Origin of the sequence: Bradyrhizobium sp. AC87j1, assembly GCF_002936975.1 — a bacterium.
In the GTDB taxonomy this organism is placed as follows: Bacteria; Pseudomonadota; Alphaproteobacteria; order Rhizobiales; family Xanthobacteraceae; genus Bradyrhizobium; species Bradyrhizobium shewense.
Window position 1 is genome coordinate 1 of the sequence record NZ_PTFE01000068.1, and the last position, 46,435, is coordinate 46,435.

Sequence of the window (46,435 nt, forward strand, 5' to 3'; positions counted from 1 at the left end):
CTATGATGAAGTGGCCGAACGCATTGTGGCGTTTCACGCTGCGGGCATCGAGCTGTTCATGCTGCAGTTCCAGCCGTTCGAGACTGAGATGCGCCGCTTCGCCCGCGAAGTGATCCCGCGCGCGCGTCAACTTGCAGCAAAGGGCGCTGCCGGAGCAGCGACGCGGCTGATCCGGTCCGGCTAGGGTCGGTTACGCCGACTCTGCCGCGGGGACCTTTTTGGCAAAGCGGCTCGCCGGCCGGGGCAAGCCAAAATGGTCGCGCAGCGTCGGGCCGGTATATTCGGTCGGAACAGCCCGCGCTTTTGCAGGATCGGCACGACGGTGTCGACGAACGTCTCGAGCCCGGACGGCAGCACGTCCGGCATCAGGTTGAAGCCGTCGGCGGCACCCGCCTTGAACCAGGCCTCGATATCGTCCGCGATCTGCTCCGGTGTCCCGACGATAATGCGATGTCCGACACCACCGCCCAGCGCGCGGATGAGTTGGCGGACCGTCAAATTGCCGCGCCGCGCCAGGTTCACCGTGCCCTGGAACATGGTGTGGTTGGCATCGACCGGCAGTGGCAACGGATCGGGCAGGGGTTTGTCGAGCTCGAGCAATTGCGGATCGATCTGCAACGTGCCGGCGAGACGCGCGAGGCTGTACTCGATCGGCACGAGCTCCCAAAGCTCGTCCTGCCGCCGTTGCGCTTCCGCTGCGGTGCTGCCGATCACGGTGGCAAGTCCAGGTAGAACGACGATGGAATCTCCGGAACGGCCGTAGGTGGCCGCTCGCGCGCGCAGATCGCGCGCATAGGCGACGCCCTCTTCGATGCTCTGCGCCAGCGTGAACACGGCTTCGGCGTAAGCTGCCGCAAAGTCGCGGCCGTCACTGGAGCCGCCTGCCTGCACGGTCACCGTCCGCCCCTGCGGTGAGCGCGGCACGTTCAGCGGTCCGGCGACCGAATAATGCGGGCCTCGGTGGGCGATCGGATGCACCTTCGACGTATCGACAAATCGCGCGCCGGCCTTGTCGCCGACGAATGCGTCGTCCTCCCAGCTGTCGAACAGCGCGTGGACGATTTCCGTGAACTCCTTGGCGCGTTCATAGCGGGCCTTGTGCTCCGTCACCGATGAGAGACCGAAATTCCGGCCAGAGGCGGCATCCGCGGTGGTGACCGCATTCCACCCCGAGCGCCCGCCGCTGGCATGGTCGAGCGTCACGAACCGGCGTGCGATATTGTAAGGCTCGTTATAGGTCGTGGATACTGTGCCGATCAGGCCGATGTGCGTTGTCGCGGCTGCGACCGTCGCCAGCACGATGGTCGGTTCCAGCGACGTGAACGACCGGTAGTCGATACGGTCGTTCACGGCCGGCGAATCCGCCAGAAAGATTGCGTCCAGTTTACCGCGCTCGGCAATTTGCGCCACCCGCACGTAGTGACCAAGATCGAAGAATGCGCGTGGATCGCTGTCCGGAAGTCGCCAGGCCGATGGATAGACGCCGGAGTGAAGCAGGTTGACGTTCAGGTGTAATTGGCGAGACGGCATGAAAATTCCAAAAGGTCGGCGGCCGAAGCCGCAAATAGCCGAGATCAGGACCCCTTCGGCGACCAGATCTTGATGGCCGTGGTGTCGAGCTTCGCCGGGATCAGACCCTCGGCGTGGAACGCATCGGCAATGCGCTGCTGCTCAGATAAGCCAGAGCCGGTAACCGCGCCGACCTGATAGGAGCGGTGGCTGTTGGCTTCCTCGACGGTTGTCGCGTCGATCCCCCAGAGGCCTGCAAGCAATGTGGCGGCGTCCTTCGGCTGGGCCTTCACCCATTTGCCGGTCTCGGACAGCCTGGCGAAGATCACGTTGAGGACTTCGGCATGCTTCTCGGCGTACGCGGCCGACGCGAGATAGTAGCGCTTGTAGCTCGCCAGGCCATTGCCGCCGTCGGACAGAACCCTGCCCTTCGTCTGGTGAAGAGCGCTGGTCAGGAACGGATCCCAGGCGACCCAGGCATCCACGTTGCTGCTGACGAACGCCGCGCGGCCGTCGGCCGGCGTCAGATAGGCCGGCGTGATGTCCTTGAAGCTGAGCCCGGACTTCGCCAGCGCCGCAAGCAGCAGATAGTGGCTGCCGGCGCCCTTGGTGACGGCGATCTTCTTGCCCTTAAGTTCGGTGACGCTCTTGATGGTCGAAGACTGCGGCACAACGATCGCCTGCGCCGCTGGCGAGGCGGCCTCTTCCGCGACGTAGGCGAGCTTGGCGCCCGCGGCCTGCGCGAAGATCGGCACCGTGTCGGCGACGTCGGCGCCGAAATCGATGCTGCCGATGTTGATGGCTTCCAGAAGCGGCAGGCCGCTGGTGAATTCGTGCCAGGAGATGGTGATGCCGAGCGACGCCAGCGCTTTTTCCAGCTCTCCGTTCGTTTTCAGGATCGCCGTCAGCGTCGAAGACTTCTGATAGCCGATGCGGATCTCCTCGGACATCGCGGGCTGAACGGACGCCAAGATAAAGAAGCCAAGCGCGGCCGCGGCGAGGGCCCGCAGGCGGGACGTGAGATGATGCATTTCGGTATCCTGTTCAACGGGGCTGCTCGCCGTCTCACCGCGGTCTGGGGGGACTGAAACATTTGCAGTGTGCCGATGAACGAGGTCGCCTGGCAATTTCGGAATGTGACGAGGAAGAGAACAAACATTCCCTCGTGTCGCATGAATTGAGAATGGAGTTGTCTGCGCCGTGCCGCGGTGGCCCACCGGGCTTTGATCCAATCGATCAGGCCGATGAGCGAGGGACGCAATTCGGCTCGCCGCTGTTCCGCCCGGGGCGCTTTCGCACGGCATAGCCTTGGCCAAAGATCACAAAACTCGCAAGTGCCATGATCCAGACGGAAAGCCCGCCATAGAGCATCACCAGCCTGAAGCCGTGGATCAGCGCGTCTTGCACGGCGGAGTCCGCCGCCGGCAAGAGGCTCAGCTCGGGGAAGGCGGACACGCCGGCGGTGCCGCTGGCGATGCGTTCCGCAAGATCTTGCAGGCGGTTGGCATCGAGCCCACCGGGCAGCGCGCTGCGCAGCCAGGAAGAAATGCCCGCGATCAGGATAAAACCCATCAAGGCGATGTTGATCGCCAGCGAAATCATGCGGGCGCTCATGTCGATGCCCGACGCCATGCCGGCCCGCGTGCTCGACACCGCTCCCGTCGTGACGTTGGTCACCGGCGTGTTGGTGAGGGCAAGGCCCGCGCCCGCAAGCAGGCATCCGGGCGCCAGCGTCAGCCAGGTGACGTGCTCGACGCCGCTGCCGGCCCACATCAGCATGAAACCGAGGCCGATGACGAACAGGCCGAAGGGAATGGCGATACCGCCGCCGAACCTGAGCAATATCCGCTCGCCGAGCAGCGGAATCACGAGCGTCGGAAGCGTGTAGGTGAGGAGCGCGAGGCCCGCCGCGACATTGTCGTAACCAAGCGCGCTACGGAAGAAAATCGGCAGGTAGATCATGAAGGGCCAGAAACTGAAATTCATGCCGGCGGACCCCAGCAGCGCACCCGAGAAAGCGCGTATCCGGAACACGGAGAAATCGAACATTGGACGAGCGCTGCGCGTCTCCGCCAGCACGAAGGCGATGAGGCTCAGAACCGCCGCCGCGACGATCGCCAGGCCGGTCAGGCTGCCGAAGCCGAAATCGGGGCCTTCCGTGATGTAGAAGGCGACGCAGAATACCGACGTCGAGAGCGTCGCGATGCCCGCGATGTCGAGGTGCCTTGCGTCGGGATCGCGCGACTCCTGAACCCCGGTCACGGCGAGCGCGATCGTGACGATCGCGATCACTGCGTGGACCAGGAACACCCATTGCCAGCCGGAGACCGCGACGATCGCCGCGCCGATGACGGGGCCGAATCCCAGACCAATTCCGAAGATGATCCCCCAGGCGGCGAAGGCGCGTGCGCGCTCAGGTCCCTCCTGGAATTGATGGGAGAGAACGGCGACCTGGCAGATCAGCATCGCGCCGCCGCTCATGCCCTGAAGGAAGCGGCTCACGATGAGGACGAGGGCGCCTTGCGCGAGGCCGCAGATCAGGGACGCAAGGCCGAACACCGCGATACTGACGACGAACACGCGCTTCCGGCCATAGCGATCCGCCAGTGTGCCCGTTGCCATCAGCACCGTCGTGACCGCGATGGTGTAGGCGTTCATGATCCATTGCAGCTGCCGAAAGCTGGCGTGGAGCACCGTCTCGAGCGTCGGCAGGATCGTCGGCACGCTGGAGATCTCCAGGCCGAACATGAGGGACGCGAGGCACGCCGCGGCCAATGCGATCGTGTTTCGTCGTGATGGTGCGACCGTCAAGGCTGTGACCTCCAAACGTGATGCTGAGCCGGCGCGGACGCGCGACATCGCTCGCTCCGGAAAAGAATGGTTTCCCGCGCGCCATGTCCGCGTCACGCGGGGCGAACATAGGGACCCCTTGACCACAACAAAATCCGATCAATATAGATTTCAGAGACAACAAAGCCGGATGATGAATGCTCTCGCTCGATGTCGATGCCGTCAGAGCCTTTGTGATGGTGGCGGACCTTCACAGTTTTACGAGGGCCGCCAAGGCCCTGGGGACCACGCAAGGCGCGATCAGCGTCAAGCTGAAGCGGCTGGAGGATCGCATCGGTCATCGATTGCTCGAACGCACGCCGCGGTCGGTGCGGCTGTCGGCGCAGGGGACCGCCTTCCTGCAGGGTGCGCGGGAGCTGATCGCGGCGCACGAGCGCGCGATCGCTGGCCTCAATGCACCGCCGCGTCACTTCGGCCTTGGCATTGCCGCCCATGTCGCGGGCCCCGAGGTCCCGGCCTTGCTGTCACGGCTTCACGCGCACGATCCGAATTTGACCATCGAGGTCCAGCTCGACAATTCGCGCAACCTTCTCGATCTATTCGATCAGGGACGGCTCGATGCGGCCATCGTCCAGCGCGAGGACGATCGTCGCGATGGCGAGACGCTGGCGCATGAGCGCTTCGGCTGGTTCGCGGCGCAAGGGTTCGAGCACAGGCCGGGAGAGCCATTGCGTCTTGCCGCACTGGCTCCCACCTGCGGCGTCCGCAACATCGCCACGCAAGCTCTGGATGCGGCCGGTATCAAATGGACCGAGGTGTTCCTGGGCGGCGGCTCGTCGGCGGTCCATGCTGCTGTGGTGGCGGGACTTGCAATCGCACCGCTATCGTATCGGATCGCGCCGGCCGGCACCTTCGACATCGGCGAGAAGCTCGGACTTCCCAGGCTGCCGCCGTCCGAAGTCGTGCTTCATTCGTCCCTGACTGACCGCCGGTCGCGGGCCGCCCTGGGGGCGTTGGTAGCCGCATTCCGCGAGCATCGCACGCCAGCTTGAGCGTTGCACCGCTATTCAGCGGCGTCAGATTGGAGTGCAGCGGTCGAAGGCGCACGCCGAAAGCTCGCCCCGGGATGTGTCGTGTGCAACCGCGGGCCGCGTCCCGGAAACAGCTTTTCGCGCAGCGTGCCGTCGCGATAGGCGGTCTTGTAGACCCCGCGCGATTGCAGCTCCGGAACGACGAGGTCGACGAAGGCGTTCAGCGACTCCGGTGCGACCAGGCGGAACAGGTTGAACCCGTCGACGTCGGTTTCATCAGCCCAGGCGATCAGCTCGTCTGCGACGTCCTGCGGGGAGCTGACCACGAAGGGCGACCGGGCGCCGGCACGGCTCAATCTGGCGAGGTCTCCGACATTGACCGGCCGGTCGCTCCGCACCGTGAAGTTCTCGACCATCGACTGGATGGCGTTGCTCTCGACATATTCGATCCGCTGGTCGGGCCGATAGGTCGAGAAGTCGATGCCGGTCCAGCCTGACAACAAGGCGAGCTGGCCGGTCTGGTCGACATGCCGCGCATAGTCCTCGAGTAGATCGTTGGCCTCGGCTCGCGTCGGCGCGACGATCACGGTCGCGCCGGCAAACAGGCGGATATCGTAGGGATCGCGGCCATAGGTCTTGGCCGCCTCGCGTATCTCGCGGACAGCGCGGGCCAGGATGGGCTTGGTCTGGCCGTTGAGAAAGATCGCCTCTGAATGTTGGGCCGCGAAGGCGCGGCCGCGCTTCGAGGTGCCGGCTTGATACAGCAACGGCGTTCGCTGCGGCGAGGGCTCGGCGAGATGGATGCCGTCGACCTTGAAGTAGGGACCGTCATGCAGCACCCGGTGGAGTTTTGCGGGGTCCGTGAAAATGCGACTTCCACGGTCGCGGCGAACCGCGTCGTCCTCCCAGCTGCCTTCCCATAGCTTGTAGGTGGCAATGAGAAAGTCCTCGGCGGCGTCATAGCGGTCGTCATGGGCACGGCCGGCCGGAAGGCCCATGCCGCGCGCGCCGCTGTCGAGATAGCCCGTGACGATGTTCCAGCCGATCCTGCCCTTGGTGAGATGGTCGAGCGTCGAGAAGGTGCGAGCGAGTTGATAGGGATGCTCGAAGGTCAGGTTCGAGGTGATGCCGAAGCCGAGATGGCGGGTGACGAGCGCCATCGCGGACACGAGCAATGTCGGGTCCGCGTTGGGAAGCTGCACCGCATGCCGCGCGGCGGCCTCGGCATTGCCGCCGTAGACGTCGTACACGCCGAACACGTCCGCCAGGAAGATGCCGTCCAGCAATCCGCGCTCCGCGGTTTTGGCGTAGTCGACCCAGTAATCGAGCGTGTTGTAGTCGATGGACGCATCGCGCGGATGCGACCACAGGCCCGCCCAATTGTGGCTCGGCGCGGTCATGTTGAATGCGTTGAAGCGCAGCTCGCGCGGTCTCGTCATGGTCCGGCCCGATCATCATTCGCGAAGCACATCCACTCCATGTGACCGATTTTAACATTTTGCGCGAGCGAGTTTGTTTCCAATTGGGCGAACACGCGGAAAGAAACGCGTTGCGAAGCGGCGATGACGCAGCACGCGCATCGCTATTTTCCGGGGGCGCTCGACAGCCGCAGAATCCGACCGCATCATTTTCGCCGACAAGCACCGCTTGCCGCGCGAGGTGCGCGCTCTCGAGATAGACAAGGGAATGGCAGATGGCGTTGGAGACCCGGAACTTCGAGACGCTGGCGTTGCATGGTGGCTCGTACCGCACCGACCCCGCCACCGGCGCGGTGGCGGTTCCGATCTACCAGACCACATCGTTCCAGTTCGAGAACGCCGATCACGCCTCGCGCCTGTTCGCGCTCGAGCAACTCGGTCCGATCTATACGCGCATCGGCAATCCGACGCAGGACGCGTTCGAGACGCGGCTTGCCGCATTGGAGGGCGGGGTGGCCGCCCTTGCAGTCGCCTCGGGGCAAACCGCCTCCGCCTTCGCGCTCTTCAACATCGCGCAAGCCGGCGACAATATCGTGTCCTCGACCGATCTCTACGGCGGAACCTGGACGCTGCTCTCGCAGACCCTGAAGCAGTTCGGCATCGAAGTCCGGTTCGTCGATCCCGCCGATCCCGAGAACTTCCGCCGCGCCACCGACGCAAAGACGCGGGCCTATTTCGGTGAGACGCTCCCGAACCCCAAGCTGAATGTATTTCCGATCAAGGAGGTCGCGGATATCGGCCGCTCGCTGGGCGTGCCACTCATTCTCGACAACACGGCTTCGCCGCTGATCGCCCGTCCGTTCGAGCACGGCGCAGCCGTGGTGGTCTATTCCACGACCAAATATATCGGCGGCCATGGCACTGCGATCGGCGGCGCCATCGTTGACGGCGGCAATTTCGACTGGGCCGCACATGCCGAGCGCTTCCCACTGCTGAACAATCCCGACGAGGCCTATCACGGCGCGATCTGGACGGAGGCGGCGAAGCCGTTGGGTCCGATCGCCTATATCCTGCGGGCCCGCGTTAAGCTGTTGCGCGATCTCGGCGCGTCGATCGCGCCGCAAAATGCCTTCCAGTTCATCCAGGGTCTCGAAACCTTGCCGCTGCGCATCCGCCAGCACAACGAGAATGCGGTGAAAGTCGCAAACTTCCTCGCGAAACATCCTTCGGTGTCGAACGTGATCTTCCCCGGCCTCCAGAGCGGAGAGAACAAGCGCCGAGCGGATGCCTATCTGAAGGGCGGTTATGGCGGTCTCGTCGGCTTCGAGCTGAAAGGCGGCGTCGAGGCCGGTCGGCGGTTCATCGACGGGCTCAAACTGTTCTATCACGTCGCCAATATCGGCGACGCCCGGTCGCTGGCGATCCACCCGGCATCGACGACGCATCAGCAACTCACTGCGGACGAGCAGCTCGCCGCCGGCGTCACACCCGGCTATGTCCGCCTGTCGGTCGGGATCGAGCACCCCGACGACATTCTAGCCGATCTCGGTCAAGCGCTGGCACAGGCCGATGCCGGTGCGCGCAAGGCCGCCTGAGGCACTTCACCTGAATCGAAACGGGAACTTGAGACAATGAGAATTCTCCGCCGCACCGCCCAGGCCGCCGGTCTCTGGCTCGCATTCACCGCGGCAGCCTTCGCCGGCGAACCGTTGAAGATCGCGACCAGCGCCGGCCCGGTTGGTCAGTTGGCGTCCTTTGCCGCCAAGCTCGCCAAGGAGAAGGGACAGGACGTCAAGATCGTCGAGCTGTCGGACTGGGTGGCGTTGAACGAGGTGGTGAACAGCAGCGAGGTCGACGCCAATCTGTTTCAGCATGCGACCTATCTCGCGCTCCAGAACAAGCAGCGCGGCTTCAACCTGGTGCAGGCCGACAAGGTCGGCGTGATTGCGCCGGTCGGCCTGTTCTCGAAGAAGATCAAGACGCTCGACGAGATCAAGTCCGGCGACAGCGTCGCGATTCCGAACGAGCCGCTCAACGGCGCGCGCGGGCTGATCCTGCTGGAACGGGCCGGGCTGATCAAGCTGGCGCCGGGCAAGGGCTTCTCCGTCAGCAAGTTCGACATCACCGACAATCCCAAGAACCTCAAGATCGTCGAGCTCGACCCGGCGCAGACCTATCGATCGCTCGACGATGTCACGCTGGCGCTGGTCAACATCACCTATCTCATTCCGGCCGGGGGCGACCCGAAGTCCGCACTGATCATCGATCGCACTGTCGACGAGGGTCTCGTGCTGCGCTTCACGGCCCGGCCGGACAAGAAGGACGATCCGCGGTTGAAGGCGTTCATTCAGGTGTTCAACTCGCCTGAGGTGAAGCAGTTCATCGAGGAGAAGATTCCGGCGTTCATCCCGGCTGGGTTCGGCAGCAGCTAGGAGAGCGCCCCGCTGGGAAACTGCGCCATGATCTATGTCGTCGACGTCAATCAGATGAGCTTTGCCTTCATGGCCGGAAGTGAGAGGCATGCCTCGGAGATCGCAGGCTCGCCGGGGTTTGTGCAGGCGCTGGATCGGTTTTTCCTGGATCGACAAGGTTCCAAGGCTTCGGACCATCGCCCGCGTGCTGCGACGGTTCAGGAACTTGCGCTCTTCAACGACATGTCTTCCGAATTCGCGGATGCCACCGCGGACGTCCTGGTTGCCCGCGTCGGGTAGCTTTCGCAACAGATTGCGCGTCACGTCCGAAGGACTGCGCAGAAATGAAACCGGAGACGCGTGATGACGAAGCCATCTGTCCGTGCTGAGAAGCTGTCGAGTTCGGCAGGATCCGTCGTGCTCGACGCTGACGTGCTGGTGCTCGGCGGTGGCCCAGCGGGCACATGGGCGGCGATCAGTGCCGCCGAGCATGGCGCACGCGTCGTGCTGGCGGACAAGGGATTTTGCGGCACCTCAGGTGCGACCGCCGCAGCTGGCACCGGTGTGTGGTACGTCGACCCCGCACCCGAACGGCGCGAAGCCGCAATGGCCAGCCGTGAGAAGCTCGGCGGTCACCTCCAGGATCGCCGCTGGATGACGCGCGTGCTGGACCGGACCTACGCCCAGAGCAACCGGCTTGCTGATTGGGGCTATCCTTATCCCGCCGATGAAGACGGCAAGCCGCAGCGGAATTCGCTGCAGGGCCCGGAATATATGCGGCTGATGCGCAAGCGGACCAAGCAGGCCGGCGTCACCATCCTCGATCATTCGCCGGCGCTCGAACTGCTGGTCGATGGGAACGGCGTGGTGGCCGGAGCCGCAGGCCTGCGCCGCCAGAAGGGCGATCGCTGGGTGGTCAACGCCAAGGCGGTGGTGATCGCCACCGGCGGATGCGCGTTCCTCAGCAAGACGCTCGGCTCGAACGTGCTGACCGGGGATGGCTATCTCCTCGCTGCGGAAGCGGGGGCGGAATTCACCAGCATGGAGTTCTCCAACGCCTACGCGATCTCGCCGGCCTTCGGATCTGTGACCAAGACGCTGTTCTACAGCTGGGCGAGCTTTACCGATGAGGAGGGGAGCGTCATTCCGGGGGCCTCGTCGAAAGGCGGCCGCTCCGTGATTGCGCGCGCGCTCCGCAAGGGCCTCGTGTACGCCCAGCTCGACGAAGCCGATGCCGAGACCCAGCGGCACATGCGCGTGTCGCAGCCGAACTTCTTCCTCCCGTTCGACCGCACCGGCATCGATCCCTTCACGCAGCGTTTTCCGATCACGCTGCGCCTCGAGGGGACGGTTCGCGGGACGGGCGGTTTGCGGATCGTCGACGACAGTTGCGCGACCACCGTTCCGGGTCTCTACGCGGCAGGTGATGCTGCTACCCGCGAGCTGATCTGCGGTGGCTTTACCGGCGGCGGCAGCCACAATGCCGCCTGGGCGATGTCGTCAGGGTATTGGGCCGGTCAGGGCGCCGCCGAGTTTGCGCGCCAACTGGGCAGCACAGTCGGGCGCCAAGCTTTCCGACGCGGCACCGTCGGTCTGAGCTCTGGCAACGGGCGACCGTTGCGGGGCGGTGTGCTCGCGCAGAGCGTTCAGGACGAGGTGTTCCCGTACGAACTGAATTACTTCCGCGAGGCAGGGCGGCTGGGCGAGTCGCTCCGTCGATTGGATGCATTGTGGTCGGATGCGTCGGGGGCCGATGCGCCAGGCGAGCTGGAATTGCTACGCGCGCGCGAGGCCGCCGCCATGCTCGCGACCGCCCGCTGGATGTATCGCAGCGCGCTGGCGCGTCAGGAAAGCCGGGGAATGCATCGCCGCGACGACTACCCCGAGCAGGATGATCGCTACCTGCATCTTGTGACGACCGGTGGGCTCGACGATGTCTGGACCTCCGCGCGCCCGCTATCCTCCGTTCAGTACTCGGAGGCTGCAGAATGATCGAGGTCATCGATGCCGAACGGTGCACGGCCTGCGACATTTGCGTCAACGTGTGCCCCACCAACGTCTTCGACAAGACCGATGGCATTCCCACCATCGCACGTCAGAGCGACTGCCAGACCTGCTTCCTATGCGAGCTCTATTGTCCCGAGGATGCGCTGTTTGTCTCGCCGTTCGCCGATGCGCCGCAGGCGGTCGACGTGGCAGCGTTGAAGGAGGCGGCCCTGCTGGGGAGCTATCGGCGTGCTGTGGGCTGGGTCGATGAGAGCCGGCACCTGCGGGCAGCCGATCGGAGCTATCGGCTGTTCGGACATTGAAGATCATGTCGATGTCTGGAGAACGGACATGAGTGGAGATCGCCTGTTCTTGTTGAAGCCCGGGTTTGAGGATCCAGAGCAGCCGGGGCGCTTCTTCGTCTGCTCGCACTGCAATGCGATCGAGGGATTGCTGGCGTCGTTTCCCGGGCTGGCGACGCAGATCGAAGTGCATCGCCTGCCATTCGCCCGACCGCGAACGGTTCTGGTCGAGCTCCTCGGTGAGCAGCATCAATCGCTTCCGGTGTTGGTGTTCGACGAGAATCGACCGGTCCCTGAGGATGCCGGCGTCGCCAATGGCCGGCGCTTCGTCGATTCGTCGGAGCGAATACTCCGCTATCTGGCCGACCGCTACGCATTCCCGCATCTTCACCAATAGGAATGATCGGAACCGGCGGCGACGCGTCAGGTTTGCACCTGGCCCCAGCGTTGGACGGTGATCCGCGTCAGGGTCCGAAAGATGACGCCCTCCACGAGCAGGCCGATCAGGATCACCGTGAGCAGTCCGGCGAAGACGCTTGCCGTCTCCAATTGCGCGCGGCTGGTGTAGATGAACCAGCCGATGCCGCCGGAGCGGGCGCTGACGCCGAACACCAACTCGGCCGCGATCAGCGTGCGCCAGGCGAACGCCCAGCCGATCCGTAAGCCCGACAGGATCTGGGGAAAGGCCGCGGGCACCAAAATTTCCGCGACGAACCGGCCGCCCGAGAGGCCCAGGTTGCGGCCAGCCATGCGCAGGGTTGGCGGCACCGCGAGGAAGCCGCCATAGCAGGCAAGGGCAACCGGCCACAGCACCGAGTGCACGATGACGAAGATCAGGCTCGGCGTTCCCACACCGAACCACAGCAGCGCGATGGGGAGCAGGGCGATTGCCGGCAGCGGATTGAACATCGATGTCAGCAGGCCAAGGGCCTCATTGCCCCAGCGCGACAAGGCGGCGAGCGTCGTGAGCACTGCCGCGATCGCGACGCCGATTGCGTAGCCGGTGATGAGAACCCGCAGCGACGTCAATGTGCGATTGGGTAACTCGCCCGAGAGGATCGCCGACCAGAGCGCCGACAGCGTCGCGCCAACGGTGGGCAGCAGAAGCGCGTTGTCGAGCCAACGCGCATAGAGCTCCCAGGCCAGCGCAAAGCCGGCCAGAATGACGATGCGCCGCCAGGGTATACCTTCGAATGCGTGCTGCCTCGCGGATGCCCGGGCCAGTTTTGGAGCTGCGACGTCAGACATGGTTAGCTTCCGGGGCGGCAAAGACGGTCTGCTGGATCCGCTGTTCAAGCTGGGCGAAGCTCGCGGTGCCGCGTGCGCGGCTGTCGGGCGGAACGTCGAATACTGCCGCCAGCCGTCCGGGGTGCGGCGTCAAGGCCAGGATACGGGTCCCGACGCGGATCGCCTCGTCGATGCCGTGGGTCACGAACAAGGCGGTGTTTCCGGTTTCTTCGCACAGCTTGAGCAGTTCGTCCTGCATCTGCCGCCGCGTCAGCGCGTCCAGCGCGGCGAACGGCTCGTCCATCAGCAGCAAGGCTGGCTCGAGCGCAAAGGCCCGCGCGATTGCGACGCGCTGCTTCATTCCGCCTGATAATGTATGGGGGAAGGCGTCGGCGAAATTCTTCAGCCCGACGCGCTCGAGCCAGCGACGCGCGACAGCCTCCGCGTCGCGGCGCGGCAACGATCTTCCCCGTTCGAGGGCATAGCGCACATTGCCGAGCACGGTGCGCCACGGCAGCAGCTGATCGAACTCCTGAAACACGGTCATGCGGTCCGGGCCCGGCGCCCCGATCCGTCGGCCGTTCATGCGAAGCTCGCCGGCACTTGGCTTGAGGAAACCGCCGACGGCACGCAGCAGCGTGGATTTGCCGCAGCCCGACGGGCCCAGCAGCACCAGCCGTTCGCCGGCCGAGATCGTGAAGCTGACATCCTCGACCGCCGTGAGAATGCCGGCCGGCGTCGGATAGCTGATGCTGACGTGATCGAGTTCGAGCAACGCCGGCGATGCGCTGTCGCCGGCGTGACTGGTCAGCCGCGGAGCGACGTTCATGTCAGCTTCCAGGCTTCTCTCCGAGGCCGGACCAGAACAGATCCCGCCACGATGCCGGCGCCTGCTTGATCAGGCCGACCTTGGCCTCGAAATCCGCGAACTTCTGGGCGCCTTCAGGAGCAGTCGTGAAATTGACGTCCTTGTCGCGAATGATGCCCTCGACGAAATCGGGCGCGAGCTTCGAGCCCTCCGCCTTGATGTAAAGTGCGGCGGCTTCCTTCGGATTGGCCTTGATCCATTCGTTGGCGCGGTCGAGGCCGCGGACGAACGCCTGGATGGTCTTCGGATTGTCGTTGACGAACTTCGCGGTGGAATAGACCACGTTGAAGGTGTGGGGACCGCCGAGCACGTCGTAGCTGTTGAGGACCTGATGCACCTTGCCGGTGGCCAGTTGCTGTTGCGAGAACGGCGGGGATGTGAAGTGGGCGGTGATCTCGGAGCGTCCCGACAGGATCTGGGCCGTCGCGTCCGGATGGGGCATGCTGACCGTGAGCTCGTCGAGCTTGTCGTATTTGCCGAAGGCCTTGTCCGCTGCCATCTGAAGGACGATCGGCTGGAAGCCGACCTTGACCGAGGGAAGCGCGATCCGGTCCTTCTCGGTGAAATCAGCCAGCGTCTTGATGTTCGGATTGTTGGTGGTCAGGATATTGGCCATCGAGCCGAGCGCGGCCACGCCGATGATCTTGGCAGTGGTCCGTGTCTTGTCCCAGGTCAGGATCATTGGCGTGATGCCGGCCGTGGCGAAATCCAGGCCGCCCGAAATCAGCGCCTCGTTCATGGCTGCGGCGCCGGAGAGGCGCAGCCATTCGATCTTGGGTGGCGTGATGCTGAGCGCCTTGGCTTCCTGCTCGATCAGTCCCTTTTCGCTGGCGACGATGAGGGGAAGATAGGCGATGCCGAATTGCTGGGCGATGCGAAGCTGGTCCGTCTCGGCGCGAACGGCATTTGCGCCACTGGCCGTCATCACCAAGGCGAGCGCGGCTGCGTAAAGGGACTTCGATGGAATCATTCTGTGTCTCGCGAGTTCGCGTTCGATCGGCCGCTACATGTGAGTTTCCCGGCCTTTTGGCTCACATGTCAGGAAATCGGGCAGCCGGTCCAGTGAACTGATGTCACGGCGCGATCTTCGAAACAAACACACTGATCGAGCTGCATTTGCCAGAGATCTTGTTCTCCAATCATGCTCTGATGAAGAAGCGCGTTCTCGATGCGACGAAATGCGTGCTCGCTGTTTTCAACGCGGAATTGGCGATCGTCGTCGGTGCCGCTCGTGCATTACCGTCGCGCTCACCGTGACATCCAGAGAAGTCTGTTCTCTTGCCAAATAGCCGTCTCGCCGACGTCGGTGATGGCGGCACAACTCGTTCGTGACGGCCGGCGAAAAGAGTTTTGTCTTTCATTGACGCGCGAGCCGCTTGGGCCAAACATGTCGCGACAGGCGTCGTGTGCACGCGGCACTCTTCCGGTGCGGCCGAATCTGCCGTCGTTTTCGCCCGGAGGCAGAGGCAATGATTTCGTCATCCCTCGAAGAGCTGTCGATCACGGCCGACGTGCTGATCGTCGGCGGTGGAATGGCCGGTGCCTGGGCGGCGGCCTCGGCCGCCCAGGCCGGTGCGAAGGTCATCCTCGCGGACAAAGGCTATTGCGGCACCAGCGGCGTCACGGCCGCGGCGGGGCCAGGCCATTGGTGGGTACCGCCGGATCCTCCTGCGGCACGCGATACGGTTGTTGCCAATCGTGTCGCGGCCGGGCTCGGGCTTGGCGAAGCAGAGTGGATGTATCGCATCCTCGACCAGACCTGGCGCACACTGCCGACGCTGGCTCGTCACTACAAATTCGGCGTCGACGACGAGGGGCGGGTGAACTACCGCGCGGTGCGCGGGCCGGAATACATGCGGGCGCTCAGCCAGCACGTGCTAGGCCACGGCGTCACCATTCTCGATCATTCGCCTGTCATCGAGCTGTTGGCGCGCTCCGACGGATCGATAGGCGGTGCGCGTGGCCTGCGTCGGCAGGATGGCGGGCGGGCCTATCGGATCGAGGTGGGCGCCGTGGTGCTCGCGGCTGGCGGCACAAGTTTCCTGTCGCACTTGCTGGGATCGCAAACCAACACTGGCGACGGCTACCTCATGGCGTCCGAGGCCGGCGCGGAGATGTCCGGCATGGAGTTCACAGCCGCCTACACGATAGCGCCCGCGCATTCCACGATGACGCGCAGCATGGCTTATTCGTTTGCGGCCTATTACGACGCCGACGGGCAGGAACTTGATCTTCCGTTTGGTCCCGACCAGACCATTCGCCTCGCCCGCGCGCTGCAGCGTGGGCCGGTCTATTGCTCGCTGCACCGTCTGCCGGACGACGTCAAGGCGAGGCTGCATACGATCTCGCCCAATGTGCCATTGGTGTTTGACCGTTGGGAGATCGATCCCTACGCGACCGGTTCGAGGTCACCCTGCACAATGACGGCACTATTCGCGGCATTGGCGGGGTACGGGTGCATGATGTGGATGGCGCGACGTCGGTGCCGGGACTGTTCATCGCCGGCGACAACGCTTCGCGCGAAAAGGTCGCGGGCGCGATCTCCGGCGGCGGCAACGTCAATTCGGCATGGGCGCTGTCATCAGGCGTGTTCGCAGGGCAAGCGGCCGCGCGCGTGGCACGCGGCACGAATGGGCGCGCCGCGGAGCTCCGGCCGCTTGGCCGGGCTGGGCTCCGTCCGCGCAGCCTGACAAAGACCGTTGATGTTGCCGCGGCCAGAGACGGCGTGCGCGCCGAGATGCATCCGTTCGACAAGAATCTGTTCCGCACCGGAACTGGGCTTGCGGCCTCTTCGCGCACGCTCGAGGATTTATGGCGCGAGGTGGCAGATCACGGGCATTCGGGCTCGATCGCCTTGCGCGAGACCGCCGCGCTGCTTGCCACGGCGCGCTGGTCGGTGGCAACGGCGGCAGCGCGTAACGAGAGCAGGGGACTTCACCGCCGTGAGGATTGTCCTGCACAGGATCCGCGATTGGCCGCCCGCCTGCTCAGCGGCGGACTGGATCGGGTCTGGGTTGCGCTGGATCGTCCATCCGCGAGCGTCCAACCTGGTCAACTCGAGGCGGTGTCATGATCGAGCTCATCGTCGCAGAGCGCTGCACGGATTGCGGAGCCTGCATCGAGGTCTGCCCGGCAAACGTGCTCGATCCCGGCCGCGCCGGCCTGCCGGTTCTCGCGCGCGTGGAAGATTGCCAGACCTGCTTCTTGTGCGAGCTATACTGCCGCGCCGACGCGATCTATGTCGCGCCCGATTGCGACCGTCGCGTCGCCGTGAGCGCAGAGGAAGTGGTGGCATCCGGCCGTCTCGGCCAATACCGGAAGCACTCCGGCTGGGATGAATGGGCCGAGCGCTTTCCCAACGAGCAATGGCTGATGGAAACTGTGTTCCGCCGCGCCGGCGAGGCTGCGGCACAGCGGAAGGCGGAGCTGCCTGACGTCATTGGCAGTAAATAGCCGGGCCGCGCGCAGAGACGAATTCTTATGCCGTGCCGAGACCCATCGTCCTGTTGTTGCAGGATGCCGGGCATCTTTGAAAAGACTATCCTGCGGCGAGCGCCTAACATGTCCACCTCTTTGCCATCATGAACGCGTGAGATGAACACACCCCGAATTGAAAGCAACCGCGCATCCACCAGCGTGCGATCGCCGATCATCGTCAATCAGCTTGGTGCGGAGGTTGGTGCCGCGCTGACCGATCATTGGTCACGTCCGCTGATCATCGACCATCCCGCCGATCGCCCGGCGTGGGAGGTTGCCCCCGAGGCCGACGTGCTCCTGACGCGTCCTCTGGCGGGATGGCACAAGGCGCCCGCGGACAAACCTGCGGGATGGCCGTTCAGCTTGTGCTGGATCCAGACCGCATCGACGGGCGTCGATTTCTTTCCTGCATGGTTGCTCGATGGGCCCGTGGTCACGGTCGGCCGCGGCATCTCGGCTGATCCGATCGCGGAATATGTGCTTGCGGCGATCCTCGGCTTTGAAAAGCGCATTCACGACATCCGGCCGCGCAGCCGCGAGCAATGGAAGATCACCCCACTGGGCTCCGTCAGCGGTAAGACGATCGGCATCGCAGGTTTCGGCGCGATCGGCCGTGCCGTTGCCGAGCGGGTCAAGCCGTTTGGCGTCGACATCAGGGTTCTCAGGCGGTCGGCCTGGCCATACGTTCTTCCGGGCATCCAGCCCGTGGACAGCATCGAGCAACTCGTAGAGGTCTCCGATCATCTCGTCCTGGCGCTTCCGGCGACGACGAAGACAACCCGTCTGATCGACGCCGATGTGCTGGCGCGGGCCAAGAAATCGCTGCATCTGATCAATGTCGCGCGCGGCCGGATCATCGATCAGTCCGCCCTGCTGCAAGCGCTTGACGAGGGCCGGATCGCCGGTGCCACGCTCGATGTCACGGACCCCGAGCCGCCGCTGGATGGCGATCCGATCTATCACCATCCCAAGGTCGTCCTGACGCCGCATGTCTCGTGGACGGGAGGCGAGGACGTCAAGCGACTGGCTGACAAGACCTTGGTCAACCTCGACGCCTATGCGCATGGCGTGCCGCTGGCAGACGTCTTCGACAAGAACCTCGAATACTAGAAAAGGAAGCCCAACAATGAACCAGGTCGTCGACAAGCCCAAAAAGTATTCCCTGGTTGAGCGTACGCCGGCGGCATCGTTTGAGGAGGAGAGGCTGCATCGCAAGCAGCGTCTCGCAGCTACGTTTCGGCTGTTTTCGCGCTATGGATTCGATCAGGGCCTTGCGGGCCATGTCACCGTGCGCGATCCGGAGTTTCCCGAGCGGTTCTGGATCAACCCGCTGTCCAAGCATTTCAGCCAGATCAAGGTGTCCGATCTTCAGCTCGTCGACCACGACGGCAACATCCTGATCGGCGACAAGCCGATCAACCAGGCCGGTTTCGTGATTCACTCGGCGATCCACGCCGCGCATCCGGAGGTGATCGCAGCCGCCCACACCCATTCGACCTACGGCAAGGCCTGGTCGGCGCTCGGGCGCCTGCTCGATCCGCTGACGCAGGATTCCTGCGCCTTCTACGAGGACCACGTGTTGTTCGATCCGTTCTCCGGCGTCGTGCTGGAGGCGGAAGAGGGCCGCAAGATCGCGCAGGCGCTGGGATCGAAGAAGGCCGCCATCCTGCAAAATCATGGGCTGCTCACGGTGGGACCGACCATCGAAGCCGCGGCCTGGTGGTACATCGCGATGGACAATGCCGCGCGCGCCCAGTTGCTCGCCGAGGCCGCCGGCACGCCCAAGCCGATCCCGCATGACATCGCCAGCCTGACGTCGCGACAGGTCGGCACGCACAAGGGCGGCTATTTCAGCTTCCAGCCGCTCTGGGACTGGATTACTGCAGCGGAGCCGGATCTGTTCAACTAGCACCGCTTTCTAGGCGGGCAGCGAGCTCCGCACATTGCTGCCGGATATCGGGCACGGCAATGATCTCCCAGAATGCGGCCCGCGTGAGCGGGCCGATGGCGTAGAGACGTCGTGATGGAGATCCATGCTGGTCGACGATCGCGCAGTCAGGCGTGACCTCGATGCCAATCCGCAGCGGATCGATCCGCGCAAGCCGAACAGGCTGCGCACGGCCGCATTATCGCTGGCGCCTGGGTCCTTGACGATACCGGTGCAGTCGACGATCGCTCCGACTTGAAGATGGGACAGCTCGCTCTGGCCGCGCCTGCGATAGCTGACGAGCGCGCCGCCCTGGTTCGGCGTGACGGTGGCGAGCTTGCCGGAGACAACGGTCAAACGCCGTGTCGCAAGGGCCTCCGCGATACGGGTCTCGACTTCGGGTGCGGTACGGTGGCGATGGACGTCCCACCAGGCGCGGGCGTGCTCCAAGAATCTGCGCCGCGACTCCAGCGGCAACTCCTGCCAGAGCCGCTGGGTGTGGGGCCTGATGGCATCGATCGCGCTGCGCCAGTAGCCGCCCTCGGCGACATGCGCTTCGATACGGCGACGAAACCAGCGCAGAAGAGTGCCGATCCGGGCGCCGAACGGAACTTCGCTCTCGGCGAGACGCATCGGATCGACGCGGCGATGGGCTCTCGGCAGCAGCCCGCGCCGCGACAAGGCGACGATCTGCCCTTGATGTCCATGGCGGAGCAGCGATAGCACGTAATCGACCATCGAGAGGCCGGTGCCGAGGATCAACATGGTTGCGTTGCTGTCGACGCCGGCGTCGGTGGGAGCGATCCAGGGATCGACATAGCCGGGCAGGCGTGATCCTGCAGCGTCATGGCCAGTCGCGAGAATGGCGATTGAGCCGGTGAGCTGCGTTCCGTCCGCAAGCGTCACCGCGACGCCGGAAGGTGTTTCGTGAATTGCGATGCATTCATTCTGCAGGATGGTGAGGCCCGGCATCTCGTCGCGCGATGTCAGCGGCGCGATCAGGTCGGCGAGATAGTCGCCGTAGGTCTGCCGCGGAACGAAGCAGTAGGGATCAGGACACATCGGCCCGCTCGGCCGCGCGCACAGCCAGTTCCAGAAATGCCCGGGATCGTCGGGCAGCGCGCTCATGTTCGAAACGCGCACGTTGAGGAGATGTTCGGGATTGCCCGCGTGATAGGCAAGGCCGCGGCCGATCTCCGGTCGCTTCTCGATCAGCGTGACGTGAAGATCGGATGGGGAGGTCTTCAGGAGTTGAAACGCCATCAGGGCGCCGCTCGCGCCCCCGCCGATGACAATCGCGTGCCGCCCCTCTGGACCCATCGTGCCGTCCCCCATTTTCGTCGGTCGGTCAACGTCACAGGACTGCGATTGGTTCTACGGCTCAATTGCGATGATAGTCGGACAAGCCTGATATTTTTCTTCGTGGCCGAGCGAAGCGGTGGTTCTGCTGTCGAATTGGCATCGCATAGAATTATTATCTCCGGCGCACGCAATTGCTGGCGCTGATGATCTGCGGCCTGTCAGAGTTTCTTGCAAACACGACTAACCAGCTCGATGAACCAGCGCAACGTTGGGTCGTTCATGGCGCGTCGCGTGTGGAGAAGGTCGATGGTGAATGCCTCTACATCATAGGGAAGCGGAACGACAGATACTCCGGCGGTTGCGGCGAAGCGGCGCGCGATGCGCTTGGCCATGGTTGCCACGAGATCGGTGCCGGCGACCGCAAACGGCACGGCGACGACATGAGCGAGCGTGATCGCGGTACGCCGCTTTCGCCCGTGACGGGCCAGCATTGTGTCGATCGCGCCGGGAATCCCGTCGCCGCCGGCCGACGAGAATAGGACATGCGGAAGGCGCGTGTAATCGTCCTTGGTGAGCCGTATCTTCTGCCTGGCACGCTTGGCATCGCGGATGCAGACGAAACTTTCGTCGAACAGCGTGCACCGGGTGATGCGCGTTGAGGCGGGAAGATGGCCGCCGATCAATGCATCGACATCACCGTGTTCGAGGTTCGCGACGCTCGTGGCCGTGTCGACGATGGGGCGCACCACAAGATCGATATAAGGAGCCTCCCGCCGCAGCGCCGTGACCAGGGGCGGCACGACGATGAGGTCGCCATAGTCGGTCACTGCAATGGAGAGGCGGCGGCGGGTCGTTGCGGGATCGAAGGCTGATCTAGGCTCCAGCACGCCCCGGATCTGTCCCAGTGCGTCGCTGAGCGGCCGGGCCAGCGAGAGCGCCTTGGCCGTGGGCTGCATGCCGGAGGCTGTGCGCACGAAAAGATCGTCGCCAAAGAGCGCCCGCAGGCGGGTCAAGACGCTGCTCATGGACGGCTGCGCCAGACCGACGCGCTCACCCGCGCGGGTCACATTGCGCTCCTCCATCAGCGCCTCGAAGGCGACAAGCAGATTGAGATCGACGGAAGCCAAATTCATCCGAGCAATGGTAGACATAGTCAAAATCGATTTCAAGAATGCCATTGGGGATGGTCTATTGGGATGGAAAACTCAATTGGACGAGGCGTATGCGAACCTCATTCCTGCGCCTCATCCCGCGCGGACCGACTTTGCTGGCACTCGGCGTGCTGCTCGGACTTGTATTCCCGGTGCTCGCGGATATTGCGCGCCCCCTGATGCCCACCACGATCTTCGTGATCGTGCTCGGCACGCTGCTGCGGATTGATGGGCAGGCCGTGATGGCCGCGCTGCGGCGGCCGTCGCTGTCCGTGCTGTTGCCGGCAATTGTCATGGTTGCCTGTCCGTTGGCGATCGGTGCTGCCGGTCACGCTCTCGGCCTTGATCCGGAAGTCGCGCTTGCGATCGTGCTCGCCGTCGCGGCACCGCCATCGAGCGGCACGGCGGCTGTGGCCCGCATGCTCGGGCTCGATGGCGCGGTGCCGCTTGTGGTGACCGTCCTCTCCATGGTGCTGGCTCCGGTCACCGTGCCGCTTCTCGCCGGCTGGTTCGGCGGGCTCGAGATCAGTGCGCTCGAGCTCGCGCTGCGGTTGGTGCTGTTGATCGGCAGCGCGGAAGGCGTTGCCTTCCTGCTTCGCCGGCATGCGGCGCCCGTTCTGGCCGCCCATGGCGGCGTGGTCGACGGTGTCATCGTCGCGGCGCTTCTGGTCTTTGCGGTGGCGACCATGGCGGGCATTCGGGCGCAGATCGCGGCGAACGGGCAGGCGGCAGCGCTCTGCGTCGTGCTTGCCTTTGCCTGCAATATCGCCCTTCAGGTCGCGGGCGCCGCGTTGCTGTCGGGGGCTTTTGCCGAGCGGCTGACGGTCGGACTCATTCTCGGCAATCGCAATGTCGGGCTGGTCTGGTCGGCGCTCGGCACCGCCGCCTCGCCGCGCATGGCTTTATACTTTGCCGCGACGCAATTGCCCATCTACATCCTACCGCGCATGATCGAGACGCTGATCGGCCGTGACAAGCGAAAGGCCAGAGCATGACCACCACGTCCCGCCTCACCTGCGAACACGCCGCGCAGTTCGCCGGCATTGCCCTCGGCCATGTCGGGCGCGAATATCCCAACAATGTGGACCACGCGCTGGCCGAACCTTCGGACGCCCGCACGCCGAGCCAGCTGCACCCGATCTTCTACGGTAGCTACGACTGGCACTCCTGCGTCCACAGCTACTGGATGCTGGCGCGGCTGCTGCGTCGCTTTCCGGATCTTGCGGCGGCATCCGACATTTGCGCGCTATTCGACGCGCAGTTCGTCCCCGACAAGGTCGCCGCCGAGTGCGCTTATTTTGCCCGCCCCACCGCCCGCGGCTTCAAGCGGCCATATGGCTGGGCCTGGCTCCTGAAGTTGGCGACCGAGCTGGCACTCCAACCCGACGACCGTTGGAGCCGCAATCTCGCGCCGCTGGCCGAAGTCATCGCCCAGCGCTTTCGTGACTTCCTGCCGCTGTCGCCTTATCCAGTGCGGGTCGGAACGCATTTCAACACGGCGTTCGGTCTACGTATGGCGGCGGACTACGCCGGCATAAACGGGGATGAGGCACTCGCCGAGTTGCTGCGCGAGACCGGCTGGCGCTGGTACGGTGAGGACCACGACTGCCCGGCCTGGGGTGAGCCGAGCGGCGACGATTTCCAATCCTCAGCTCTGATAGAGGCCGAGTGCATGCGGCGTCTGTTGCCGCCAGACGCGTTCCTGCCCTGGTTCGACCGATTCCTGCCGCAATTGTCGGAGAGGCAGCCAAAGACGCTGTTCCGGCCTGCCTCCGTCACCGATCGCACGGACGGCAAGATCGCTCACCTCGACGGCCTCAATTTGAGCCGGGCCTGGTGCTGGCGCTCTCTCGGCGATGTCTTGCCGGCAAGCGACCCTCGGCGCGTGATTGCCCACGAAGCGGCGCAAGAGCATCTGGCCGCAGGTCTTCCCCATCTCGCCAGTCATTACATGGGAGAGCACTGGCTCGCCAGCTTCGCCGTTCTCGCGCTTGATGACGAGGAATGAGCAATGCTCTCTGTGTCAATTATTCGGCAGCGATCATCTGCTGACGCCGCGTCTGCTGCACGTGGGGGGCATCGGTCACACCCAACGGGATCGAGGCGAGCAGCGACCTCGTATAGGGCTGCCGGGGATTGTCGAAGATCTCAGTGACGGCTCCGTGTTCGACGATGCGTCCGCGGTGCATCACCGAGACGGTGTGGGCGAACTGGCGCACCAGGGCCAGATCGTGGGAGACGAATATGTAGGTCAAGCCGAGCTCGGCTTGCAGTGAAAGCAGGACCTCGACGATGTCGGCCTGAACGGTGACGTCGAGCGCGGAGGTCGGCTCGTCCAGCACGATCACGTCAGGCTTGAGGACCAGCGACCGAGCGATGGCCACGCGCTGACGCTGGCCACCAGACAAGGCTCCCGGCTTGCGGGCGAGCAGGTGCTCGCCGAGCCCGACGTCGGCCAGAGCCCTGCGCACTTGCTCGTCACGCTCCTTGCGGGTTCCGATCTTGAATCGGTCGAGCGGCTCGCGCACCAGCTGCTCGACTTTCCAGGTCGGGTCGAGCGAGGTGAAGGGGTTTTGATAGATGAGCTGAAGGTGTCGCCACACCGCGCGCAGCGTCTTTGGCGAGCAACCGTTGAGCTGCTCGCCGGCGACCGAGATGGTCCCGGTGTCGGGCTCCTCGAGCCCAAGCAGCAGCCGGATCGTCGTCGTCTTGCCCGAGCCGGACTCGCCGACCAGCGCGTGCGTGGTGCCGGCCGGGACTGTGAACGACACGTCATCTACGGCCGTCAACGTCTTTCCGTCGACGGTGAAGGTCTTCGTGACGCCGCTAACGTCGATCTTCGATATCTCGCTGTCGATCTCGAGGCGGCGGAAACCTGGGTCGCGCAGGTCGGCGTAGCGGTCGCAGTTGAGGGCCGGGACGTCGGCGTGCAGCTTCCTTGCGTAGGCCGACACCGGCGAGGAGAAGACGGTCGCGGTCCTGCCGGCCTCCTGGATGACGCCGTCCTTGAGCACCACCAGCGTGTTCGCCCGCTCGGCGGCGATCGCCAGATCATGGGTGATCAGCAGCAGGCTGATGCCCAGCTCTTGCTGCAATCGCGAGAGCAGGTCGAGAATTCGTTTCTGGATCGTGACGTCGAGCGCGGAGGTCGGCTCGTCCGCGACCAGCAGCGCCGGGCGAGGGAGAATCGCAAGACCGATCAGCACGCGCTGGAGCATGCCGCCGGACAGCTGGTGCGGATAGGAGTCGTAGACGCGTTGAGGGTTGTCCAACCCGACCTGAGCGAACGTGTCCAGGATGAGCTGCCTGCGGACTCTATTGTCGGGCTCGTCGAGGAGTGCGGCCGCTTCCTGCGCCTGGGCGCCGATTGTGCGTACCGGATTGAGTGAGTTGGCGGGGTCCTGCGGCACGAACCCGATGGCCCGTCCCCGCAGCGGCCGGAAGCCGCGCTCGGAAATCCCCAGCACCTCCTGGCCGTCGAAAGTGATGCGGCCGGTCGCGCGCCCGCCGCCGGGGAGTAGCCGCAGCACCGCTCGCGCGATGGTCGACTTGCCCGAGCCGGACTCACCGATGAGGGCGAGGCCATCGCCGCGCCCCAGTTCGAATCCCACGTTGGTTACGACCTCGTGCGGCCCGTAGGAGACCGACAGGCCGTCGACCCCAAGCAGCGGAATCGGCCGCAGCGGCTTCGGCGCGATGAATTCGGCGCGGGGGAATATGGCGGTTAGTCCGTCTTGCGGAGCCATCGGCTGATCCTGTTTACGGAGAGGACGGTCGCGATCGTGACGAAGGCGGGCGCATACACGAGCCAGGGCCATTTGAGGTAGTCCTTGCCGATCGAGATCAGCAGGCCCCAGTCGGAAGCGGGCGGCGGGTCGCCGTACCCCAGGAAAGCGAGGCTGGCGATGATCAAAATCGAGAGGCCGAATTGCAGCACCGCAAGCGGCAGCACCGAGCGTGACGCGTTCGGCAGCACATGCCGCAACAGGATGTGCCAGCGCGAGCCGCCCAGCAGAAATGAGGCCTCCACAAACGTCGCCTGCCGCGTCTTGATGACCTCCGAACGCATCACCCGGGCGAATACGGCCACCGCCGAGATGCCGGTTGCTATCGCCGCGTTGGTCGTGTCGAAACCAATCGCAGTGACGACGATGACGGCCAGCAGGAAATGCGGGATCGCCAGCAACACGTCGACAAGGCGAGCGAATACGACGTCCACCCAGCCGCCGAAGAAGCCAGCCAAAAGGCCGATGAAGCCCCCGGAGACGGCGGCGATCGTGACGGCAATGAGTGCGCTCCGCACCGAGGACGCCGTGCCATACACCACGCGGGTATAAAGGTCGCGGCCGAGATGATCGGTGCCGAACCAGTGCCCGGTGCCTGGTGCAAGCAGTTTTTCGGCAGGAACGCCGTTGAACGGGCTCTGGCTCGTGAACAGGCCAGGCAGGAGTGACCAGGCGATCACCAGCGCGATGACCGCGAACGAGAGCGCGACGCTCGGCGGGACGCTGAGGGATGCCAACCAATTGGTCATCGAAGCGCGTGGCGTGGAGGAGAGGCTGCTCATGATGTCGCCGCCTGGGTCACTCCGGCGGCGCTGTCCTCAGCGGTGCTCGGGCGTTGCCTCGCTCCGCCAATCAGTTTCACGCGGGGATCCAGCAGGGGATAGACGAGGTCGGCGATCAGATTGACGAGCACGAACACCACCGCCGCCAGCGAAACGACAGCTTGCAGCACAGGCAGGTCCTGCGTGCTGACCGAACGCTGCACCAGGCTGCCGATGCCGGTACGTCCGAACACCGTCTCGGTGATCAGCGAGCCGCCGAGCAGCTCGCCGATAGTGAGCGCGATGATGGTGACGACCGGGAGCGAAGACGGCTGGAGCAGATGCTTTGCGAAGAGGCGCGCCTGCCCGAGACCTCGGCCGCGCGCGACAGCGGCGTATTCCTGACTGGACTCATGGTCGAGGTTCGCGATCAGTACTTCCGCGATCTGTGCACAGATGGGGATGCCCAGCGCGATCGCGGCAAAGAAGGTCGCCCAGAAGCTGTTGGGTTCAATCACGCGGAACAGGCCGAGCTGGAAGCCGAAGGTGTGGATCAGCACCAGGCCGATCACGAAGTTCGGCACCGACAGGAACAGCGACGGGAATCCCCGCAGCAAGCCCTGGCCGAAGCGCTTGGGAAGGAACTGCGTGCCATAGGCGATCGTCACCGCCAGCAGCAATGCGACCGCGAAGCCTGCGGAGGCGAGGATCAGCGTCGAGGGGAGAACCTCGGCGATCAGCGTTGTCACGGGCCGGCTGGACCGCATCGACAGGCCGAAGTCGCCAGTCACGAAGTGGGACAGCGATGTCCAGAGCTGGACCAGGATCGGCTGGTCCAGGCCCTGAGCGGCGATGATCTTATTGATCTCGTCCTCGGTGAACCCGTTCTGGGGATCGCGCAGGACGTTGGTGATGGGATCGCCGGGCAGGATGCTGACGACCACGAAGGTGAAGACATAGGCCAGCAGGATGACGACGAGCGCCTGGACGAGGCGCTTTGCGGCATAGCGGAAGTACGCACTGCTCATGCTGCTCGCCTCGTCGCGTTGCTCAGGTACACGGCGCGCTACTCGCTGATCGTCGCCGTGTAATAGCTGGCATAGGCGATCCCATTGTAGACTTCACCTTTCAGCTTCGGAGACTGCACATAGATGCGCTGGACGATCTGCGTGCGCGGAATGAAGTAACCCTGCTCAAGCACATATTTCTGCAGGTCGTCGAGAAGGGGGGCGCGGATTTCGGCAGTACCGGCGCCGGCGATCTTGTCGCGCAGCTCGTTCAGCTTCTTGTCGCTCTCGCCAAGAGCAAACCAGTCCTCGCCGTTGTTGGCGTTCGTGAGGATGCTCGCCACCGTACCAGCGTCGATAAAGCTGCGCGTCACCTCGTAGGCCGGCACGGCCGGTCCGCCGAACCTGACCTTCTCGCCGAAGGTGACGACGTCATAGGCCCGGATGTTGACCTTCCAGCCGATCTTGCCGAGCTGCTGGGCGATCAGCTCGTCGATCGCTTTCGACGTTGCGAGATAGGGGTTGGAGTTGAGGGTAAGCGTCAACGGCTTGCCATCCTTGGTACGGATACCGTTGGAGCCTTTGGTCCAGCCCGCTTCGTCGAGCAGCTTCTCGGCTTTGCCGGGATTGTAGGCCAGCAGGTCGCTGTGATCGGTCGCGCCGGGGACGTTGCTCTGAATGAAGGACGTCGCGAGCTTCCAGTCGGGTGTGTAGACGGTGTCGATGATCTCTTTTCGGTCGATGCCGGCCTGGAAAGCCTGGCGCACCTTCACATCGTTGTACGGCTCCAGCTTGGTGTTAACGGCGAGGCCATTGACGAAGCCGAGATAGCGCGGGGTCGCGATCGTGAAGCCAGCGTCCTTGAGAGATTTCAATTCCTGCGGTGAAGGGCTGTAGGCGACATCCGCCTGGCCGGACTGGACAGCGGCGACCCGCAGTGATGGCTCCGACACGAGCTTGTAGGTGATTGAATTGAGGAAAGCCGGACCGGTATGGCCGACCGCCGCCGGGCCCCAATTGTAGTCCTTGCGCTTGACCAGCTTGACGAAGTCGCCCTCCTTCCAGGACGCGACCACATACGGTCCGCTGCCGGACGTCTTGGACAGGTCGGCTTGCTGCGCGGCAGGCTGTGCGATGGTCTTCGGCGAGATGAGGATGGAGCCGTGATAGCCGAGCGTCGGGATGAAGCCGAGAGTCGGCGCTTTGAAGAAGACTTTTACCGTAGCGGCGTCGACCGCCTCGGAGCGGGTATAAGTCTTCGGGAACAGGCCGATCGGGTTGATGCCTTCGTTCTTGCGGCCGGCGTACCAGATGTCGAGGTTGGCGACGACGGCCGATGCGTCGAGCGGCGTGCCATCGGAGAAGGTTACGCCCTTCTTGAGGTGAAGCGTGAACTGGGTGGCGTCATCGCTTTGCTCCCAGCTCTCGGCGATCCACGGACTGACCTTTCCGTCGGCGTCGACATAAACGAGCTTATCAGTCACATGGCCCCAGATGTGGCCCTGGAAGCTGGAGATGGCGCTGTTGTTCGGGATCCAGGTGCCGCCCAGTGAATCGATCAGGAAGGTGATGTCGCCACCATCGCGCGGACCGCCGGCACCTTTAACCGGAGACAGGCCCGCCATTGCCGTCAAGGCAACGGCAGTCACCACGGAGGTTGCGATCAACAGGCCACGCCGGGAGTGAGAGCGCAAATAAAAGCGTGCGGTCATGGATAGCCCCTGATGATTGCTGGCGCCGATCAGTTCACGGCTTTCCCGGAGATGCTTGGCACGATCGGAGTTTCCGCTTAGGAGAAGCGAAACGGAGCGGTCTGGCCATTCCAAATTTGACGCGAGATGGACAACAAATGCTTCGGCAGTGGGGCCATGCGCGCGACAGCCATTTTGTCGTTCGTGCGAACGTGCACGATCGTGGCTCGTTGAGGACTGAAACGCATCAATTGCCGCTTTCGGTCGCACGTGAATTCGCGTTCAGCGTCGTGAAGGTCCTCTTCACGTGCGTCAACTCGCGCAGAGCATCGCCCATTGAAAGGACATTCTGCAAGATCCCGCGTGCGGTAGAACGGCATTGATGCCGACGCGTTAAAAACGAATTTTGCTACCATCGAATTGCGCGCCGGAGTTTGCGAAGGTGACGGCGTCTCAGGTGAGACGGAGACCGATCGAAGAGATCGTGCACCGGCTCGAACGGCCCGACGGCCATTCTGCCGGCTGCGCTCCAGCCTATCCTGGTCGGCATGCGCTGGCCTGGCTCACCCTGGTCGTAGGTGAAACGATCGCGTCGCTGGACGGGGTTGGGTACCTCGTGCAGGACGCCCGTGAGCTGCTGCGCATCGACATCATCGTGCTGGCCATCATTCTCTACGCCATCGCAGGCTGGCTCTCGGATTTGATCACGCGCCTGATCGAACGGCGGCTTCTGCGCTGGCATCCGAACTATGCTGACAAGGTGAAGGCATGAGCGGAGCCGGTGGGCAAATCATTCGCCGGCCGCATGGTCCTTGACGGCGTCGATCTCGACATCGCCGCCGGCCAGTTCATCTCGCCGCTGCCGGGCGGCTGAGGGACGCGCCGGCCTATTCGACGTTATGCTCTTCAGTTTTAGTCACTTCCTCAATACTTACGTCGACGCACGGGCGTACGGGGACCGCGTAAGAAAGGCGGCTTCTGGCAGGCTATAAAGGCGTCAGGCCGGACGTTAAGCCATCCTCCGGTACGAAAATAGAGCCTCCATAGTAGTGGGTTTAGCCATGTAGCGCTCTCCCGCTACCAAATGTACGATTTTGTACGCCAACCTACGATTTGCTGCGATCCAGTGCGCGAGATGATCATGCGACGTCGCCGCCGGCGATCGTTTCCTGTCGAATGGCAGCACCCGCGATCTAGTCTAATAAGGACCGATGGAGAAGAGCAGCCCGAGCTCGTGATCGACACTGTTGGGTCGCTCGTCGCGAGCCGCGCAAAGGTCTGATAGGGGCGCCGGCAGAATTGCGCACACCTCCTTAGTCGCAGATGAATTTTGGACGCCGATCCCCCGGCTTAGGGGGCGCATTGCCTCACCCAGAATGTTACTGGACAGCTTCTCGCCGATGATTGGGGCAGTGCCATCGAATTGGTTCGGTGGCGTCTATGGCGGGAACGATCAGCATGGGCGCGCGGCGCGAGGTGGCGTCGGCGGTAACGGAGCGTTACCGGTCGGCCAAACGAGCGGAGAAGGGACGGATCCTCGACGAACTGTGCGCGACGACGGGCTGGCATCGCAAGCATGCGGTCCGCGCGCTCCGGCGACGCGAGACGGTTGGACCGGGCGAGATCGAGGCAACAAGAAAACGAGGACGTAGATATGGCGCGACGGTCAAGGACGCGATGACGGCGCTGTGGGAGGCGTCGGATCGGGTACGCGGCAAGCGGCTCAAGGCGATGATCCCGACCTTGCTGCCTGCTCTCGAGCAACATGGCCGATTGCAGCTTGGCCAGTCGGACCGTGATCGTGTTCTGGTCATCAGCGCCGGCCACCATCGATCGCCCGCTCGTCGATGTGAAGATCGCAGCGAGCGGCGGCAGCCGGCGCCGTGCCGGATTCTATTCGGCAATCCGGCGCGAGGTCCCGATCCGCGCGTTCAATGACTGGAACAGCCCGGTGCCCGGCTTCTGCGAGGTCGATATGGTCGCCCATGGCGGCATGTCGGTGGCTGGCTCGTTCATCCAAACCCTGACGATGGTCGATGTCGCCACCGGTTGGACGGAGTGTCTGCCGCTGCTGACGCGGGAAGGTTCGCTCGTCGTCGAGGCGATCAACCGCGCACAGAGCCTGTTCCCGTGGCAGTTGCGCGGCGTGGACTTCGACAACGACAGCGCCTTCATGAACTATGTCGTCGTGCCATGGTGTCGCGAACAGAAGCTCGAAGTCACACGCTCGCGCGCCTATAAGAAGAACGACCAGGCGTTTGTCGAGCAGAAGAATGGTGCCGTCGTCCGCCGCCTCATGGGCTATGGCCGCTTCGATGGCGTCGAGACAGCGCGCATGATGGGCCGCCTCTATGCGGCGGCACGGCTCTACGTCAACTTCTTCCAACCGTCTTTCAAGCTGAAGGAGAAGCGTCGCGAAGGGGCTAAAATGATCAAGCGCTATCATCTCCCATCGACGCCCTATGAGCGTGCATTGGCGCATCCCAAGGTGACCGCGGCCGTGAAGAAACGGCTCCGCGATCAGTATCGCTCGCTCGATCCGGTCGCGCTGTTGGCGGAGATTCGCGCAACCCAAGAGGAACTAGGCAATCGCGTCGATCATCGTGCCGGAAGGGCGCGCGGCCTGCAACCCGCTCACACTCGCGCCCCGACAGCGACCGCGGCGACGTTCGCGAAGACGCTCGGCAAGACCGCGACGGTCGGCGAGCCGCGTGCCACGCACCGGCGAACTCGTCGGCCCTATAAGACCAGAGTTCGCATGCCGTCCAAGCTCGATCCGCATATTGCTGCGATCGAAGCGTGGCTCGCAGAGCAGCCGCAGCTGACGGCGCTCAGACGGAGGGCTGCCGAACGGTTGGTCGCCCACCGCCCGCTCGACCACGACCGCTGCCCCATTGCCCGGGGGCTCGGGCTATGTAGGGCCCGACCCGCCCACAGCCCCTCTCGTCGAGCAAGCCGGGAAAGCCATCTGGCGCGACCGATTAATCGACATCGGATCGTCATCGGCAATGGCGCCATCAGGGTAACATTCGCAGATGCGGCAATACGGGGGGTCAATATTGGGCTCTGACGCAATTTTGATGCAGCTCCGATTATTCTGCGCCGATTAGTCTGGCTTGAAGCAGATCGATTTTCCCTCGGCCATACATCTGACGTCTGACGAGCTTGAGGCGTGTGATCTGACCTTCAGTCTGCCCGTTCGACCAGGGCGAAGTAATTGCCGCCCGAACCGCCGCTTCATCCTTGGTCACGCCGTTGGCGAACGAAGCGACGAGACTAACGCGGGCGCGCTCGATCCATGAAGCGAGCGCCATGTCGGCCTTGCGACGGATCATCGTGTGGAATTCGGTGATTATCTCGCGGGCATCGACCAGGCTTGGAACGCCAACTTCGATCGCCGCGACCGTGACGGCCTCCGCTTTCGTCAGCAAGTCCCGGCCGATTGTCAGAAAGCGTGCGATCGTTCTGGCCGACGGAATCCGCTGAAGGTTTTGCGTGTCGGCCTTTTCAGCCCGTCGTCTGCGGGTGGCCCACTCGCTGATCACGCGAAGCGAGCCTCGGAAACCTCGCGCCTTCAGGCGACGCCAAAGTTCAGCTCCGTTTCGACAGCCGGACGCCCATTGATCGTCAAGCCATGGCAAATGCACGTCCAACGAACTTTCTCGGGTCCGGAAGACATCGTTGCGCTCACCGCGGATCACGTGCCGAACCAGCTTCCTGCTATGGCCAGTTTGGCGCACGATCTGCTTGATAGGTAAGCCATTCTTCGAAAGAGACAGGATGGCCGCATTGGTCTCCTCGCGGCGAAGATAGCCCTCATACTGGATCCGCTCGGCGGCTGTGAGCAGTTTGGGATCGATCGTGGTCGCACCGATGACGGTGCGTATCTGTCGCATCGATTTGCGGACGGCATCAAGGAAGGCTCGGCTGGCATTCTCCATCAGATGCCAACGATCCGCGACCTGTACCGCGTGCGGCAAGGCCTTTGCTGCCGCTTCGCCATAGCCACCGCCACGATCGCGGGCGACGATCGAGATCGCAGGATGGGCAGCAAGCCAGGCTTGGGCGGTCGCAGGCTCCCGATCCGGCAGCAAGGTGACGACCCGGCGGCGTTCCAGGTTGCAGATGATACTGGCGTATCGGTGATTGCGACGCCAGGCCCAATCATCAATGCCGATAACTCGGAGCGGATCAGTCGGCGGGCGGCTCCGGCGCCGGACGACGCGCAGCAACGTATCCTTGCTCACCGGGAGCATCAGCCTTTTTGCGAAGCCTGCCGCTGGTCGACCACCAAGCGCCAGGCCGAGGTGATGAACGATAGACTCCATCCTTGCAGTACGCCGCGCCGATGGAGCCAGCACCCCTTCGGCAAAGCGCTCGGTGAAGATTTGGCGCCCGCATAGGACGGCATCGCAGCGGAAGCGGCGGGCGATTACCAGGAGCTGGACGATCCGCCCAGAGAGCGGCAGATCGGTCACGCGTCGTCGATACCGGCTATGGACACGTCGGGAAACCGTTCCGCACGATGGACACAGACCGACACTCCCCAGCGCCCGGACCGCAATAACGGCCTTATTACCTTCGAAGTACGCACTCTCTACAACAAACCCACTCGGCACCAGATTGGAGCGCTGGATTGCCTGCTGCATGGCGCTGATTCTCCCCCGATCAAAGCGCCAGACATCCCCCCAACTGCATCAAAAGTGAGTCAGAGCCAATATTGCAGGCCGAATGACAAACCAGCCCCTCAGCGTCCAGCGCTACGCCACATGCGCGTCTTTGGGGTGCACCCAATTGCCACACCCCCACACTGTGTCACACAGATCGGATTTCGGAATTTCTTGACACATGTTGCGCTACCTCTCAGACTTCTTGCCACACAACGAAAGCGTAGGAGTTGACGGGGCAGGTTGTCGGCTATGTGCGAGTGAGCACACTCGATCAGAAGATCGATCGACAGCTCGTTGACATACGTGTTGATCGCACTTTTACCGATTTTGCCTCTGGCAAAGATACTGACCGCCCTCAACTGGCGCAGATGATTGCCTACGTCCGGGAAGGGGACACGGTCGTTGTCCACTCGATGGATCGCCTGGCCCGCAACCTTGAAGATCTTCGCCGCTTGGTTCGGGAGCTGACCGGGAAGGGTGTTCGGATTCAATTGTTGAAAGAGGGCCTAACGTTTATAGCTGAATCCTCACCGATGTCGCAGCTTCTGCTCAATGTCATGGGCTCCTTCGCAGAATTTGAGCGCGCGCTCATTCGCGAGCGGCAGCGCGAGGGCATTGCGATCGCGAAGAAGAAGGGGGCGTACAAGGGGCGCAAACGCGCACTGACAGCTGAGCAGGTGGAAGAGGTTATTGCGACGTCAGAGACGGGGCCAAGAAGGCGACGTTAGCGCGAAAGCTCCGCGTTAGTCGGGAGACTGTCCACCGCTATTTGCGCGAGGCTAAGGCCTCCGCGCGCGTCCCCGAAAAACAAAAAGAGGAGGAAACCGCATGACTGCACTCATGCTTACTCGTATCGACGACCGTCGCAACATGGCTCGGTTCTACAAGCTGGATATCCAGCCGACCTTGTTCGGCGAATGCTCGCTGGTCAGGGAATGGGGACGCATCGGCCGAGCCGGCACGGTCCGTATCGAAACCTACCGGAGCCGGGGTGCGGCCGACATTGCCATGGTCTCTAATTGGGCGCGAAAGCTAAAATGTGGATATCGGTAAAGACCCTAAGCTCCGAAAGCCCAATAGTATGCGCTGATTGTGCCTGGTCAGATATATTCAGCCGAGGTGATTCTTGGACATCGGACATGAGCGTTCGCCCACCGGTCATAAAGCGTCTTTTTGCGCAATCGGGTAATCGCTGCGCATTTCCAACGTGCACGGACCCCATTGTCGATGGGGAGCTAGTGCTTGGCGAGATTTGCCACATCGCGGCTGCCAGTGCGCAAGGGCCGCGATACGACGCAACGCAGAGCGACGAGGTCCGCAATGGGTTCGATAACCTGATCTTGCTCTGCCCCACGCACCACAAAGTCGTGGATGCCGATCTCGAAGCGTACACGGTCGCTCGGTTGCTGAAGATGAAGGCCGACCATGAGAAAGCTGCCACAGCGGTTCCAGATCAGCAGGCCAGCGACGGCGCGCTGCTTATCCTCGACAATTCGGTGCGCAGCCATAATCAATCGGGCGGCGTGACAGCCCAGACCGTAAACGCGGGCACTATCAATCTTTCCGGCAGCTCCGCCGCGGACGATCGGACGACAAAGGCTGTGGAACGGCTATGGCAGATCATCCTTGACCTCAAGTCCGCCTTCAGCGACTTGACGTTTGTCGACAGCATTCTCACGCCTGACGAACTTAACCGGTATTTCTCCGGTGCAGATTCGCACCCGCTGTTCGATAGCGCACGCATTTATCGGTCGCAGGACGTAATCATAGAGAAGATGAAGGGCGCGAACTTCGCCAAGGGTGAAATGGAGCGGCCGTTCGTGTCGCCGCGGCTTTGGGCGATATTCTGGTGTATCCAGGCAATCTATGGCCGCACGGCCATGCTCTACGCCTTGTCCTTCAAGAAACGAAGCTATGACGACTGGCGGCGCGATCATGGCATTGATCAGCACTTGCGCGCTGTTCTGCCTATCAAGACTGTCGATGAGGTCAGACAGCAGACGCACAGCTTGCAGTCCGTTCTCGGATTGCTGGAATCGCTTTTTACGGATGCAGCCCGACCGAGCCGGTCGCCTTGGCCGCCCAACATTCCGTTGCCCCTCACATGAGCCATCTATCTCGGCGCAGCATGGGGCTTTCTACGCGCTGGGCGGGATTGCGGCGCACCGACTAGACGAAGAAAATAGACCATTCTAGCGGCGAATCGGCCAAAGTCGTCGCCCGTTCGGCCTCCCGTCAGGGCATTCCGACCAATGACCTATTCCAGCCATAACGTCACCATTGATGCGCTCGACTTCGCGACGCCAGTGGATGATCCCGAGATCGCAGAGGTTATCGATCTCATCTCAGGCGAGGTACTGCGCGCAACGACATTCATTGCGTCCCACCGCTACGACGAATTCGTGAAAGTGATGCGCGTAGCCATGCGCGAAGCGATGAAAAAGGGGAAGCCGAGGCATGTATGTGCGCTTTGCAGCACGCCGGTTCACCTGGTCGGCAATAAGCAAAAGCGCTTCTTCTTTCGCCATAAGATTGAAGACGGCTCATGCCCCGCGGTAACGCGGAGTGTGTTGAGCGAGGAGGAAATCCGGGCGCGGAAATACCACGGCCTGCGCGAAAGCGACGCTCACAAGCGGATCAAGGGGCTTATCGAACGCAGCTTGCGGGCCGACCCGTCATTCGACACCGAGTCAATCGTTCAGGAGAAGCGCTGGAATGCGGCAGACGATCCTAAGACGTGGCGAAAGCCGGATGTGCAGGCCACGTCGGTCGAAGGGCGGTTTGCCTTTGAGGCGCAGCTATCGACGACATTCCTGGACGTCGTGGTCAGCCGCCGAATGTTCTACCGCGACGTTGGAGCCCACCTAATTTGGGTTTTAGCGAATTTCTCGGAAGACTACAGGCGCATGACCACTGATGACCTGTTGTTCTCCAACAATTCGAACGTGTTTGTCGTCGACCAGGAAACCGTTTGCCTATCGGAGGAAACCAAACAATTCCACCTGCGGTGCCACTATCGCATTCCGTTCGACGACGCGGGCACGATTAGGGACAAATGGCAGGAAATCATCGTTCCCTTTAGCGCGGTCAAAAAGGAAATCGAGCAGCAACGCGCCTATTTCTTTGACTACGAGGTGGAAGAAGCGAAGATCTCAGACAGGTTATTGCGTGACGAAGTCATTGCCTATTGGACGGAGAATATGACCCGGCAGAGGGAAGGTAGCCCGGACCATCAGGATCGCTGGCTCGCTCTCAAGGAGAAGCTTGCGGCGAGGAATATCGATGTCCCAGACCGTCCGGCATGGGATAGCGGCTTCAGGGGCATGATGCATGCCGTATTAAGTGCTCTAAAGGGTCACGGTGTCGGATGGCAATTTGATACGCTGATCCAGTGCGCGCACCAGACGGCTCAAATTCATCCGGAAAGCATGCTGGCGTTCGGCTTTGCTGTCGAGGCGGCGGGTCACAGGGAGTTGCTGAAGAGCCAGGACTCGACTGGGAAATGGGCTTCTCGGTGCGAGGTGATGCGTAGCCAGTTGCGCAAGGGCGATCCAAAATACACGCCGCCTCAGGAATGGATGCCGGCGCTATCGTTTTTGTTTCCCGAAGTAGGTGCGCGCCTCGCAGACTTCGTGCGGCGCAACGGCCTCCCAACGAGTTAGCTCAATTTGTCGCCTGATCGCATTTTTGCGATTTTGCGACGGTGCCATGACCGTCATCGGGCGATCTTTCAGAGTGCTACCCCCTGGAGAAGGTGCGTCGCTTATAGATAGCTTTCCCGCTTTCGAGAGGGTGTGAGTTCAACAATGTCCAGGAAGTCGCTAAAATGCGTGCTGGCTTTCTCAAGTTGCCCTATCAGCAGCTGGACCTCCTCACTTGGCTCCCTTGGGCGCAGCTTTTCTCGATGGGCGGCGTCGAGATGGTTAAACTGTGATTTGAACACACCCTCATCGTCCGTTCCGACCGGATGCAGGTGAAGACTGTGAACCACGAGATTCCGGCGCTGGAGAAGCCACTTCAAGCCATCTTCTTTCTCGTTAGTCTGGAAAGTGCGTAGGCGTTTCCAGCTCAAGCTGGATTTCAGGCGGATGTCCATGGGGATCGCATTCGCGTGAATGCGATCCATCACAGCCGTAAAACCATTCTGGTCGAATTTGCGAATGTTGAAGAAACTAAAGTCCAGCACCTGCCCAACCCGGTCCCAGAAAGAAGAGAGCCGGATGTAGGCCGCTTCCGCATGTTCCCAGAAGGCGCCCTGTGCCTCCTTTACGAAGACGTCCGTTACGTCCTGGGGCGCGTCGCTCAAATCCGGCTGTCCGGTAAGAACCGACGAACCGGTCATATAAAGATGTGCCCGCAGTACCGACGATCGAGCCCGGTAAAATACCGCGAAGGCTTCTCGCATGATCGCCTCCGGGTAATTGTCAGCTGGCGGCGGTTCTTGATGATCGAACAGCAGGTAGAATTCGGGAGGCCCGCCCAGGTGTTCAACGACCCGGTTCATGCGCGCCCCAAAGGCCTCATCACCACCGGTTTGTATCAGCCTGCCCAGTTCTTGTTGCAGGACCGCCTCGTACCTAGCGAGCAGGTGTGTCTCATTTAGCACGAAGGAGACCACCTCGTTCAATACGGCCTCCAGAGAATTCTTGGCCTGCTTATTCATGTGTCTACGCTAATGCCAATCTAAGCGTTCCGCATCCTCATCGTGAGCCTTCGCCTCACGCTCATAGTCTTTCGCAAGGTTTTCCAGGATTCCTGAGGTGCGGTGCCAGTCGAAAGCAGTGGCTTTGGACCACTCCCGATACTTCTTGGCCAAATCGCGCTCTTGCTCACCACCGGCGCCGTACGCCCGCGTCGTCACTCCACGGCGGTTGAGCTTGCCGATCATGACCCCGGTTTCGAGATCGCGGCTGCGGACCGCCTCGATGACCTCCCGAACCTGCACGGCGGGCCAGATGCCGTCTGCATCGACCTTGGAAGCCGAGAGCAACTCGCCGATTTTCTGGTCGGCGACGTTACCGCGGCCCTTTTCGTGAGCGAGCTTGCGTGCTTCCACGATCCAAGCCTCCAACTCGGCGCCGTCGATCGTTCCGTCGCCGCGCGTGCCTGGGATAACATCCCACAGTCGCAGCAACCTATACGCCTGGTTCGCAACGTTCCGGGCCTGGTCCTCATTCTCAACGGGTGGATCAGTCACGCCGCTGTCTGGGCTGGGCTTATAGACCGCACAAAGCATCTCAACGAAGAGCCCGGGCTTTGAGGTGAGTTCCTTTATGATCGCTGTCGCCTTACGTTCTGAATGTTCGAAAAGCGGCAGGTACTGCCATTCAAGCTGGGCGAGCGTAACGGTCGGGAAGTCTTCCGCAGTATCAAGCTGGCTGAAAATCTCCTGCGCATAGTGCTGGAACATCGTGCGCTCGTTCATCTCCAGCTCACCTTGAACCGGTTGGCGCACAGCCTCGAGCAAGGCTCTGGAGAGTAGATCGGGGGCGAACTTCTTGCCCCCATGTAGGTACATACCGATCAGGTTGATGCTCGCTCGGGCGCGTCCCGCCTTGATCAGCTGCTCCACGGCATACGCTGGTTCAAAATCCGGCTCGCGGGGCCACTGGAGGTGCGTACGCTTCCAGTAGGCATTCTCTGTGTTATCACCAACGTGCCGGGCCAGCTCCCAGACCCATCCAGACCAGGGAAGCGCCAGCAGGATAGTCAATAGCGCCTTCTCGCCCCAGGCGTCGCGCAGTGCCTCATCAAACAGCTTTTCAGCCCATTCACGGCCTGCGCTGCCGTGCCAGGTCGCGACAAGGCCGCGGGCAAACAGATGATGCTTGTCATCCTCACTCTTGAGCGCCCGCACAAGGAGCTGTTTGCGAATGTCTTCGGAGAGAGTGGACTCGGCGACCGATCGCCCCAAATAGCCGGGTTCACGGACAGCGTCGATGAGCTCGAATAGCTTTTCAGGGCCATGATCCCGCAGGAATGCTTCCGCAGCGGAAGCGCGCTCCGACTGCAGTAAGTCTTCGTCCCCGTCCCAATCGCCTGTGGGGTTGGGTAAGGAGACCGATGTCTCAAAGAGCCATGCGATGCTTTCAATTGGATCCTGGGGAGCCAAAGTGTCGTAGATGCGTTGGAGAAGGGCGATGTCCTCAGCAGGCAGCGCCCAATCGGCGTCGCTATAGCTGCGGTGATGGTGCAACACGTTTCTGAGCTTGGCCCGAAGCTGCTCCCGGTCCTGTCTGATGAGTTTACCTTGAGCGACCAGCTCCAGCTGGCCCGCGGCCTTCTCGCGCCTGTCGCCAAGATCACTCCAGCGGTCCAACAAGGTGATCCAACGATCTGTGTCGCTGCCAACGTCTTCCAGGAGGCGATCGAGTAACGCTACAGCGCCTTTGCCGATCAACTGATAGGTGACGACTTCTTTTTTGTCCGTGGAAAAGTCTCGCCAGCGCGTGGAGGGAGTAGGCGAGAAGGAATCATGGCCAGAGGGCAAGATTCCGAGCATCAGCTTCCACGCAGGCTTCGGGTACCTCTTCCTAACCCGGTCCAGAACTTTGAGACGCTGGCCATATGTAGCGTTGGTCTGCGGGCTCCAGAGCAGAAATGCGGTGCGGAGGCTGGCAGCCGGTCGGTTCAGATAGCGGCCGCCGCGGTCAAGCTCGTCGAGACGGGCGAGCACAAGAGAAACGTGGGGCAGGAGCTGCGGTGACCAAGCGAGTGATTCCAGCGCCCAGAGAAGGTCGGAGAGATGTTCGCTACTGCCGAAGATCGGGTTTTCATCGGGCTTGAACAGCGCCGCGATCGCCGGATCTTCGTTATCGAGACTGTCGTCTACCGCCGACAGGAATTCATCGGGGGAGGCTTCGGCAAGCAGCTGGAAATCCCGCGACAGCGACCACCAGCGTTGGCTGTCAGCACCGCGAAGCACTTTCCGGACGACCATGTCGGGGTATTGCGTGGCATTAGGCACCATTGCCGCCTTGTCGCCGAACAGCGCAAGAAGGATCAGTGTCTCGCCGAGACCATGACGCAAGTAGGCTGAGTATTCCGGCTCTATGCCCAGTATCGACGCATTCCAGCGCTCTTCCGGGCTTAAGGTGTACCGGGGATCAGCAGCGCTCAACACATCGATCACGGCGGCGCGGTACCGCTCGATATCCGCAACCGTAAAATGGGGCGCGATAAGCAGCCACGCATCTCGAGGGGACGCCACCTTCCAGACCGGGCCGACTTTACGAAGCGGGCTATCGAACTCCCCAACATAGGGCGCGATGCTGGCGACGAAGGCCTCATACGGCATATCAGACAGCCGCGATAGGATTGCCTTGTCGGCTTCCTTGCCGTCATCCCACATGCCGGCCAGCAGCGCGGCCAGTAACGATCTTGAAATCGTGCCCTGCGCCCAATGCGGCAGCCGGCTCGCAACCCCGGGCATCAACCGGCGCAGAATGGCCAGGCTGCGTGCGGAATCCCGCGCAAAGGCCTTTGCCTTCTCCTCCGGAAGGCCGCTGTCGATCAGGGCTGCTTCGATTCCTTCACGAGACGGGCGGCTCAGCTTCCGCATTTGGCCGAGTGAGCCCGGGTTCTGGCCGAACGCGGCAAGGACGTGATGGCCTTTTGCTGCGATGGCCTCGGCGACCCCTGCTTCCGGTTCAAGGATGACGATGATCAGTGGCGTGCGGCTGCCGGCAAGCTCCCTCGCCGCCTCCGAATTGGAGGCGACAACGCAGCGTGCGAAATAATGCTCGGCGACGTCGGGCGGTAACTGGTTGATCGTGGCGTAGGCGAACGCTGCCACTTCCTCAGAGCTTTCGCCCTGGAAGGCGATCGCCGCATGGCCATCCCTCAACCATTGGAGCAAGGCTGCACTGTCCTCGCTGCGATCACTGAGGACCAGGTCGGGAGGAAGCGGCCACTGAGTGGCTAGCGACCATTCCTCCCACACCTCTTCCAACTGGCGCACGCCAGCCGGACGCTTTCCGAGTGCCGTCGCCAGCCACTGGCCCACTGCCGGGTATTGCTCGATCCAGTGGACCAGGTCGGTGCCGTCGTAGGCTCTGACATCTTTCCAGACGCCTTCAGCGCGCTTTTGCTGAGCCCACTCCTCTTTCTTGGGCCAAGGGCGCGGCGTGACGAACGCGAATGTGGTCTCGCTCTGCGGAAGACCCATTGGGTCTTTGCTTCGCTTGATGTAATCCCCGTCTGCCTTGCCGGCGATTCCTTCGCGCTGCGTACCAATCTCCCATCCCGCTGATCCGGCCGGAACGTATTCAGACGCGGTGGCCGCCTGCGTTGTGCCGTCCCAACCCGCGAACTGGACGCCCTCATCGGACGGGAAATGCAACGAGGCGCCGCCGCTGGCCCGGACCAGCTTGGCGATCAGGGTTGGCATCGAGGCTTGTCCGTGACGGCGCTCCGCCCATTGGGCGAGGTCGGTGCCGTTCACATATCGAATGGGCGCCCCACTCTTGGTAAGATCAGCGAGCTTCGGAAGGGCGGGTCCGCGCACGGCACCACCCGTCGGGAACGAGATGCCGGCGCGCTCAAAGGCTGCCCGCATGGCCTGGGCGTTCTGCGGCACTGGCGTTCGGCGGCCCCGCTCGAAGTCAGCGACGGTCGAGGTGGCAATGTTGGCGTGGGTGGCCAGGTCCTGTTGCGACCATGCCAAAAGAGCCCTGGCGGCCCGAGCTTGGGCGGCGCTGAGATCGGTCGAAGCGGTGGAACTTGGCTTTTTCATGTCATACTTTTTATATGACATCGCTTCTTAAAACGCAAGACTTTGATCGTGAAGAGAAAAATGCCCCTAATCCGATCATGAAGTGATTGGAATGGCTTGAAGATGAAGAGATTAGCCCCATACTCGGGTCAAGAGGAGCGGGGGTTATGGTTTATATTCACGAAAGGGCGGAGTGGCCAGAGTTCGAGTGGAACTCCGAAAAGCTAGCTGAAGCCCTTGTCCAGGTCCGCCACCAGCAGGGGCGGCTTTTAGGACGGATGGAAAGCCTGGGCTTCCAGCTGAAGGCGGAAGCCTCGCTCCAGTCGCTGACTGAGGAGATCGTCAAGTCCAGTGAGATCGAAGGTGAAATCCTGGACCGTGACCAGGTGCGTTCGTCGATCGCCCAGCGGCTTGGGATTGAAATCGGCGCCTTGACGCCTGCCGAAAGAAACGTGGAGGGCGTGGTTGAGCTCATGCTCGACGCCACCCAGAAATACGACCAAGCCTTGACGACGGATCGGCTCTTTGGCTGGCACGCGGCTCTTTTCCCAACGGGACGCAGCGGCATGCAGAAGATCACTGTCGGCGGTTGGCGCACCGAGGAGGCTGGCCCTATGCAGGTGATATCGGGGGCCTTCGGGCGGGAAAAGGTTCACTTCGAAGCGCCCGCCGCGAAGCGGCTCTCGACTGAGATGAAGGCATTTCTGGATTGGTTCAACGCCGACCGGGAACAGGACCCCGTCATCAAAGCCGCGCTCGCGCATCTGTGGTTTGTGACCATCCATCCTTTCGAGGATGGCAATGGCCGTATCGCGCGCGCGATTGCTGACCTGGCGCTCGCGCGGTCCGAGCACAGCCCGCAGCGATTTTACAGCATGTCCGCGCAAATTCGGAAAGAGCGCAAAGCCTACTACGACATCCTTGAGCGCACGCAACGCGGTACGCTCGACATCACCCATTGGCTCGACTGGTTTCTCGGTTGTCTCGGGCGCGCCTTCGACGGCGCTGACGCGATCATCGGCAACGTTCTGCAGAAGGCGGCATTCTGGGAAAAGCATGGCGCGAGTGATCTCAACGATCGCCAGAGACTTATGTTGAATCGCTTGCTCGAAGGCTTCGAGGGAAAGCTGACTTCATCGAAGTGGGAAAAGATCGCCAAGACCTCGCAGCCGACTGCAACGCGCGACATCAATGACTTGATCAAACGCGGCATTCTGCAGAAGGATGCTGCTGGCGGCCGCAGCACCAGCTATTCGCTTGTCGTCTCGGGAAGGGAGCTCGAAGCTGATAACTCCCAGCGCGGTGAATCGTAAAATCGCATTTGCTGATTTGCGATGAGCTTTGGCGAGCAAGCCGCCCTTCGTCTCCGGCAGGACGGATCCGCCGCAGGGAATCGATATTTGCCGCTTCCTCTACCGAAAAAAATCCCAATACAATCAAAGCCTAAGGGGATACCCAGGGCAGCCGTTTTGCCGCTTTGTTTGCCGGTTGGATCGGCAAGCCCAGCCTGCCGAAAAAAGAAAACCAGTGGATTTCCGGCTGAAATGCCTGGAATTCCGGCGCTTTGCTTGACCGTCACAACCCGCGTGTTCTAATTTTGTTCTCAATTTGGCAGGATCGATTCTGTCGCCCCTTAGCCTCAATTGAATGACAACAGCAGCGCCCAACTCGGCCAGGACAATGCACGAGATCATCTGCCCCCACTGTACCAAGGCCTTCAAGGTCGATGAGTCCGGCTTTGCCGAGATCCTGAAGCAGGTTCGTGACGCCGATTTCGCACAGCAGCTGCACGAACGGTTGGAGCTGGCCGAGCGTGACAAGCAGAGCGCCGTTGAATTGGCCAAGGCCCAGGTCAGCAGCGATCTGCAGAAGACCGCTGCCGCCAAGGATGCTGAGATCCAGGAGCTGAAGTCCAAACTTGAGGGGAGTGGCGTCGCCCAGAAGCTGGCAGTCAACGAAGCACTCAGCGCCATCGAGAAGGAGCGGGACAGGCTTGCGAACGCGCTGGCCGAGTCCGAGCGCGAAAAGAGGGCCGCCTCAGAGCTTGCTGAGGCGCTTTTGGCCAGCGAGCAGCACAAGATCACGGCTGCCAAGGAAAAGGAAATTCAGGAGCTGAAGGCTAAGCTTCAGGCCGTCGAGCTTGAGAAGAAACTAGCCGTCACTGAAGCGGTCGGCGCGATCGAAAAAGAGCGCGATGAGCTGAAGAACGGTATCAAGCAGGTCCAGCTTGAAAAGCAGCTCTCCGAACAGTCGCTCAAGGAGAAGTACGAAACCCAGATCAAGGATCGCGATGACGCGATCGAGCGTCTCAAGGACATGAAAGCCCGTCTCTCGACCAAGATGGTCGGTGAGACCCTCGAACAGCACTGTGAGACCGAATTCAACCGGGTCCGCTCGATGGCCTTTCCGCGGGCGTATTTCGAGAAAGACAACGACGCGCGGACCGGCAGCAAGGGCGATTATATCTTCCGCGACGCGGACGAAGCTGGCACCGAGCTTATCTCGATCATGTTCGAGATGAAGAACGAGAGCGACAAAACCGCGACGAAGAGCAAGAACGAGGATTTTCTCAAGGAGCTTGACCGCGATCGTACCGAGAAGGGTTGCGAGTACGCGATCCTGGTCTCATTGCTTGAGCCGGATAATGAACTCTACAACACCGGCATCGTCGACGTCTTTCACCGTTATCCCAAGATGTACGTCATCCGGCCGCAGTTTTTCCTGCCGATGATCACGCTGCTGCGGAACGCTTCCCTCAACTCGCTGAAGTTCAAAACCGAGCTGGCACTCGTGAAGGCGCAGAATATCGACATCACCCAGTTCGAAAGCCAGTTGGAGACGTTCAAGACCGCGTTCTCAAAGAACTACGACCTCGCCTCTCGAAACTTCCAGACGGCGATCGCCGAAATCGACAAGTCCATCGACCATCTGCAGAAGACCAAGGATGCGTTGATGGGTACGGATCGCAACCTGCGCCTTGCAAACGACAAGGCGCAGGATGTGACGATCAAGAAGCTGACGCGGGGTAATCCGACTATGGCGACGAAATTCGCAGAGCTGAAAAGTGAAGCAGCTGAGTGAACGGGCCGTTCTATAACGGCGGAGGTTTATCTTACCCGCCTGAATTGGTAGCCGGCCTCCTTGATGTATTTGTTCAGGTAACTCCCTACTGAAGGTGCCGCCCGAAGGCCCTCGAAGAGGGCTTTCGGTACAGCCAGATAATGATATTCACTGCCATTGCGGAACTGCACGCCTAGAACCTTCTCGGCATCGTCGTAGCCAACGGTGCTGATTGTGCTGGATCTAACTTTTTCGAATTCCATTCTGTCTCCTGTAACTTTCTCACGCCAATGCGAGGATTGCTGCACACAGCCGGTCGAGAGTCGGAATTTTGGTTCCTTTTCCTCTCAAGATCGTAAGATGGTCGCCGATGTGGATCGTGTTTTTGACAAAGCTGCCGGACGGGTTGCCAAGGCCTTTAGTTGCAGCGGAATAAGAAGAGTCCCAGAACGTCGATCCCACCTCTTGTTTGAGGATCGAGCCCAGGTTCTCCGGCCACATCGCATATGTGTCGGTCCAGACCGGGCTATCAGGAAAAGGCGTCGCCACGTCCCCCTCCAATAGCTTCAGTATCTTTTCGTTATCGAGTTTGTGGAGGTTACGCCGGCCCGCGTCCTGGACGTTTCCATCGGCGTCAAATACCACAAAGGTGGGGATGCTGAGTTCCTTTGCGATGATCAAAGGTTCGATGAGAGAGCTTTTTCCGTTAACGGCGACGATGTTGCATCCTGACTTGCGATAATCGTCCCAAAGGTTCGAATACGTCATCCAAGCGGTGATATAGGCCGTGTCTTCCAGACCCTCGACCAACACGAGCTTCTGGGTAAAGAACATCTCATTGATATGCGGCTGCAACGCCTGATGGAGCTGGGCGCGCTCAGCTTCAATCGGAGCGACCTTGTCTCCAGAGACGTCGGACAGCTTCTGAGCAACTCGTTCGCAAGTGGTCCACCGGATGTTAGACCTCTTCTCCGCGTCATCTCTTCGAACTAGTCGCACGTGCTCAAAATGTCGTCCTGAAACAAAGTGGGGGCTATGGGTCGATACCAGGATCTGCGAGTTTCCCTGGCCAAGCTTTTTAAAGACTGCGGCCAGGTGGCGCGCTTGTGGCGGATGCTGATAAAGTTCAGGCTCCTCGCATCCAAGGATCAGCCTGGGCTGCGCAGTCTCGGTGGTGTTGGCGAGTTCTTGGAGCAGTGCCAGCAAATACGAACGTTGAAGCTGACCTGCCACCGAGTATTTCCTCCAGAAGGAGTTAGAGTCCGCCCCGAAGAAGGACGGACAGATGAAGCGAGCACGGTTCACGGAAGAGCAGATTATTGCGGTGCTGAAGGAGCATGAGGCCGGGG

The 46,435-nt window shown here is 62.2% G+C and carries 40 protein-coding genes and 2 pseudogenes; 24 read left to right on the forward strand and 18 right to left on the reverse strand.

Annotation, left to right across the window (positions count from 1 at the left end; translation table 11 throughout):
* A pseudogene (locus tag CV770_RS28235) lies at nucleotides 1-184 on the forward strand (LLM class flavin-dependent oxidoreductase); the annotation flags it as partial.
* 6 nt (nucleotides 185-190) lie between these two features.
* Here CV770_RS28235 and CV770_RS28240 read toward each other — a convergent pair.
* The 3 genes and pseudogenes from CV770_RS28240 to CV770_RS28250 all read right to left on the reverse strand — a co-directional run bounded on the left by CV770_RS28240 (nucleotide 191) and on the right by CV770_RS28250 (nucleotide 4,368).
* Nucleotides 191-1,530 (reverse strand): annotated as a pseudogene (locus tag CV770_RS28240) (LLM class flavin-dependent oxidoreductase).
* A gap of 44 nt (nucleotides 1,531-1,574) precedes the next feature.
* On the reverse strand, nucleotides 1,575-2,540 hold the full coding sequence (locus tag CV770_RS28245; protein WP_104464708.1) for an aliphatic sulfonate ABC transporter substrate-binding protein: 966 nt from the start codon (nucleotides 2,538-2,540) through the stop codon (nucleotides 1,575-1,577).
* A 205-nt stretch (nucleotides 2,541-2,745) separates the two neighbouring features.
* Nucleotides 2,746-4,368: an MFS transporter gene (locus CV770_RS28250; protein ID WP_104464709.1), complete on the reverse strand. Its 1,623-nt coding sequence runs from the start codon at nucleotides 4,366-4,368 to the stop codon at nucleotides 2,746-2,748.
* Nucleotides 4,369-4,496: 128 nt separating this feature from the next.
* Here CV770_RS28250 and CV770_RS28255 point away from each other — a divergent pair, with 128 nt between their 5' ends.
* Nucleotides 4,497-5,351: a LysR family transcriptional regulator gene (locus CV770_RS28255; protein WP_104464710.1), complete on the forward strand. Its 855-nt coding sequence runs from the start codon at nucleotides 4,497-4,499 to the stop codon at nucleotides 5,349-5,351.
* Nucleotides 5,352-5,362: 11 nt separating this feature from the next.
* On the opposite strand, the gene CV770_RS28260 is transcribed toward CV770_RS28255, so the two are convergent.
* Nucleotides 5,363-6,769 carry an LLM class flavin-dependent oxidoreductase gene (locus CV770_RS28260; protein ID WP_104464711.1) on the reverse strand — a complete coding sequence of 469 codons (1,407 nt, stop codon included), beginning with the start codon at nucleotides 6,767-6,769 and terminating at the stop codon, nucleotides 5,363-5,365.
* A 254-nt stretch (nucleotides 6,770-7,023) separates the two neighbouring features.
* Between CV770_RS28260 and CV770_RS28265 the strand changes: the two genes are divergently transcribed.
* The 6 genes from CV770_RS28265 to CV770_RS28290 all read left to right on the forward strand — a co-directional run bounded on the left by CV770_RS28265 (nucleotide 7,024) and on the right by CV770_RS28290 (nucleotide 11,844).
* Entirely contained in the window at nucleotides 7,024-8,343 is a 1,320-nt protein-coding gene (locus CV770_RS28265) for an O-acetylhomoserine aminocarboxypropyltransferase/cysteine synthase family protein (RefSeq protein ID WP_104464712.1), read from the forward strand.
* A gap of 36 nt (nucleotides 8,344-8,379) precedes the next feature.
* The gene (locus CV770_RS28270; RefSeq protein ID WP_104464713.1) at nucleotides 8,380-9,180 is read left to right on the forward strand and encodes a MetQ/NlpA family ABC transporter substrate-binding protein; all 801 of its coding nucleotides are present in this window, start codon (nucleotides 8,380-8,382) and stop codon (nucleotides 9,178-9,180) included.
* Nucleotides 9,181-9,207: 27 nt separating this feature from the next.
* On the forward strand, nucleotides 9,208-9,459 hold the full coding sequence (locus CV770_RS28275) for a hypothetical protein (RefSeq protein ID WP_104464714.1): 252 nt from the start codon (nucleotides 9,208-9,210) through the stop codon (nucleotides 9,457-9,459).
* Nucleotides 9,460-9,522: 63 nt separating this feature from the next.
* The gene (locus tag CV770_RS28280; protein ID WP_201760080.1) at nucleotides 9,523-11,151 is read left to right on the forward strand and encodes an FAD-dependent oxidoreductase; all 1,629 of its coding nucleotides are present in this window, start codon (nucleotides 9,523-9,525) and stop codon (nucleotides 11,149-11,151) included.
* Nucleotides 11,148-11,468 carry a 4Fe-4S dicluster domain-containing protein gene (locus CV770_RS28285; RefSeq protein WP_104464715.1) on the forward strand — a complete coding sequence of 107 codons (321 nt, stop codon included), beginning with the start codon at nucleotides 11,148-11,150 and terminating at the stop codon, nucleotides 11,466-11,468. The genes CV770_RS28280 and CV770_RS28285 overlap by 4 nt, the downstream gene beginning before the upstream one ends.
* A 28-nt stretch (nucleotides 11,469-11,496) precedes the next feature.
* Complete coding sequence (locus CV770_RS28290; protein ID WP_104464716.1) at nucleotides 11,497-11,844, forward strand: DUF3088 domain-containing protein; 348 nt, start codon at nucleotides 11,497-11,499, stop codon at nucleotides 11,842-11,844.
* Nucleotides 11,845-11,870: 26 nt separating this feature from the next.
* On the opposite strand, the gene CV770_RS28295 is transcribed toward CV770_RS28290, so the two are convergent.
* From CV770_RS28295 to CV770_RS28305, 3 genes are read right to left on the reverse strand one after another with little or no spacing between them, the layout of a single operon-like run.
* Nucleotides 11,871-12,695, reverse strand: coding sequence for an ABC transporter permease (locus CV770_RS28295; RefSeq protein ID WP_104464717.1), 825 nt, complete (start codon nucleotides 12,693-12,695; stop codon nucleotides 11,871-11,873).
* On the reverse strand, nucleotides 12,688-13,503 hold the full coding sequence (locus tag CV770_RS28300; protein WP_104464718.1) for an ABC transporter ATP-binding protein: 816 nt from the start codon (nucleotides 13,501-13,503) through the stop codon (nucleotides 12,688-12,690). The genes CV770_RS28295 and CV770_RS28300 overlap by 8 nt, the downstream gene beginning before the upstream one ends.
* Before the next feature lies 1 nt (nucleotide 13,504).
* Entirely contained in the window at nucleotides 13,505-14,512 is a 1,008-nt protein-coding gene (locus CV770_RS28305) for an ABC transporter substrate-binding protein (RefSeq protein ID WP_104464719.1), read from the reverse strand.
* Between the two features lie 499 nt (nucleotides 14,513-15,011).
* Between CV770_RS28305 and CV770_RS28310 the strand changes: the two genes are divergently transcribed.
* The 5 genes from CV770_RS28310 (at nucleotide 15,012) to CV770_RS28325 (ending at nucleotide 18,928) form a co-directional block, all read left to right on the forward strand.
* The gene (locus CV770_RS28310) at nucleotides 15,012-16,232 is read left to right on the forward strand and encodes an FAD-dependent oxidoreductase (RefSeq protein WP_245453882.1); all 1,221 of its coding nucleotides are present in this window, start codon (nucleotides 15,012-15,014) and stop codon (nucleotides 16,230-16,232) included.
* A 35-nt stretch (nucleotides 16,233-16,267) separates the two neighbouring features.
* A complete protein-coding gene (locus CV770_RS43480; protein ID WP_245453883.1) occupies nucleotides 16,268-16,615 on the forward strand; it encodes a hypothetical protein in 348 nt (115 codons plus the stop codon).
* Complete coding sequence (locus CV770_RS28315) at nucleotides 16,612-16,995, forward strand: 4Fe-4S dicluster domain-containing protein (RefSeq protein WP_104464720.1); 384 nt, start codon at nucleotides 16,612-16,614, stop codon at nucleotides 16,993-16,995. The genes CV770_RS43480 and CV770_RS28315 overlap by 4 nt, the downstream gene beginning before the upstream one ends.
* A 141-nt stretch (nucleotides 16,996-17,136) precedes the next feature.
* The gene (locus CV770_RS28320; protein WP_104464721.1) at nucleotides 17,137-18,129 is read left to right on the forward strand and encodes an NAD(P)-dependent oxidoreductase; all 993 of its coding nucleotides are present in this window, start codon (nucleotides 17,137-17,139) and stop codon (nucleotides 18,127-18,129) included.
* A gap of 16 nt (nucleotides 18,130-18,145) precedes the next feature.
* Entirely contained in the window at nucleotides 18,146-18,928 is a 783-nt protein-coding gene (locus tag CV770_RS28325) for a class II aldolase/adducin family protein (RefSeq protein WP_104464722.1), read from the forward strand.
* Between the two features lie 9 nt (nucleotides 18,929-18,937).
* On the opposite strand, the gene CV770_RS28330 is transcribed toward CV770_RS28325, so the two are convergent.
* Both CV770_RS28330 and CV770_RS28335 read right to left on the reverse strand, forming a co-directional pair.
* Nucleotides 18,938-20,209, reverse strand: a complete 1,272-nt coding sequence (locus CV770_RS28330; RefSeq protein WP_349627984.1) for an FAD/NAD(P)-binding protein — start codon at nucleotides 20,207-20,209, stop codon at nucleotides 18,938-18,940.
* Nucleotides 20,210-20,466: 257 nt separating this feature from the next.
* Entirely contained in the window at nucleotides 20,467-21,426 is a 960-nt protein-coding gene (locus CV770_RS28335; protein WP_245453884.1) for a LysR family transcriptional regulator, read from the reverse strand.
* Between the two features lie 44 nt (nucleotides 21,427-21,470).
* Between CV770_RS28335 and CV770_RS28340 the strand changes: the two genes are divergently transcribed.
* A complete protein-coding gene (locus CV770_RS28340; protein WP_104464739.1) occupies nucleotides 21,471-22,394 on the forward strand; it encodes a hypothetical protein in 924 nt (307 codons plus the stop codon).
* On the forward strand, nucleotides 22,391-23,407 hold the full coding sequence (locus tag CV770_RS28345) for a DUF2891 domain-containing protein (protein WP_104464724.1): 1,017 nt from the start codon (nucleotides 22,391-22,393) through the stop codon (nucleotides 23,405-23,407). The genes CV770_RS28340 and CV770_RS28345 overlap by 4 nt, the downstream gene beginning before the upstream one ends.
* Nucleotides 23,408-23,426: 19 nt before the next feature.
* Here the strand turns inward: CV770_RS28345 and CV770_RS28350 are convergent, their stop codons facing one another.
* From CV770_RS28350 to CV770_RS28365, 4 genes are read right to left on the reverse strand one after another with little or no spacing between them, the layout of a single operon-like run.
* On the reverse strand, nucleotides 23,427-25,145 hold the full coding sequence (locus CV770_RS28350) for an ABC transporter ATP-binding protein (RefSeq protein WP_104464725.1): 1,719 nt from the start codon (nucleotides 25,143-25,145) through the stop codon (nucleotides 23,427-23,429).
* A complete protein-coding gene (locus CV770_RS28355) occupies nucleotides 25,124-25,966 on the reverse strand; it encodes an ABC transporter permease (protein ID WP_104464726.1) in 843 nt (280 codons plus the stop codon). The genes CV770_RS28350 and CV770_RS28355 overlap by 22 nt, the downstream gene beginning before the upstream one ends.
* On the reverse strand, nucleotides 25,963-26,973 hold the full coding sequence (locus CV770_RS28360) for an ABC transporter permease (RefSeq protein WP_104464727.1): 1,011 nt from the start codon (nucleotides 26,971-26,973) through the stop codon (nucleotides 25,963-25,965). Before CV770_RS28360 ends, CV770_RS28355 begins: the two co-directional genes overlap by 4 nt.
* Nucleotides 26,974-27,011: 38 nt before the next feature.
* Nucleotides 27,012-28,664 carry an ABC transporter substrate-binding protein gene (locus tag CV770_RS28365; RefSeq protein ID WP_104464728.1) on the reverse strand — a complete coding sequence of 551 codons (1,653 nt, stop codon included), beginning with the start codon at nucleotides 28,662-28,664 and terminating at the stop codon, nucleotides 27,012-27,014.
* A gap of 421 nt (nucleotides 28,665-29,085) precedes the next feature.
* On the opposite strand from CV770_RS28365, the gene CV770_RS28370 reads away from it, so the two are divergent.
* The 3 genes from CV770_RS28370 (at nucleotide 29,086) to CV770_RS42795 (ending at nucleotide 31,713) form a co-directional block, all read left to right on the forward strand.
* Nucleotides 29,086-29,415, forward strand: a complete 330-nt coding sequence (locus CV770_RS28370) for an ABC transporter permease (RefSeq protein ID WP_245453885.1) — start codon at nucleotides 29,086-29,088, stop codon at nucleotides 29,413-29,415.
* A gap of 668 nt (nucleotides 29,416-30,083) precedes the next feature.
* Nucleotides 30,084-30,581, forward strand: a complete 498-nt coding sequence (locus CV770_RS42000; RefSeq protein ID WP_148667125.1) for a hypothetical protein — start codon at nucleotides 30,084-30,086, stop codon at nucleotides 30,579-30,581.
* Nucleotides 30,582-30,618: 37 nt separating this feature from the next.
* The gene (locus CV770_RS42795) at nucleotides 30,619-31,713 is read left to right on the forward strand and encodes an integrase catalytic domain-containing protein (RefSeq protein WP_201760081.1); all 1,095 of its coding nucleotides are present in this window, start codon (nucleotides 30,619-30,621) and stop codon (nucleotides 31,711-31,713) included.
* Nucleotides 31,714-31,735: 22 nt separating this feature from the next.
* Here the strand turns inward: CV770_RS42795 and CV770_RS28380 are convergent, their stop codons facing one another.
* Nucleotides 31,736-33,292, reverse strand: a complete 1,557-nt coding sequence (locus CV770_RS28380; RefSeq protein WP_104464729.1) for an ISL3 family transposase — start codon at nucleotides 33,290-33,292, stop codon at nucleotides 31,736-31,738.
* Nucleotides 33,293-33,570: 278 nt separating this feature from the next.
* Here CV770_RS28380 and CV770_RS28385 point away from each other — a divergent pair, with 278 nt between their 5' ends.
* The 4 genes from CV770_RS28385 (at nucleotide 33,571) to CV770_RS28400 (ending at nucleotide 36,975) form a co-directional block, all read left to right on the forward strand.
* Nucleotides 33,571-34,041: a recombinase family protein gene (locus tag CV770_RS28385; RefSeq protein WP_502693619.1), complete on the forward strand. Its 471-nt coding sequence runs from the start codon at nucleotides 33,571-33,573 to the stop codon at nucleotides 34,039-34,041.
* A gap of 100 nt (nucleotides 34,042-34,141) precedes the next feature.
* Nucleotides 34,142-34,366, forward strand: coding sequence for a WGR domain-containing protein (locus tag CV770_RS28390; RefSeq protein ID WP_104464730.1), 225 nt, complete (start codon nucleotides 34,142-34,144; stop codon nucleotides 34,364-34,366).
* An 86-nt stretch (nucleotides 34,367-34,452) separates the two neighbouring features.
* Complete coding sequence (locus CV770_RS28395; protein ID WP_146101371.1) at nucleotides 34,453-35,421, forward strand: hypothetical protein; 969 nt, start codon at nucleotides 34,453-34,455, stop codon at nucleotides 35,419-35,421.
* Between the two features lie 144 nt (nucleotides 35,422-35,565).
* On the forward strand, nucleotides 35,566-36,975 hold the full coding sequence (locus CV770_RS28400) for a DUF6035 family protein (RefSeq protein WP_104464732.1): 1,410 nt from the start codon (nucleotides 35,566-35,568) through the stop codon (nucleotides 36,973-36,975).
* A gap of 101 nt (nucleotides 36,976-37,076) precedes the next feature.
* Here CV770_RS28400 and CV770_RS28405 read toward each other — a convergent pair whose 3' ends face one another.
* Together CV770_RS28405 and CV770_RS28410 are read right to left on the reverse strand one after the other, a co-directional pair.
* A complete protein-coding gene (locus tag CV770_RS28405) occupies nucleotides 37,077-37,976 on the reverse strand; it encodes a hypothetical protein (protein ID WP_104464733.1) in 900 nt (299 codons plus the stop codon).
* 9 nt (nucleotides 37,977-37,985) lie between these two features.
* Nucleotides 37,986-42,047 carry a helix-turn-helix domain-containing protein gene (locus tag CV770_RS28410; RefSeq protein WP_104464740.1) on the reverse strand — a complete coding sequence of 1,354 codons (4,062 nt, stop codon included), beginning with the start codon at nucleotides 42,045-42,047 and terminating at the stop codon, nucleotides 37,986-37,988.
* Between the two features lie 146 nt (nucleotides 42,048-42,193).
* Here CV770_RS28410 and CV770_RS28415 point away from each other — a divergent pair, with 146 nt between their 5' ends.
* Both CV770_RS28415 and CV770_RS28420 read left to right on the forward strand, forming a co-directional pair.
* Nucleotides 42,194-43,339, forward strand: a complete 1,146-nt coding sequence (locus CV770_RS28415; RefSeq protein WP_104464734.1) for a Fic family protein — start codon at nucleotides 42,194-42,196, stop codon at nucleotides 43,337-43,339.
* 367 nt (nucleotides 43,340-43,706) lie between these two features.
* On the forward strand, nucleotides 43,707-45,107 hold the full coding sequence (locus CV770_RS28420) for a DUF2130 domain-containing protein (RefSeq protein WP_104464735.1): 1,401 nt from the start codon (nucleotides 43,707-43,709) through the stop codon (nucleotides 45,105-45,107).
* Nucleotides 45,108-45,133: 26 nt separating this feature from the next.
* Here the strand turns inward: CV770_RS28420 and CV770_RS28425 are convergent, their stop codons facing one another.
* Both CV770_RS28425 and CV770_RS28430 read right to left on the reverse strand, forming a co-directional pair.
* Entirely contained in the window at nucleotides 45,134-45,349 is a 216-nt protein-coding gene (locus CV770_RS28425; protein WP_104464736.1) for a KTSC domain-containing protein, read from the reverse strand.
* Between the two features lie 19 nt (nucleotides 45,350-45,368).
* On the reverse strand, nucleotides 45,369-46,435 hold a 1,067-nt coding region (locus tag CV770_RS28430; protein WP_148667127.1), incomplete at its 5' end, for an ATP-dependent nuclease.

Excerpts from the sequence above, each read along its gene's own strand:
- CV770_RS28245 (WP_104464708.1), bottom strand. The coding sequence starts at position 2,540 with ATGCATCATCTCACGTCCCGCCTGCGGGCCCTCGCCGCGGCCGCGCTT.
- CV770_RS28250 (WP_104464709.1), bottom strand. The coding sequence starts at position 4,368 with ATGTCGCGCGTCCGCGCCGGCTCAGCATCACGTTTGGAGGTCACAGCC.
- CV770_RS28255 (WP_104464710.1), top strand. The coding sequence starts at position 4,497 with ATGCTCTCGCTCGATGTCGATGCCGTCAGAGCCTTTGTGATGGTGGCG.
- CV770_RS28260 (WP_104464711.1), bottom strand. The coding sequence starts at position 6,769 with ATGACGAGACCGCGCGAGCTGCGCTTCAACGCATTCAACATGACCGCG.
- CV770_RS28265 (WP_104464712.1), top strand. The coding sequence starts at position 7,024 with ATGGCGTTGGAGACCCGGAACTTCGAGACGCTGGCGTTGCATGGTGGC.
- CV770_RS28270 (WP_104464713.1), top strand. The coding sequence starts at position 8,380 with ATGAGAATTCTCCGCCGCACCGCCCAGGCCGCCGGTCTCTGGCTCGCA.
- CV770_RS28275 (WP_104464714.1), top strand. The coding sequence starts at position 9,208 with ATGATCTATGTCGTCGACGTCAATCAGATGAGCTTTGCCTTCATGGCC.
- CV770_RS28280 (WP_201760080.1), top strand. The coding sequence starts at position 9,523 with ATGACGAAGCCATCTGTCCGTGCTGAGAAGCTGTCGAGTTCGGCAGGA.
- CV770_RS28285 (WP_104464715.1), top strand. The coding sequence starts at position 11,148 with ATGATCGAGGTCATCGATGCCGAACGGTGCACGGCCTGCGACATTTGC.
- CV770_RS28290 (WP_104464716.1), top strand. The coding sequence starts at position 11,497 with ATGAGTGGAGATCGCCTGTTCTTGTTGAAGCCCGGGTTTGAGGATCCA.
- CV770_RS28295 (WP_104464717.1), bottom strand. The coding sequence starts at position 12,695 with ATGTCTGACGTCGCAGCTCCAAAACTGGCCCGGGCATCCGCGAGGCAG.
- CV770_RS28300 (WP_104464718.1), bottom strand. The coding sequence starts at position 13,503 with ATGAACGTCGCTCCGCGGCTGACCAGTCACGCCGGCGACAGCGCATCG.
- CV770_RS28305 (WP_104464719.1), bottom strand. The coding sequence starts at position 14,512 with ATGATTCCATCGAAGTCCCTTTACGCAGCCGCGCTCGCCTTGGTGATG.
- CV770_RS28310 (WP_245453882.1), top strand. The coding sequence starts at position 15,012 with ATGATTTCGTCATCCCTCGAAGAGCTGTCGATCACGGCCGACGTGCTG.
- CV770_RS28315 (WP_104464720.1), top strand. The coding sequence starts at position 16,612 with ATGATCGAGCTCATCGTCGCAGAGCGCTGCACGGATTGCGGAGCCTGC.
- CV770_RS28320 (WP_104464721.1), top strand. The coding sequence starts at position 17,137 with ATGAACACACCCCGAATTGAAAGCAACCGCGCATCCACCAGCGTGCGA.
- CV770_RS28325 (WP_104464722.1), top strand. The coding sequence starts at position 18,146 with ATGAACCAGGTCGTCGACAAGCCCAAAAAGTATTCCCTGGTTGAGCGT.
- CV770_RS28330 (WP_349627984.1), bottom strand. The coding sequence starts at position 20,209 with ATGGCGTTTCAACTCCTGAAGACCTCCCCATCCGATCTTCACGTCACG.
- CV770_RS28335 (WP_245453884.1), bottom strand. The coding sequence starts at position 21,426 with ATGGCATTCTTGAAATCGATTTTGACTATGTCTACCATTGCTCGGATG.
- CV770_RS28340 (WP_104464739.1), top strand. The coding sequence starts at position 21,471 with ATGCGAACCTCATTCCTGCGCCTCATCCCGCGCGGACCGACTTTGCTG.
- CV770_RS28345 (WP_104464724.1), top strand. The coding sequence starts at position 22,391 with ATGACCACCACGTCCCGCCTCACCTGCGAACACGCCGCGCAGTTCGCC.
- CV770_RS28350 (WP_104464725.1), bottom strand. The coding sequence starts at position 25,145 with ATGGCTCCGCAAGACGGACTAACCGCCATATTCCCCCGCGCCGAATTC.
- CV770_RS28355 (WP_104464726.1), bottom strand. The coding sequence starts at position 25,966 with ATGAGCAGCCTCTCCTCCACGCCACGCGCTTCGATGACCAATTGGTTG.
- CV770_RS28360 (WP_104464727.1), bottom strand. The coding sequence starts at position 26,973 with ATGAGCAGTGCGTACTTCCGCTATGCCGCAAAGCGCCTCGTCCAGGCG.
- CV770_RS28365 (WP_104464728.1), bottom strand. The coding sequence starts at position 28,664 with ATGACCGCACGCTTTTATTTGCGCTCTCACTCCCGGCGTGGCCTGTTG.
- CV770_RS42000 (WP_148667125.1), top strand. The coding sequence starts at position 30,084 with ATGGCGGGAACGATCAGCATGGGCGCGCGGCGCGAGGTGGCGTCGGCG.
- CV770_RS42795 (WP_201760081.1), top strand. The coding sequence starts at position 30,619 with ATGGTCGCCCATGGCGGCATGTCGGTGGCTGGCTCGTTCATCCAAACC.
- CV770_RS28380 (WP_104464729.1), bottom strand. The coding sequence starts at position 33,292 with ATGCAGCAGGCAATCCAGCGCTCCAATCTGGTGCCGAGTGGGTTTGTT.
- CV770_RS28390 (WP_104464730.1), top strand. The coding sequence starts at position 34,142 with ATGACTGCACTCATGCTTACTCGTATCGACGACCGTCGCAACATGGCT.
- CV770_RS28395 (WP_146101371.1), top strand. The coding sequence starts at position 34,453 with ATGAGCGTTCGCCCACCGGTCATAAAGCGTCTTTTTGCGCAATCGGGT.
- CV770_RS28400 (WP_104464732.1), top strand. The coding sequence starts at position 35,566 with ATGACCTATTCCAGCCATAACGTCACCATTGATGCGCTCGACTTCGCG.
- CV770_RS28405 (WP_104464733.1), bottom strand. The coding sequence starts at position 37,976 with ATGAATAAGCAGGCCAAGAATTCTCTGGAGGCCGTATTGAACGAGGTG.
- CV770_RS28410 (WP_104464740.1), bottom strand. The coding sequence starts at position 42,047 with ATGAAAAAGCCAAGTTCCACCGCTTCGACCGATCTCAGCGCCGCCCAA.
- CV770_RS28415 (WP_104464734.1), top strand. The coding sequence starts at position 42,194 with ATGGTTTATATTCACGAAAGGGCGGAGTGGCCAGAGTTCGAGTGGAAC.
- CV770_RS28420 (WP_104464735.1), top strand. The coding sequence starts at position 43,707 with ATGCACGAGATCATCTGCCCCCACTGTACCAAGGCCTTCAAGGTCGAT.
- CV770_RS28425 (WP_104464736.1), bottom strand. The coding sequence starts at position 45,349 with ATGGAATTCGAAAAAGTTAGATCCAGCACAATCAGCACCGTTGGCTAC.